This is a genomic window from Pseudomonas corni, from assembly GCF_057128765.1.
Genome location: NZ_JBSKHW010000003.1, coordinates 293,525 through 351,195 on the forward strand (window position 1 = coordinate 293,525; position 57,671 = coordinate 351,195).

General features: G+C 59.0%; 47 protein-coding genes (2 of these 47 running past the window's edge). 25 read left to right on the forward strand and 22 right to left on the reverse strand.

Annotation, left to right across the window (positions count from 1 at the left end):
- A protein-coding gene (gene hmgA, locus ACWKV9_RS08420) for a homogentisate 1,2-dioxygenase (protein ID WP_483835628.1) crosses the window boundary here: on the forward strand, positions 1 to 732 show its 3' portion. It extends 585 nt beyond the left edge of the window; only the last 732 of its 1,317 coding nucleotides appear in the window; the start codon falls outside the window, past its left edge; the stop codon is at positions 730 to 732.
- The gene (gene fahA, locus ACWKV9_RS08425) at positions 729 to 2,027 is read left to right on the forward strand and encodes a fumarylacetoacetase (RefSeq protein ID WP_483835629.1); all 1,299 of its coding nucleotides are present in this window, start codon (positions 729 to 731) and stop codon (positions 2,025 to 2,027) included. Before hmgA ends, fahA begins: the two co-directional genes overlap by 4 nt.
- Before the next feature lie 83 nt (positions 2,028 to 2,110).
- Here fahA and ACWKV9_RS08430 read toward each other — a convergent pair whose 3' ends face one another.
- The 4 genes from ACWKV9_RS08430 to ACWKV9_RS08445 form a co-directional block, all read right to left on the reverse strand.
- Positions 2,111 to 3,580: an N-acyl-D-amino-acid deacylase family protein gene (locus ACWKV9_RS08430; protein WP_483835630.1), complete on the reverse strand. Its 1,470-nt coding sequence runs from the start codon at positions 3,578 to 3,580 to the stop codon at positions 2,111 to 2,113.
- 3 nt (positions 3,581 to 3,583) lie between these two features.
- Positions 3,584 to 4,444 (reverse strand): MurR/RpiR family transcriptional regulator, encoded by an 861-nt coding sequence (locus ACWKV9_RS08435; RefSeq protein ID WP_483835631.1) that lies wholly within the window; start codon positions 4,442 to 4,444, stop codon positions 3,584 to 3,586.
- On the reverse strand, positions 4,445 to 5,794 hold the full coding sequence (locus ACWKV9_RS08440; RefSeq protein WP_483835632.1) for a GntT/GntP/DsdX family permease: 1,350 nt from the start codon (positions 5,792 to 5,794) through the stop codon (positions 4,445 to 4,447).
- Between the two features lie 186 nt (positions 5,795 to 5,980).
- Positions 5,981 to 6,973 (reverse strand): GlxA family transcriptional regulator, encoded by a 993-nt coding sequence (locus tag ACWKV9_RS08445; RefSeq protein ID WP_483835633.1) that lies wholly within the window; start codon positions 6,971 to 6,973, stop codon positions 5,981 to 5,983.
- A 222-nt stretch (positions 6,974 to 7,195) separates the two neighbouring features.
- On the opposite strand from ACWKV9_RS08445, the gene ACWKV9_RS08450 reads away from it, so the two are divergent.
- The gene (locus tag ACWKV9_RS08450) at positions 7,196 to 7,894 is read left to right on the forward strand and encodes a DJ-1/PfpI family protein (RefSeq protein ID WP_483835634.1); all 699 of its coding nucleotides are present in this window, start codon (positions 7,196 to 7,198) and stop codon (positions 7,892 to 7,894) included.
- Between the two features lie 167 nt (positions 7,895 to 8,061).
- On the opposite strand, the gene ACWKV9_RS08455 is transcribed toward ACWKV9_RS08450, so the two are convergent.
- A complete protein-coding gene (locus ACWKV9_RS08455) occupies positions 8,062 to 8,682 on the reverse strand; it encodes a TetR/AcrR family transcriptional regulator (protein WP_483835635.1) in 621 nt (206 codons plus the stop codon).
- A 189-nt stretch (positions 8,683 to 8,871) separates the two neighbouring features.
- Between ACWKV9_RS08455 and ACWKV9_RS08460 the strand changes: the two genes are divergently transcribed.
- Entirely contained in the window at positions 8,872 to 9,984 is a 1,113-nt protein-coding gene (locus ACWKV9_RS08460; protein ID WP_483835636.1) for an MBL fold metallo-hydrolase, read from the forward strand.
- Between the two features lie 17 nt (positions 9,985 to 10,001).
- Here ACWKV9_RS08460 and ACWKV9_RS08465 read toward each other — a convergent pair whose 3' ends face one another.
- The 3 genes from ACWKV9_RS08465 to ACWKV9_RS08475 form a co-directional block, all read right to left on the reverse strand.
- Entirely contained in the window at positions 10,002 to 10,163 is a 162-nt protein-coding gene (locus ACWKV9_RS08465; RefSeq protein ID WP_483835637.1) for a hypothetical protein, read from the reverse strand.
- Positions 10,164 to 10,202: 39 nt separating this feature from the next.
- Positions 10,203 to 11,744, reverse strand: coding sequence for an FAD-dependent oxidoreductase (locus tag ACWKV9_RS08470; RefSeq protein WP_483835638.1), 1,542 nt, complete (start codon positions 11,742 to 11,744; stop codon positions 10,203 to 10,205).
- 188 nt (positions 11,745 to 11,932) lie between these two features.
- A complete protein-coding gene (locus ACWKV9_RS08475; protein ID WP_483835639.1) occupies positions 11,933 to 12,418 on the reverse strand; it encodes a GFA family protein in 486 nt (161 codons plus the stop codon).
- 329 nt (positions 12,419 to 12,747) lie between these two features.
- Between ACWKV9_RS08475 and ACWKV9_RS08480 the strand changes: the two genes are divergently transcribed.
- Positions 12,748 to 13,992, forward strand: a complete 1,245-nt coding sequence (locus tag ACWKV9_RS08480) for a D-mannose isomerase (protein WP_483835640.1) — start codon at positions 12,748 to 12,750, stop codon at positions 13,990 to 13,992.
- A complete protein-coding gene (locus tag ACWKV9_RS08485; protein ID WP_483835641.1) occupies positions 13,989 to 14,609 on the forward strand; it encodes an LbetaH domain-containing protein in 621 nt (206 codons plus the stop codon). The genes ACWKV9_RS08480 and ACWKV9_RS08485 overlap by 4 nt, the downstream gene beginning before the upstream one ends.
- Before the next feature lie 123 nt (positions 14,610 to 14,732).
- Here ACWKV9_RS08485 and ACWKV9_RS08490 read toward each other — a convergent pair whose 3' ends face one another.
- Positions 14,733 to 15,812, reverse strand: coding sequence for an AbrB family transcriptional regulator (locus ACWKV9_RS08490; RefSeq protein WP_483835715.1), 1,080 nt, complete (start codon positions 15,810 to 15,812; stop codon positions 14,733 to 14,735).
- 148 nt (positions 15,813 to 15,960) lie between these two features.
- On the opposite strand from ACWKV9_RS08490, the gene ACWKV9_RS08495 reads away from it, so the two are divergent.
- Together ACWKV9_RS08495 and ACWKV9_RS08500 are read left to right on the forward strand one after the other, a co-directional pair.
- Positions 15,961 to 16,863 (forward strand): LysR substrate-binding domain-containing protein, encoded by a 903-nt coding sequence (locus tag ACWKV9_RS08495; protein ID WP_483835642.1) that lies wholly within the window; start codon positions 15,961 to 15,963, stop codon positions 16,861 to 16,863.
- A 72-nt stretch (positions 16,864 to 16,935) separates the two neighbouring features.
- Complete coding sequence (locus ACWKV9_RS08500) at positions 16,936 to 17,160, forward strand: hypothetical protein (RefSeq protein ID WP_483835643.1); 225 nt, start codon at positions 16,936 to 16,938, stop codon at positions 17,158 to 17,160.
- 129 nt (positions 17,161 to 17,289) lie between these two features.
- Here the strand turns inward: ACWKV9_RS08500 and ACWKV9_RS08505 are convergent, their stop codons facing one another.
- Entirely contained in the window at positions 17,290 to 17,796 is a 507-nt protein-coding gene (locus tag ACWKV9_RS08505) for a nucleoside 2-deoxyribosyltransferase (protein ID WP_483835644.1), read from the reverse strand.
- A 153-nt stretch (positions 17,797 to 17,949) separates the two neighbouring features.
- On the opposite strand from ACWKV9_RS08505, the gene ACWKV9_RS08510 reads away from it, so the two are divergent.
- Positions 17,950 to 19,608: a VRR-NUC domain-containing protein gene (locus ACWKV9_RS08510; RefSeq protein WP_483835645.1), complete on the forward strand. Its 1,659-nt coding sequence runs from the start codon at positions 17,950 to 17,952 to the stop codon at positions 19,606 to 19,608.
- Between the two features lie 675 nt (positions 19,609 to 20,283).
- Here ACWKV9_RS08510 and ACWKV9_RS08515 read toward each other — a convergent pair.
- From ACWKV9_RS08515 to mfd, 3 genes are read right to left on the reverse strand one after another with little or no spacing between them, the layout of a single operon-like run.
- Positions 20,284 to 22,995: a DEAD/DEAH box helicase gene (locus ACWKV9_RS08515; RefSeq protein ID WP_483835646.1), complete on the reverse strand. Its 2,712-nt coding sequence runs from the start codon at positions 22,993 to 22,995 to the stop codon at positions 20,284 to 20,286.
- Positions 22,996 to 23,038: 43 nt separating this feature from the next.
- Complete coding sequence (locus tag ACWKV9_RS08520; protein ID WP_483835647.1) at positions 23,039 to 23,563, reverse strand: CsiV family protein; 525 nt, start codon at positions 23,561 to 23,563, stop codon at positions 23,039 to 23,041.
- A 10-nt stretch (positions 23,564 to 23,573) separates the two neighbouring features.
- Positions 23,574 to 27,026 (reverse strand): transcription-repair coupling factor, encoded by a 3,453-nt coding sequence (gene mfd, locus ACWKV9_RS08525; protein ID WP_483835648.1) that lies wholly within the window; start codon positions 27,024 to 27,026, stop codon positions 23,574 to 23,576.
- Positions 27,027 to 27,208: 182 nt separating this feature from the next.
- Between mfd and ACWKV9_RS08530 the strand changes: the two genes are divergently transcribed.
- A complete protein-coding gene (locus ACWKV9_RS08530) occupies positions 27,209 to 28,672 on the forward strand; it encodes a glyceraldehyde-3-phosphate dehydrogenase (protein ID WP_483835649.1) in 1,464 nt (487 codons plus the stop codon).
- 948 nt (positions 28,673 to 29,620) lie between these two features.
- Here the strand turns inward: ACWKV9_RS08530 and tcuC are convergent.
- Complete coding sequence (gene tcuC, locus ACWKV9_RS08535) at positions 29,621 to 30,913, reverse strand: tricarballylate/proton symporter TcuC (protein WP_483835650.1); 1,293 nt, start codon at positions 30,911 to 30,913, stop codon at positions 29,621 to 29,623.
- A gap of 295 nt (positions 30,914 to 31,208) precedes the next feature.
- On the opposite strand from tcuC, the gene ACWKV9_RS08540 reads away from it, so the two are divergent.
- A complete protein-coding gene (locus ACWKV9_RS08540; RefSeq protein ID WP_483835651.1) occupies positions 31,209 to 35,501 on the forward strand; it encodes a dermonecrotic toxin domain-containing protein in 4,293 nt (1,430 codons plus the stop codon).
- A 65-nt stretch (positions 35,502 to 35,566) separates the two neighbouring features.
- Here ACWKV9_RS08540 and ACWKV9_RS08545 read toward each other — a convergent pair whose 3' ends face one another.
- Positions 35,567 to 36,130, reverse strand: coding sequence for a chalcone isomerase family protein (locus tag ACWKV9_RS08545; RefSeq protein WP_483835652.1), 564 nt, complete (start codon positions 36,128 to 36,130; stop codon positions 35,567 to 35,569).
- 258 nt (positions 36,131 to 36,388) lie between these two features.
- Here ACWKV9_RS08545 and sthA point away from each other — a divergent pair, with 258 nt between their 5' ends.
- Complete coding sequence (gene sthA / locus ACWKV9_RS08550) at positions 36,389 to 37,783, forward strand: Si-specific NAD(P)(+) transhydrogenase (RefSeq protein ID WP_483835653.1); 1,395 nt, start codon at positions 36,389 to 36,391, stop codon at positions 37,781 to 37,783.
- Between the two features lie 42 nt (positions 37,784 to 37,825).
- On the opposite strand, the gene ACWKV9_RS08555 is transcribed toward sthA, so the two are convergent.
- A complete protein-coding gene (locus ACWKV9_RS08555; protein WP_483835654.1) occupies positions 37,826 to 38,548 on the reverse strand; it encodes a glycerophosphodiester phosphodiesterase in 723 nt (240 codons plus the stop codon).
- A 61-nt stretch (positions 38,549 to 38,609) separates the two neighbouring features.
- The gene (locus ACWKV9_RS08560; RefSeq protein WP_483835655.1) at positions 38,610 to 39,197 is read right to left on the reverse strand and encodes a PilZ domain-containing protein; all 588 of its coding nucleotides are present in this window, start codon (positions 39,195 to 39,197) and stop codon (positions 38,610 to 38,612) included.
- A gap of 153 nt (positions 39,198 to 39,350) precedes the next feature.
- Between ACWKV9_RS08560 and ACWKV9_RS08565 the strand changes: the two genes are divergently transcribed.
- The 4 genes from ACWKV9_RS08565 to queF all read left to right on the forward strand — a co-directional run bounded on the left by ACWKV9_RS08565 (position 39,351) and on the right by queF (position 43,620).
- A complete protein-coding gene (locus ACWKV9_RS08565; protein ID WP_483835656.1) occupies positions 39,351 to 40,601 on the forward strand; it encodes a lipoprotein-releasing ABC transporter permease subunit in 1,251 nt (416 codons plus the stop codon).
- 7 nt (positions 40,602 to 40,608) lie between these two features.
- Positions 40,609 to 41,292 (forward strand): lipoprotein-releasing ABC transporter ATP-binding protein LolD, encoded by a 684-nt coding sequence (gene lolD / locus ACWKV9_RS08570; protein ID WP_483835657.1) that lies wholly within the window; start codon positions 40,609 to 40,611, stop codon positions 41,290 to 41,292.
- A 79-nt stretch (positions 41,293 to 41,371) separates the two neighbouring features.
- Positions 41,372 to 42,616, forward strand: coding sequence for a lipoprotein-releasing ABC transporter permease subunit (locus ACWKV9_RS08575; protein WP_483835658.1), 1,245 nt, complete (start codon positions 41,372 to 41,374; stop codon positions 42,614 to 42,616).
- A 173-nt stretch (positions 42,617 to 42,789) separates the two neighbouring features.
- Complete coding sequence (gene queF, locus ACWKV9_RS08580; RefSeq protein ID WP_483835659.1) at positions 42,790 to 43,620, forward strand: NADPH-dependent 7-cyano-7-deazaguanine reductase QueF; 831 nt, start codon at positions 42,790 to 42,792, stop codon at positions 43,618 to 43,620.
- A 115-nt stretch (positions 43,621 to 43,735) separates the two neighbouring features.
- On the opposite strand, the gene ACWKV9_RS08585 is transcribed toward queF, so the two are convergent.
- Both ACWKV9_RS08585 and pcrP read right to left on the reverse strand, forming a co-directional pair.
- A complete protein-coding gene (locus ACWKV9_RS08585) occupies positions 43,736 to 43,999 on the reverse strand; it encodes a DUF4404 family protein (RefSeq protein WP_483835660.1) in 264 nt (87 codons plus the stop codon).
- 115 nt (positions 44,000 to 44,114) lie between these two features.
- Positions 44,115 to 44,762 (reverse strand): HAD superfamily inactivated hydrolase PcrP, encoded by a 648-nt coding sequence (gene pcrP / locus ACWKV9_RS08590; RefSeq protein WP_483835661.1) that lies wholly within the window; start codon positions 44,760 to 44,762, stop codon positions 44,115 to 44,117.
- A gap of 203 nt (positions 44,763 to 44,965) precedes the next feature.
- Between pcrP and ACWKV9_RS08595 the strand changes: the two genes are divergently transcribed.
- Positions 44,966 to 45,667, forward strand: coding sequence for an MlaA family lipoprotein (locus ACWKV9_RS08595; protein ID WP_483835662.1), 702 nt, complete (start codon positions 44,966 to 44,968; stop codon positions 45,665 to 45,667).
- 97 nt (positions 45,668 to 45,764) lie between these two features.
- On the opposite strand, the gene ACWKV9_RS08600 is transcribed toward ACWKV9_RS08595, so the two are convergent.
- Entirely contained in the window at positions 45,765 to 46,064 is a 300-nt protein-coding gene (locus tag ACWKV9_RS08600) for a PilZ domain-containing protein (RefSeq protein WP_483835663.1), read from the reverse strand.
- 268 nt (positions 46,065 to 46,332) lie between these two features.
- On the opposite strand from ACWKV9_RS08600, the gene rssB reads away from it, so the two are divergent.
- Both rssB and rssC read left to right on the forward strand, forming a co-directional pair.
- A complete protein-coding gene (rssB, locus tag ACWKV9_RS08605; protein ID WP_483835664.1) occupies positions 46,333 to 47,514 on the forward strand; it encodes a two-component system response regulator RssB in 1,182 nt (393 codons plus the stop codon).
- Complete coding sequence (rssC, locus tag ACWKV9_RS08610; protein ID WP_483835665.1) at positions 47,514 to 47,996, forward strand: anti-sigma factor antagonist RssC; 483 nt, start codon at positions 47,514 to 47,516, stop codon at positions 47,994 to 47,996. The genes rssB and rssC overlap by 1 nt, the downstream gene beginning before the upstream one ends.
- Positions 47,997 to 48,081: 85 nt before the next feature.
- Here the strand turns inward: rssC and tal are convergent, their stop codons facing one another.
- Positions 48,082 to 49,008, reverse strand: a complete 927-nt coding sequence (tal, locus tag ACWKV9_RS08615; RefSeq protein ID WP_483835666.1) for a transaldolase — start codon at positions 49,006 to 49,008, stop codon at positions 48,082 to 48,084.
- Positions 49,009 to 49,366: 358 nt separating this feature from the next.
- Between tal and dusA the strand changes: the two genes are divergently transcribed.
- Positions 49,367 to 50,377 (forward strand): tRNA dihydrouridine(20/20a) synthase DusA, encoded by a 1,011-nt coding sequence (gene dusA, locus ACWKV9_RS08620; protein ID WP_483835667.1) that lies wholly within the window; start codon positions 49,367 to 49,369, stop codon positions 50,375 to 50,377.
- Between the two features lie 279 nt (positions 50,378 to 50,656).
- Here dusA and ACWKV9_RS08625 read toward each other — a convergent pair whose 3' ends face one another.
- Positions 50,657 to 52,399 carry an OPT family oligopeptide transporter gene (locus ACWKV9_RS08625; RefSeq protein WP_483835668.1) on the reverse strand — a complete coding sequence of 581 codons (1,743 nt, stop codon included), beginning with the start codon at positions 52,397 to 52,399 and terminating at the stop codon, positions 50,657 to 50,659.
- 246 nt (positions 52,400 to 52,645) lie between these two features.
- On the opposite strand from ACWKV9_RS08625, the gene ACWKV9_RS08630 reads away from it, so the two are divergent.
- The 5 genes from ACWKV9_RS08630 to ACWKV9_RS08650 all read left to right on the forward strand — a co-directional run.
- Positions 52,646 to 53,527, forward strand: coding sequence for an amidohydrolase family protein (locus tag ACWKV9_RS08630; RefSeq protein ID WP_483835669.1), 882 nt, complete (start codon positions 52,646 to 52,648; stop codon positions 53,525 to 53,527).
- A complete protein-coding gene (rhaM, locus tag ACWKV9_RS08635; protein ID WP_483835670.1) occupies positions 53,527 to 53,847 on the forward strand; it encodes an L-rhamnose mutarotase in 321 nt (106 codons plus the stop codon). Before ACWKV9_RS08630 ends, rhaM begins: the two co-directional genes overlap by 1 nt.
- Before the next feature lie 59 nt (positions 53,848 to 53,906).
- Entirely contained in the window at positions 53,907 to 54,965 is a 1,059-nt protein-coding gene (gene rhaT / locus ACWKV9_RS08640) for an L-rhamnose/proton symporter RhaT (RefSeq protein ID WP_483835671.1), read from the forward strand.
- Positions 54,966 to 55,005: 40 nt separating this feature from the next.
- Positions 55,006 to 55,776: an L-rhamnose 1-dehydrogenase Lra1 gene (gene lra1 / locus ACWKV9_RS08645; RefSeq protein ID WP_483835672.1), complete on the forward strand. Its 771-nt coding sequence runs from the start codon at positions 55,006 to 55,008 to the stop codon at positions 55,774 to 55,776.
- 376 nt (positions 55,777 to 56,152) lie between these two features.
- On the forward strand, positions 56,153 to 57,671 hold the 5' portion of the coding sequence (locus tag ACWKV9_RS08650) for a TonB-dependent siderophore receptor (RefSeq protein WP_483835673.1). It continues 683 nt past the right edge of the window; the window shows 1,519 of its 2,202 coding nt (coding positions 1-1,519); its start codon is at positions 56,153 to 56,155; the stop codon falls past the right edge of the window.

The window sequence follows — 57,671 nt, forward strand, 5'->3', positions numbered from 1 at the left end:
CGCGGCTACATCTGCGAGAACCACGGCTGTGCCTTGCGACTGCCGGATCTGGGGCCGATTGGCAGCAACGGGCTCGCCAACCCCCGAGACTTTCAGGCGCCCGTCGCACATTTCGAAGACAGCGCGCAGCCAACCGTGCTGGTACAGAAATTCCTGGGTGAACTGTGGGCCACGACCTTGCCCGGCTCACCTTTCGACGTTGTGGCGTGGCATGGCAATAACGTGCCGTACAAATATGATCTGCGCCGTTTCAATACCTTGGGCACGGTCAGTTATGACCATCCTGATCCGTCGATTTTCACTGTATTGACCTCGCCCGGCGCCACCGACGGCCAGGCCAATATCGATTTCGTGATTTTCCCGCCGCGTTGGATGGTGGCCGAAAATACCTTCCGTCCGCCGTGGTTCCATCGCAACCTGATGAACGAATTCATGGGTCTGATCGATGGTGCGTACGACGCCAAGGCCGAGGGCTTCATGCCTGGCGGTGCTTCGTTGCATAACTGCATGAGCGCCCACGGGCCGGACAACGCCACCGCCGAAAAGGCCATGGCCGCAGAGCTGAAACCGCACAAGATCGAGCAGACCATGGCGTTCATGTTCGAGACCGGCAAAGTGCTGCGCCCTAGCCGTCATGCCATCGAATGCCCGCAGTTGCAGAACGACTACGATGGATGCTGGAGCGGCATTGCCAGGACCTTCAAACCTCTGGATTCGGATAGCCAACGATGAACACTTTCACAAATCTGCGCAGTTGGGTGATTTCGGCCAACGATCATCCTGATTTCCCGCTGCAGAACCTGCCCTTCGGCGTCTTCAGTTATGGCAATGCCAGCAAGCGCGGCGGGGTGGCCATCGGCGACAAGGTTTTCGATTTGCAAGTCGCGCTCGACGCCAGCCTGTTCAATGGCGTGGCGCGTTTTGCCGCAGAAGCCGCGAGCCGTGATCAGCTCAATGATTTCTTCGCCCTGGGCGCGTCGGCCCGCCAGGCGTTGCGCGCCGATTTGTTGCACCTGCTGGACGAAAAAAGCCCCCAGCGCGAGCGTTTGCAGATGATGGGCGAAACGCTGCTACGGCCCATGGAAAAGTGCCAAATGCACCTGCCCGCCAAGGTGGGGGACTACACCGATTTTTACGTTGGCATCCATCACGCCACCAACGTCGGCAAGCTGTTCCGGCCAGACAACCCTCTGTTGCCCAACTACAAATATGTGCCGATCGCCTACCACGGTCGCGCTTCGACCTTGTGCGTGTCTGGCACGCTGATCAAACGCCCGAGTGGCCAGACGCTCGCGCCCGGCACCGAAGTGCCGACGTTCGGCGCGAGCAAACGCTTGGATTACGAACTGGAAGTCGGGGTGTGGATCGGGCCGGGTAACGAAGCGGGTGAGCCGATCGCGATTGTTGATGCAGCCCAGCACATTGCCGGTTTCTGTCTGCTCAACGACTGGTCAGCGCGGGACCTTCAAGCCTGGGAATACCAGCCGCTGGGGCCGTTCCTGTCCAAGAGCTTTGCCACCACGCTGTCGCCCTGGGTGGTGACAGCGGAGGCTTTGGCGCCGTTTCGCAACGCGCAACCGCAGCGTCCTCAAGGCGATCCTGCGCCATTGCCGTATCTGTTCGACGCCGATGACCAAAGCACTGGCGCGATGGATATCGAGCTTGAAGTGCTACTCCAGACCGCCCGGATGAAAGCGCTGGGTCTGGCGCCGCATCGGCTGGGCTTGAGCAACACGCTGAACATGTACTGGACGGTGGCGCAGATGGTCACCCACCACAGCGTCAACGGCTGCAAACTGGAAGCGGGGGATGTGTTCGGCACCGGGACGTTGTCCGGGCCCCAGCCTGATCAATTGGGCAGCCTGCTGGAAATGACCCAAGGTGGGAAACAGCCGATTGAATTGCCTGGCGGCGAGACCCGCACGTTTTTGCAGGCCGGCGATGAAGTGATCCTGAAAGCCCGCTGCCACAGGAAAGGGCAGATCAGCATCGGCTTTGGTGAGTGCCGGGGTGTGATCGTCGGTTGATGCGAATCTCTGTAGGAGCGAACTTGTTCGCGAGAAGGTGAGCCAGACAATCTGCGTCGTCTGGCTCGCCAACAAGTTGGCTCCTACAGGGAGCCTTGGCTAAATCCGGCAACCAACGACCCGCTCCTCGGCAAAAACCTGCCTTGGCGCTGACCCTGCGCCTTGCCGTCGGCATAACTCAAATGCCCGTTCACCCACACGCCGTCGATCCCTTCAGCAGCGCGTTCTGGGTCCTTGAAATCTGCCACATCGTGCACGGTCTCTGGATTGAACAGCACCAGATCCGCCCAATATCCTTCGCGAATGAACCCCCGCTCATGCAGGCCGAAACGCTTGGCGGTCAGCCCGGTCATCTTGTGTACGGCGGTGTGCAGTGGGAACAATCCCAGATCACGGCTGAAATGCCCCAGAACCCGAGGAAACGCACCCCACAAGCGCGGATGCGGAAACGGGTCTTCGGGCAAGCCGTCTGAACCGATCATCGACAGCGGATGTTTCAGAATATTCTGTACGTCGTTTTCATCCATGCCGTAGTACACCGCCCCGGCTGGTTGTAGCGTGCGAGCCGCATCGATCAGTGAAACGCCCCAATCGGCGGCAATCTCTTTCAGGTCACGACCTCCTTGATCTGGGTGCGGGGTCGACCAGGTGATGGTGATACGGAACGCATCGGTGACCTGTTTCAAATCCAGCGTCGAGGAACTGGCCGCATACGGGTAGCAGTCACAGCCGACCGGGTGGTCCAGCGCAGCCTTTTCCAGTGACGCCAACAGCTGCGGACTACGGCCCCAATTGCCGGCACCGGCGCATTTCAGATGCGAGATCACTACCGGCGATCGGGCGTGACGGCCAATGGCAAATGCCTCGTCCATTGCGTCCAGCACCGGCTCGAACTCACTGCGCAAATGGGTGGTGTAAACAGCGCCGAACGCGGTCAACTCTTCGGCCAATTGCTTGACCTCTTCGGTGTCTGCCGAGAACGCCGAAGCGTAGGCAAGCCCTGTCGATAAACCCAGCGCGCCAGACTCAAGGCTGTCTCGCAACTGCTCACGCATGGCCGCAATTTCGTCGGGTTTTGCAGTGCGAAACAGGTCATCCAGATGATTGCTGCGCAGGGCGGTGTGGCCGATCAACGCGGCGACATTGACGGCGGGGCGCGCGTTATCGATGGCGGCTGCGTAATCGCTGAAACGGGGATAGGAAAACGCTTTGGCCGGGCCAAGCAGATTCATCGGGTCTGGCGGCTCGCCCTTTAGTGTCACCGGCGAAGCGCTGATACCACAGTTGCCGACGATCACCGTGGTCACGCCTTGGGTGATCTTGGGCAGCATCTGTGGTTTTCGGATCACCACCGTGTCGTCGTGGGTGTGCACGTCGATAAAACCCGGAGCCAAAACCCGTCCCGCCGCGTTGATTTCCTCGGCCGCGGACACGCCTTCCAGGCTGCCGATGCGCTGAATGCGCCCGTCACGGATCGCCACATCCGCGCGAAAGGCCGGGGTGTCGCTGCCATCGATCACTTGGGCGTCACGAATGATCAGGTCATAAAGCATGATTCAGTCTCCGAGCGGCAGGCCGTCTTCGCCGCCGCGATAGTCATCGAGCGCCAATTTGATCCGCCGCAGACGCTCCTGATTTTCTTCAGGGGCCTTGAGCGCCAGTTCCGTGGCGAGCACATCGATGGTCAGCAGCATGCCGTAGCGCGCGGCCGTGGGTTTGTAGATGAAATTGGTTTCTGCGATCTGCAGCGGCAGCACCACCTCGGCCAATCGGGCGAGAGGGGATTTGGGCAGCGTGATCGCGAGAATCCTGGCGCCGTAACTGCGCGCCAGCTTGATAGCGTCGAGCAGTTCCGGCGTCCGCCCGGTGAGTGAGCACGCGATGATCGTCTGCTCAGGCCCGAGGGTGGCTGAAATCAGGCGCATCATCACCGGATCGCGGCTCGCGGCAATGGGATAGCCGAGGCGCACCAGGCGGGTTTGCAGTTCTTCGCTGCACAGGCTGGAGCAGCCGCCCATGCCGAAAGCGTGGATCATCTTCGCTTGGGTCAGCAGGGACACGGCCTCGGCGAAGCGGGATTCGTCGAACCCGGCCAAGTGCTGGCGCAGGGTCGCTTCGATGTCCCCGACGATCTGGGTAAAGAACGCTGATTGCTCCGGCGCCTGTTCCGGCTTGAGGAAGCGACTGCCGACACCACTGGCCTGGGCCAGTTGCAGGCGCAGGTCACGAAGGTCACGGCAGCCGATGCTGCGGGCAAAACGTGACAGGGTCGCGCTGCTGACTTTCGCCCGCGTGGCCAGATCATCGAGGCTGGCGCTGGCGGCGAACGCCGTGTCGCTGAGGATCAGTTTGGCGATGCGTCCTTCGCCGGCGCTGAACGATTCCTGACGCGCGCGGATCTGGTAAAGAATGTCCAATCAGAGCACCTGCGCCAAGCCGAGGGTCAGTGCGAACGCGATGATCGAAATCAGCGTTTCCAGCACTGTCCAGGTCTTCAAGGTCTGCGCCACGGTCATGTTGAAGTACTCCTTGATCAGCCAGAAACCGCCATCGTTAACGTGGGAAAAGATCACTGAACCCGCGCCCGTCGCCAGCACCAACAGCTCTGGGTGCGGATAGCCCAGGCCCAGCGCGACCGGTGCAACGATACCGGATGAAGTGGTCATCGCCACGGTAGCGGAACCGGTGGCAACCCGCATCAGCGCCGCGAACAGCCAGCCCATCAATAGCGGCGACAGATGAAAATCCTGGGCCAGACCCACGATTTCATTGGTGACACCGCTGTCCACCAGAATCTTGTTCAAACCGCCGCCTGCGCCCACCAGTAAGGTGATGCTGGCGGTGGGGGCCAGGCATTCATTGGTGAATTTCAGAATCGAATCGCGGTTGAAACCCTGAGCAATGCCCAGCGTCCAGAAGCTGAGCAGCGTCGCCAGCAGCAGGGCGATTACCGAGTTGCCGATGAACAGCAGGAAGCTGTTGAACACGCTGCCCGGCGTGCTGATCAGATTGGCCCAGCCGCCCAGCAACATCAAAACCACAGGCAGCAAAATGGTGGTCATGGTCAGGGCGAAGCTCGGCAGTTTCGCCCGGGGTTCGCGGTCGAGAAATTGCTTGGCCAGCGGGTTGTCGTCAGCCAGTTGAATGCGCGGGACGATGAATTTAGCGTAAAGCGGGCCTGCGATGATCGCAGTCGGGATACCAACGAGGATGGCGTAAAACAGCGTTTGCCCCACCGAAGCGCCGTAGGCCTGGACCGCGAGCATGGCGGCGGGGTGCGGCGGCACCAGAGCGTGGACCACGGAAAGCCCAGCGACCATCGGCAGGCCGACCATCAGGATGGACACCCCGACCCGGCGCGCCACCGTGAAGGCAATCGGCACCAGCAGCACGAAGCCGACTTCGAAAAACAGTGGCAGGCCCACCAGAAATGCGATGCAGACCATGGCCCAATGCGCGTTGCGTTCGCCGAAGCGATCGATCAGCGTGCGCGCCACCTGCTCGGCACCACCCGATTCAGCCATCATTTTGCCGAGCATCGTACCGAGAGCCACCACTAGCGCAATGTGCCCCAGGGTTTTGCCGACACCTGCTTCGTAGGACGCAACCACTCCAGTGGCAGGCATGCCTGCGACCAAGGCCAGACCAACAGAAATCAGGGTGATGACGACAAACGGATTGAGGCGATAGCGGGCGATCAAAACGATCAAAGCGATGATCGCAACAGCGGCGTAGACCAGGAGTGACAGACCAGAGGAGGGCGGCATTGTTGTTATCCCTTTTTCGTGATGAAAGTAACTTACACGAATAAGGATAAAATCTACAAATAATGAAATATATTTGCGCCTGAGGTTTCGACGAACCGTAGGAGCTGACGAGCAGCGCGAGGCTGCGATGCAATTTGCCTGACACACCGCAATCGCAGCCTCGCGTTGCTCGTCAGCTCCTACTGGTTACGCGCCAGCCGATCCAGCACTAAACCTCTCCCGATACGCCTGCGGAGTCACCGATACGGTGCGCATAAAGCTGCGGCGCAAGGTTTCTTCGGTGCCAAAGCCGCAACGATCGGCGATGCGTTTGATGGGCAGGGCGCTGTCACCGAGCAAGCGGCGCGCGGCTTCAACTCTTAACTGTTCGATGGCGCGCGCCGGGGTATTGCCGGTGTGGGCGCGGTAATGGCGTACGAAACTGCGCTCGCTCATGCTCACTTGCGCGGCAAGGGTGGCGACTGATAATTCGCTGGCAAGATTGTCGAGAATCCAGGCATGCAGATCCGCGAAACGGCTGTCGTTGTTGCGCGTGGCCTGCTGCATCGACAGCGCCGTACTGAATTGCGACTGACCCCCGGGCCGTTTAAGAAACACCACCAGATCCTGCGCCACGGCCAGCGCGATGTTTCGGCCCAGATCGGCTTCCACCAGCGCCAGCGCCAGATCGATGCCAGCCGTCACGCCTGCCGATGTCCAGAGTGCGCCCTCGTTGATGAAGATCGGTTCGGGATCGACTTGCACCCTGGAATAGCGCTGGGCCAGCGTGTCGCAGCTGTCCCAGTGCGTGACCACGCGATGGCCATCTAGCAAACCGGCCTGCGCCAGCATGAATGCCCCGGTACAGACCGACGCCACGCGCCGGGCCGAGCCTGCCTGTTCGCGCACCCACTGCACCAGTTGTTCATCCTGCAGCGCGGTGTGAACGCCCCAACCGCCGGCGATGATCAACGTGTCTGAAGGTTGGGGTGGCAGAGCGAATGTTTGCAGCCCCAGCCCGGCCGACGACATCACGCTGCCGGACTGGCTGGCAATCACGCTCGGTAAGTAAGCGGCAGGCTGACCCAGGCGGAGCGCCTGCACATTGGCCGAGGCGAATACCTGCAGGGGCCCGGCGACATCGAGCAACTGCACATTGGGAAACGCAAGGATATGGACCGTTTTGGGCGTGTGCGGCATGGGCAGACCTGCGTTCGGCAATTGGCGTGATTTGTGGGCCTTATGGCGTATCCGCCAGAGCGTATCTGGATAGAGTGGGTTCGTCCATTTGAACACTTGACCTGTAGGAGCGCGCTTGCCCCCGAAAACGTTCTGTCAGTCATCACGTATTGATCTGACACACCGTTATCGCGAGCAAGCGCGCTCCTACAATCCACATCTGATCTACGCGGAGTAACCCCCATGACCCTGCACATCGGCATCCTGCTATTCCCCAAAGTTCAGCAACTGGACCTCACCGGCCCTTACGACGTTTTTGCCACCATGCCAGGCGTCACGGTGCACCTGCTGTGGAAAGAATTGGCTCCTGTGATTTCCAGCACAGGGTTGCTGTTGATGCCTACCCGCACGTTCGCTGGCTGTCCGCCACTTGACGTGATCTGCGTGCCCGGCGGCGTGGGTGTCGATGCGCTGATGGAAGATGCTGAAACGCTGGAGTTCATCAAGCAGCAGGCGGCGACCGCCCAATACGTCACCTCGGTTTGCACCGGTGCGCTGGTGCTTGGCGCGGCGGGGCTGTTGACCGGGCGCCGCGCCACCACCCATTGGGCATCACACGATTTGCTGGAAAGCTTCGGCGCAATTGCGGTCAAAGAGCGCGTGGTGCGTGACGGCAATCTGATGACCGGTGGCGGCGTAACCGCAGGCATCGACTTTGCGCTGACGTTGGTGAGTGAGCTGTTCGATCCGGAAAAAGCCCAGCTCATCCAGTTGCAGCTGGAATACGCGCCGGCGCCGCCTTTCGATTCAGGTCGTCCGGATAGTGCATCGGCTAGCGTGTTGGCCACCGCGACTGAGCGCGCAACACCTGGATTGAACGCGCGTCGGGCGATTGTCGAGCGGTTGGTAGCTGGCAAGCTTGCTCACAGCGCTGCTAATTAACACCGCGGACCTGTCCGCGAATGCGGTAGTTCTGACGACGAAGATGCGGCGGACATGACGGACTCTTCGCGGACAGGTCCGCTCCCACGGGTTATGCGTTTTGTCACGCGCCCCGGTTGCTGTGGGCGCGAGCAAGCTCCCTCCCACAAAAGTCTGTTTGGAGTTGATTAAGAGGTCGTCGAAATCTCATACCAGCACAAAAACATATCCAGCGCCGATTCCACCACTGACGTCTGCTTCTCGGGCGTCAGCAGCGGCTCGTTCAGCGTGACCTGGGGCCAGAAGGCGAAGGCCTTGAGCAGGGCGTGGATCTGATAAGCGGCAAAACCCGGCTCCACTTCTTTTAAACGGCCGTCCTGCTGGGCGGCGCGAATCCACACGGTGAACGATTCTTCACGCTGATTGAGCCGATTGACCCATGTCTGCGCGCGATCCGGCGAGTGGATAGTTGCACCGATCGCTACGCGGGCCAGATCAATGAAGTTGCTGTCGCTGAGGGTTTTCATCTTCGATTTCAGCATTTCCCGCAACTGGTCGCGCAACGCGACATCGCTGCGATAGGACGCATCCGGTTGACCGCTGGCATTGGCCCACAGGCGATGCAGAATTTCCGAAAACAGCTCTTCCTTGCTGGGGAAGTGGTTGTACACCGTGCGCTTGGAGACTTCGGCGCGGGCGGCGATGCGGTCCATGCTGGTGATCTCGAAACCGTTGTCACGAAACTCGGCAATCGCCGCGAGGACGATGGATTCACGTTTTCGGTCGGTCAGGCGCAAGGGGGCTGTCATCAGGATCGCTTCTAAAAAATTTACACTCGGCAGTGTACTTGTGATTGCGTTTGATGCAAGCTTGAAACTACACTGTGTAGTGTAAAATCCTGTTACATCTTCTTGCTTACGTCTTCCCGGCATATCCAACATCCTGCAAAGCGTTCGCCCCTTGCACAATCTCCAACCGTTCCACTGGAGTCAGCACCCATGGCCTTGACCGAAAATCGAAATGACGTCACCTCGTTGCCTGTCCTGTCCCGGCATGAGGGGCGCTACAGCAATCACAAATCCATGAACCGCCTGGGCTTCTTCAAAACCCTGCGCATTTTCTGGAATTCGGTGGTCAACAAGCCGCGCCATACCCGGCCTGCGGGAGAGATCCCGGTTCTACCGCTGTCGCGCCAGCAACTGCTCGCAGCACCGAACAACACGGTTTATCGCCTCGGCCATTCCACCGTCTTGTTGAAGCTGCGCAATCAGTATTTCCTCACCGACCCAGTGTTCGCCGAGCGCGCATCGCCGGTGCAATGGGCCGGGCCGCAGCGTTTCCACCAGCCGCCGATCAGTCTGGAAGACCTGCCGCCGCTCAAGGCGGTGATTCTCTCGCACAACCACTACGACCATCTGGACCACATGACCATTCAGGTGCTCAAAGACAAGACCGAGCACTTCATCACCCCGATCGGCGTGGGCGATACGTTGATCGAGTGGGGCGTGCCGGCAGAGAAGGTCCAGCAGCTCAACTGGTGGCAATCCACCGAGATCCATGGGATTCGCTTCGTCGCGACACCGGCGCAGCACTTCTCGGGCCGCACGCTGCGTGATGGCAATCAAACCCTGTGGGCGTCGTGGGTGATCATTAATGATCAGCAGCGGATCTTTTTCAGTGGCGACACCGGCTATCACAGCGGCTTCAAACTGATCGGCGAGCAATACGGACCGTTTGATCTGACGCTGATGGAGACGGGCGCTTACAACGTCGATTGGCCGGACGTGCACATGCAGCCCGAAGAGACGCTGCAGGCGCACCTGGACCTGCGCGGCAAATGGTTGTTGCCGATTCACAACGGAACGTTCGATCTGGCGATGCATGCCTGGCACGAACCGTTCGACAGGATTCTGGCCTTGGCCTGGGAGCGCAGCGTGACTATTACCACGCCGCAGATGGGTCAGCCGTTTTACGTCGACTACCCCAACCGTGGTGAAGCGTGGTGGACGCAGGTGGATAGCGTGACCGAAGAAACCCCTCGGGCGAGCGCGCCCGTCAAAAAAAGCCCCTGTGTTGGCCGATGTGCGACCCGTCAGGCTCAAAGCCGATAATTGGCTAGACCACCCCGTTATTCGTGATTCCCAGGGTTGTCTTCATCATCCGGGTCCTTGGGTGAACGCGTTCTTGGGTGTTCGCCCTGTTCGTTCAACTGCTTGTGTTTTTCGCCCACATTGCCGGCGTTTTCCGGCTTGTGGTTGAGGTCTTCGCGGTCGGATTCTTGTTCGCTCATGTGCGTGTCCTCGATTTCAAATGAATGGTTGTTCGCAGCTCAGTTCTTTATCGCTTCAATCAGCATCAATGCTTCATCCCGGAACAGCGGCTGTTTCATGCGCTCAGTGAGCATGGCCATTTCCCGTTCCCGCTCGCAGGCCACCACAGCAGCGACAACGCCCTGTTTGCACAGCAGGGCGAGGAAGTCGAACGTCTCGGGCTCGCCCAGATAAATGATTTCGTCCCAGTCCGGGGCGTGCCCCAGATAATCCAGCCGTTTGCCGAAGTGAAACGTCCAGAAGTAAGGCACATCCAGATAACGCTCATCGCCACCCAGCATATTGCTGGCGGCGATGCGCGCCTGCTGCTGCGCCAGGCGCCAGTGCTCGATGCGCAGCGGTTCTCCGTTTAGCGCAAACGTGGCTATGTCCCCGGCGGCCCATAAATCCCGGGTGACACACATGCCGCCGTCGACCTTCAGCGATCCGTCCTTCTCTAACGCAACGCCGTCGATAAACTGGGTCGCTGGATCGACGCCAATGCCAACCAGCGCCACGTCCACGGCAAGCTTTTCACCGTTACTCAGCACGGCACATTCAAGTGCGCTGCCCGAGGGGTCACTTTCAAAATGACTGACCTCGACATGGGTGCGAAACAGCACCCCGTTTGCCTCGTGAAGCGTCCTGATCGCACGACCGATGCGCTCGCCGAATTGGGCGACAAAAGGCTTTTCATGGCGAGCAAGCACGGTGACCGATACGTTGTTCCTGCGCAGGGCTGAAGCGGCTTCGAGGCCGATGAAACTGTCACCGACGATCAATGCATGAGCGCCCGGCGTCGCTGTTTCAAGAATCTGCCGGGCATCATCCCGTTGGCGAAGCGTCAGTACCTGCGGGAGTTCGGCGCCGATCAGTGGCAGGGTGCGGGGCTCGCCACCGGTAGTCACCAGCGCTGCGTCGTAATCGAACCGCCGACCGTCGGCAATGATCACTCGCTTGTTCACTACGTCCAGCTTCATCACCTCGCCCCACACACGCTCGATGTTGTTTTGGGCGTAGAAAGCTTCCTCACGCATGGCGGGGATTTCTTCTGGCTTCATGTCGGCGGCCAACACAAATTTGCTCAGGGCCGTGCGGTCATAACCCGGCTCTTGCTCGCGGTCGATCAGCAGCAAGCGGCCGTTGAAGCCTTTTTCCCGTAACGCGCTGGCAGCCGCTGTACCCGCAGCACCGGCGCCAATGATGACGAAACAGCGATCGTCTTTTTCCAGAACAGGCGTTGGCCGCACTAGGGCTTGATCGTCGACGTGAACCTGGCCGTCAATCAGTTGCGTGGCGTAGCGGGTGAGGGAATCGAGGGCGGGAGGTTCGCACAGGCTGCCGTCGTTAACGGCAAACTCGGCCTTGTGCCAGGGGCAGATCAAATGACCGTTGCACACTGCGCCATCGGCCAATGGCGCGCCTGCGTGTGGGCACTCGGCCTGGTAGGCAAACACTTCATCACCCGCTCTCAAAAGCAGGATCTTGGTATCGCCAATTTCAACCTGAACGCCACGATCTTCACGAAGATCAGCCAGCTCAGCGACTCGGTGCAGAGGCATATAAGTGTCCTTATTGGCTTTCTGTTGTGAGTCGGGGGGCGATGCGGAGGTTCAGTGAGATTGATGATCGATACCGATTCACGGGATTTGAACGGCGCTTCTGCCCGGAGGGCGTAGGAGCCTGGCTTGCCGGCGATCGGGCGCGAAGCGGTCGTGTTCTATTCAAACGCCCGACGCCAAAGATGGCATCAGCGCACCAAGCCCAGCCGCTCATGCCAGTCAGCAATCGATTCCTCAGGAAAATGCTCGAATTGCTTATCGTCCGGCCCCGCTTGAACCTCGACCCACGACGCCTTGGAGTCCAGCAACAAATGCGTGTGTTCCGGTGGCGTTGGCAGTGGGGTATCGATGGCCGAGGCGAAAGGGTGGATCAGTTCCGGCCATTCCGGGCTGAACAGCCACAACGCACTGCCGCAGTGCTTGCAGAAATGCCGCTCGGCGCTGCTGATATGTACCGGCTGATCGCCATCGCGCATTTTCGCGTGATAGATGGAGATGCTCGCTTTGCCCTTAACTTTCAGGCTCTTGGCATCGCCGCCCAGATTGATGGTGTAACCGCCCCCGCCCTGGGTCTTGCGACAGATCGAGCAGTAGCAGCGTTGATAGGGATAGGGGTGGGCGCTGTTGAGGCTGAACTCTACTTCGCCGCAATGGCATGAACCTTCCAGATGCATGGCGTTATCTCCTGTGTGATCGCATAAATCGTCTTCCACTGGTTCTAGACCACGAATTGCCCACACAAGTCCTCCCATGCGGATTTGGCTGGATTTCAAACCCGGTGCATACACATTGTAGGAGCGCGCTTGCCCGCGATAAGGCTCGTAGATTCAATACATTTCCGGCTGAAATCCTGAACTCGCGGGCAAGCGCGCTCCTACAGTTCGCTGCATGGCCGGGCAGCCTTGAAGCCTTCACTTGCCTGCACCGGTCCCCGGCTTGCATGATTCGCCACGACTAATAATGCCGGGCGAGCTGAACTCGCCGAACAGACAGGTGGACGCAAATGGATTATGTGAATCGCGGTTTCAGCAGTTGGCTAGGCGCTCCGGGCCACAAGGCCTGGCTGGCGCAGGAAGGCGAACGGCTGCTGGCATTCGCCAAGGCTGCTCAATTGCCTCAGGGCTTCGGTAACCTGGACGATCGCGGGCGACTCCCTGCCGACGCCATCGCCGAAACCATGAATACCGCCCGCATGACCCACAGTTTTGCCATGGCTCACATCAATGGTCTGCCTGGATTCGCCGCGTTGGTCGATCATGGGGTGGCCGCCTTGGCCGGGCCGCTGCGCGATGCAGAACACGGCGGCTGGTTCGCCAAGCCGCTTGAACACAGCAGCGACACGCGCAAGGCAGCCTATCTGCACGCGTTCGTCGCGCTCGCCGCCAGCTCTGCCGTCGTCGCCAGACGCCCCGGCGCCCAGGCGCTACTGGAACAAGCCATCCAGGTCATCACCCAACACTTCTGGAGCGAAGAAGAAGGGACCATGCGCGAATCCTTCGCCCGCGACTGGAGCGACGAAGAAGCTTATCGCGGCGCCAACAGCAACATGCACAGCACCGAAGCGTTTCTCGCGCTTGCCGATGTGACCGGCAACGCCCAGTGGCTGGACCGCGCGCTGGGCATCGTCGAACGTGTGATTCATCAGCATGCCGCAAGCAACAATCATCAAGTGATTGAGCATTTCAGCGCGCAGTGGCAACCCGAGCTGGAATACAACCACGACAAACCCGATGACGCCTTCCGCCCTTACGGCACCACGCCGGGGCACGCGTTCGAGTGGGCCCGGCTAGTGCTGCATCTGGAAGCCGCCCGACAGAAAGCCCAATTGCCCACCCCGTCATGGTTGCTTGAGGACGCGCGCGGTTTGTTCGAAAACGCCTGCCGCTTTGGTTGGGACGTCGATGGCGCTCCCGGCATCGTTTACACCCTGGATTGGGAAAACCGCCCGGTGGTGCGTCATCGGCTGCACTGGACCCACGCCGAAGCGGCGGCCGCCTCAGCTGCCCTGTTGCAGCGCACCGGGGAGGAACAGTACGAAACCTGGTATCGGGTGTTCTGGGAGTTCAACGAAGACCTGTTCATCGACCGCGAGCATGGCAGCTGGCGCCATGAGCTGAACCCGCAAAACCAGCCAAGCGCTGACATCTGGCCTGGCAAACCCGATCTGTACCACGCCTACCAGGCGACCCTGCTGCCGATGCTGCCATTGGCGCAAAGTCTGGCCACGGCGCTGGCGAGGTTGGCATGATCAAACTCGCTGAGTTCATCACCGGATTTGAAACGTCGCCGTTGTCACCATGGGCCGCGCTGGCTCCTTGGGAGCTGGTGACGCAGGCGCCCGAGATTGTCGCCGAGCTGCTGAAGGGGTTGCCTGAAGATGATTTCGAGATTCGCGGCGACATTGCCATTCACAAGTCAGCGACAGTGGAGGCGGGCGCTGTGCTCAAGGGGCCGCTGATCCTCGGCGCCCGCTGCTTTGTTGCATCGGGAGCCTACCTGCGCGGCGGTTGCTGGGTGGGCGAGGGCTGTACGTTCGGGCCTGGCGCTGAGTTGAAGACGTCTTTTGTCTTTCCGGGCACCAAGCTTGCGCATTTCAACTTCGTCGGCGATTCGGTGCTGGGTGCGGGCGTTAACCTGGAAGCAGGCAGCATTGTCTGCAACTACCGAAACGAACGCGACGACAAGCAAGTGCAGGTGCGTATCGACGGCAAGCTGGTGGCAACAGGCTGCGACAAGTTCGGCGCGTTGATTGGTGATCAATCGCGGATTGGCGCCAATGCGGTGTTGGCGCCGGGGGCTGTGCTTGAGCCTGGGGCAATCGTTCGCCGAGCGGCACTGTTCGACGCTGAAGATCAGTCAGATTGACTCAATCCTGTAGAGCTGCCGAGCAGAGAGAAGCCGCGATGCGGTGCTTCAGCCAGATTGGATCGCAGCCTGGCTCCGCTCGGCAGGTCCTACACAAACGGTGTTATTTGCGCTTAACGGCTGTCAGGCCATCCGCTCTGTGACGCGGATGACCTGTTTGGCGATGAAAGCCCCGGTCACGATCACGCCGAACAAGCGCAGCGTTTGCATCGCCAGCACAAACCCGACGTCCGAGTGTGTGTCGATGGCAATGATTGCCATCGCGTCGAGGCCGCCAGGGCTGGTGGCCAGGTAAACGGAGAGGAAGTCCTTGCCCATCATGTCGGCAATTACCCAGGCCGACAGCGCACAAAGCAGGATCAGCAGCAATGAGCCGAAGATCATCGCTGGCAGACGTCGCCAGACATAACGAATGGTGACGCGATCAAAACGCAGGCCGATGTAACCGCCGATCGCTCCGTAGGCCACGGCCAGCAGCCAGGACGGCATGGTGATTTGCAGCCATCCGCTCAATTGCAACGCCCCGCCCAGTACCAGCGGCACCAGCAGGGCCCCGGCAGGTATCTTCGATCCCAGTGTGACGCCGACGACAATCACCAACAGCGTCAGGCCCAGGCTCAGCAGGTCGAGCCCTTGAACCGCGACAACGCTGCTGTGAGCATCAGTGCCGCCGCCATCGACCCCCAACACGCGACTGACCAGCGCGCCGATCATCACCACGCACACCACGCGCACGTACTGCATGGTCGCAACCACCCGCGAATCGGCGCCGTAATCCTCGGACATCGAGACCATCGCCGACGCCGCGCCCGGCGATGTGCCCCAGGCAGCGGTGCTGCCCTGAATCCCGCCCCAGCGTGCAAGCCCGATTCCAACCAATGCGCTCAATGCGACGGTCAATACCGTGGCAAAAATCATCACGTGCCAGGATTGCAGCGCCGTCAGCAGCACTGCCATGGTCATCGAATGTGCCACCAGCACGCCAACGGCGCCTTGTCCGAGACGAAACGCATGCTTGTTCATGCGGATCGATGCGCCACTGACGCCAAATCCGATCGCCACCAGCATCGGCCCGAGAAACAGGGCAGCAGGAACGTTGAAATGTTTGAAGAGTTGCCCGGCAGCGCCAGCAAGAAGAATGAGCAAAGACCACTGTAGAAGGGGGTGCAAGCTTTCGAGTGAAAACGAGGAGGGCTGCGACAACGAGGATCTCCAGAGCATGGGCTGTTTCCCTTGTGGGCTATTCCCGATAGAAGGGCCATTCACGGCGTCTTCAGCGAGACAAGTATCGACAGTCGAATCGATCAAGTCTATTTTCTAATAGTCATCAATTGATAACTTTGGTTGATATATGGATCTGCGCGATCTCACCTATTTCGAAACCATCGCAGAACTGGGCCACCTCGGCCGTGCTGCCGAAAAGCTCAATCGCAGTCAGCCTGCATTGACCAAGAGCATTCAGCGGTTGGAGGAATCGTTCGGAACCAAGCTGTTTCAACGTGACGGCCGCCGAATCAAGCTGACTCCAGTAGGCGAGTTGCTTCAGGCGCGCGGTAAGGTGCTGCAGCAAAGCATTGCTCAGACCCAACGCGAGGTCCGCGACTTTGCCAGCGGCGCAGTGGGCAATATTCGCCTGGGATGCGCCGCAACCATGGCCGAATATCTGCTGCCCGAACTGACCAACGCCATGCTCAAACGAGCGCCCGAGCTGACGCTGAAACTGGCGATCGGTCAGGACGACATGTTGCGTGAGCAACTGCGGTCCGGGCAGTTGGACATGATCATCTGTCCGCAGCTTCTGGACGAGGTCGAATTCGTCGGCTATCCGATCCTGACCGATGAAGCGGTGGTGATCGCCAGCCGCGATCACCCTATCTTCAAGACGCCGTTTCAAATGAGCGACCTGTGCCAATACCGCTGGGTACTTCCGCCGGTTAGCGTGTCATCGCGCAAGTGGGTCGACGAAGCGTTTGCCGCCAACGATTTGCCGCTGCCGGTGGTGCAGATTGAAGCTAATTCCATCTCCCTGTTGCCGCGTTTGATTGCACAGACCCGTTTGTTGAGCTTCATCGCTCGGGAAACTCTCGAGTACGGTAAGAACATGCAGCACCTGCGGGAGGTGCAGCTAACGCAAACCACCATGAGCCGAACCATTTGTGTGAGCGTGCGGCGCGAGGGTTATCTGTCGCCCGCCGCCCACGCCATGGTGCAAATGCTGCGCGACAGCAGCGGGGAGTTTTTCCGCTGGACCTGAGCCGGGGCTTTTTCTTCTGGCGCCCGGTGCGTTAGCCTGCAGATACATCCTCAAGAGTTGGAGCACACGTCAATGCAACTACAGCAAACCCTGCCGTCTGATCTGAGCCTAATGCCTCTGCTCGCCAACGGCGAAACGGAAGATGACCAACACTTCGGCGGTGATCAGTCGCCGCTCAACGATGCCGACGCAGATGAAGACAGCGATCCGGAAGGCGAACTGGACTTGAGTGACCTGCGCCTCGACGAATTCGGCGATGCCGACAAACTGGATATCGGCTCTGCGTCGTTGGGTTAATGCTCGATCTGCTATGTGCATTCTGTAGGAGCGAATTTATTCGCGAACCGACACTTGCGGCGCCCGTAACATCAACCCAACCGCCGCCTCGCGAATAAATTCGCTCCTGCAGAGGATCATTGCGCCCACTTAACGCCCCAACAAATACCCTGCCAAAGCTTCAACCCCCACCTCGACGCTGTGACTGGTGCCTGTCCAGGTACAGGCCAACATCAGATTGCGCGGCAGGAAGAAATCTTCCACTTCGAAGCCCCATTCATCCTGGCCCTGCGCGTTATGGGGGATGACCTCTCGCAACGTGGCGTTCGACTCGAAATATGCCCACACCGGTTTGCCCAGCGCAACAGCCATGCCGACTTCAAACGCGGTGCCTGAATCAGGTTCGTACCCGCGGAAAAGATTGAGATTGGCGAGCACTGCATCGCAGTGCCGGATCATGGCGATATTGGCGTCGCAGATAAGCTTCGCGGTCAACTGCGGGGTGGCGGCAGGTGGTACGTCGTTATCAAAGGGGTAAAGCCCCTGCAGCCCGTGGGCCTCACATAGCGATTTCAAATAGCGGCCATGCTCAACCGCATCAGTACGAAACACGTCAAAGCCGGCCAGATAAATGCGCGGGGATATGGGCTGTGTCATGGTGATTCCTTGGGCGGGTGCATGGCGGTAATTCTAGCGCTGGAGTGAGGCGCCGTTGATCGGTCGATACGACAGGAAGCGTAGGAAGGGGCTGGAATCTGTACGGATAAACAGTATCCTGACGCCTTCCTACGCCGGTATGTGACATTTCCCGTGAGCAGTTCGCCCCTCGACAATCCTTTCTATTATCTGGAGAACTTTCGCCAGGTGCTGAACTGGATTACCCAGCGTTATGCCGACCTGCTGAATGATGAAGAGCGCGCGTTCGTGGCCGACTTCGCTTTGTTGCCGCAGTCAGCCCAGGCGCTGCTGGTGCGAATGGTCATGCGCAAGGGCACCTTGTTCCGCGCCAGCAAGCTGAATTACCCGGAAATCGGCGATGTCCGACTCGCTGTGTTGCCGTTGCTGGCACGCGGTTGGGTCGATTCCCGGCCGCCGCTCGACCTCAATGAACTGTTTCACCTGCTGCGCAAGGCTGAGTTGAGCCATTGCTTTAAGACTCACGCCATCAAAAGCTCCGAAAAAAAGGCCGACCTGCTAGAGCGTCTGCTGCCGCATTACCCCCACTCGCAAGCGTTAGAACACTGGTTCACAGAGTTCGACGAAGTTGTTTTCGCCCTCACCGTGATGCCGATCTGCGACCGGTTGCGCCTGCTGTATTTTGGCAATCTCTACCAGGAGTGGTCCGAGTTCGTGCTCGCCGACCTTGGTATTTATCGCTATGAAAAGGTTGAGTTCAGCGCTGAATCTCGGGCGATCGGCGAGCGCGCCGATATTGACGTTTGCATCGAGTTGCACGCGTGCCGTCAGGCGCTGGATGGGGGGCTGGACCTTGAAGGTCTGGCGCAAAGGGCTCTTTGGGTCGCCACGCACAATCCGTGGCTGTCGATGCGGCGGGCCAAGTTGCTTTTTCAGATCGGCCAGCAAGCAGAGCGTGAGCAGGATTGGCCGATGGCGTTGAGCGTCTACGCGCAGTCCAATTACCCCGGCGCCCGGGTACGTCGGATTCGTGTCCTGGAACGCAGTGAAGCCTATATCGAGGCAATAGCGCTGGCGGAGCAGGCGCGATCAGCCCCGGAAAACGATGCGGAAACCCAGCATTTACTCCGGATTACGCCGCGTTTGTTGCGCAAGCTCGGTGGCCCCGTGACACGGCGGCAGGCTGCGCGAGTGGTTGAGCGGCTTGATCTGAGCGTCACGCCGCTGCCGGATTTCAGTGTTGAGCGCCTGATTCAGCAGTACTTGATGGAGGAGGGCGGCGAGGTGCATTACGTCGAGAATGCACTGATCAATTCGCTGTTCGGCCTGCTGTGCTGGCGGGCGATTTTTGCGCCGTTGCCGGGGGCGTTTTTTCATCCGTTTCACAGTGCTCCCAGCGATCTCTACAGCCCTGATTTTTATGAGCGCCGGGCGGTGTTGTTTGATGAGTGTCTGGCGCTGCTGGAGGATGACCGTTACAAACAGGTGATCGGCGAGCATTACGTCAGCAAGTTCGGCCTGCAGTCACCCTTCGTGTTTTGGGCTGCGCTGAAGCCTGAGTTGTTGGAGCAAGCGCTGCATTGTTTGCCAGCGGCGCACCTCAAGCTGTGGTTTGGGCGGTTGTTGCAGGACATCAAAGCCAACCGTACCGGGATGCCGGACTTGATCCAGTTTTTCCCCGAACAACAGCGTTACCGGATGATCGAGGTCAAAGGACCGGGTGATCGCCTGCAGGACAACCAACTGCGCTGGCTGGATTTCTGCGCCGAACACGGGATGCCCGTGGTGGTGTGTTATGTGCAGTGGGCCGAAGATGAGGCGTTGGCAGGCTGAGCAGTTTGCCAGCGGATACACCACCAACTCACTATTATCGGTGGATACACTGTCAACCCACGTTGCAGGAGCCCGCTCGCCTGCGGAATCCCTCCATACCTGTTGGAGCGAGGCTTGCCCGCGAAGCTGGCGCCACGGAAATACTGGACACACCGCGCATTGGATTTCGCGAGCAAGCGCGCTCCTACTACGACGGCGTTGATTCCGCTCTTGATTCTGCCCGGAGGGCGTTCCTACAGGGGGACGGCGTCAATTTCGCTCTCGATTCTGCCCGAAGGGCGTAGGAGTCCGGCTTGCCGACGATTGGCCGCAAAGCGGTCATGAAGCCTGCCTGCAGAGATCGTCTCATTCACCGCGCGCTCAAGATTTGCTGCCGCTTCGCGCCAGATCGCCTGCAAGCAAGGCTCCTACGCCTTCGGCAGAAGCGGTGATGCGGCGCTGCGCATTCGGCAGAAGCGGTGATGCGGCGCTGCGCATTCGGCAGGAGCGGTGATGCAACAAAAACGCCCCGCCTCAGTTCGGGGCGTTTTTATATGTGGAGAGCCACTCCTTGTAGGAGCGCGCTTGCCCGCGAAAGCGTTTTCGCTCGCTATGGATGTTGATCAGACACACCGCAATCGCGGGCAAGCGCGCTCCTACAGGATCAGGCATGCGCGCAATCGGCTTATCACGCTCTCAACTCTTGGCTTTTACCGGCACCGACGGCACCGACGGCAACGGCGCGAACAGCGCTTCGATGTCTTCATCCTTGAGCTTCCAGTCGCCGGCCGTTCTGCCATCGAGCACCCCCGCAGCCAACGCAGACTTGTCCTGCTGCAAACGCTGAATCTTTTCTTCCACCGTGCCTTTGGCAATCATCTTGTAGACGAAGACGGGCTTTTCCTGACCAATGCGATGGGCGCGATCGGTGGCCTGATTTTCGGCCGCAGGGTTCCACCACGGGTCGTAGTGAATCACTGTGTCGGCTGCGGTCAGGTTCAAACCGGTGCCTCCGGCTTTCAGGCTGATGAGGAAAATAGAGTGCTTGCCACTCTGGAAATCCTGCACCGGCGTGCGCCGATCCTTGGTGGCACCGGTCAGCAGCGCGTAATCGATTTCCCGTTGCTCAAGTTCTTCCTGAATCAGGCTCAACATCGAGGTGAACTGCGAAAACAGCAGAATCTTTCTGCCTTCGGCGAGCAGTTCTCCCACCATCTCCATCAAGCTTTGCAGCTTGGCGGAACTGCCGTAGCGGCCGGTGGTGGGCGGGCTGTTGACCAGGCGCAGATCGCAACACACCTGACGCAGCTTGAGCAGCGCTTCCAGAATAATGATCTGGCTGCGCGCCACGCCTTTGCGAGTGATCTCTTCGCGCACCTTCTTGTCCATGGCCAGGCGCATGGTTTCGTAGACGTCGCGTTGTGCGTCATTGAGTTCGACCCAATGCACGATCTCGGTCTTGGGCGGCAACTCGGTGGCGACTTGTTCTTTGGTGCGCCGCAGCAGGAACGGCTTGATGCGCGCATTCAAATGCTGGAGCCGCTCATCGTTGCCAAGTTTCTCAATGGGGTTACGGTAATTGCTGTTGAACTGTTTGCTGTCGCCCAGCCAGCCGGGCATCAGGAAATGGAACAGCGACCACAACTCACCCAGATGATTTTCCAGCGGCGTACCACTCAGGCACAGCCGCTGTCGCGCGTTCAAGGAGCGCGCCGCCTGGGCCGCCTTGCTGGTTGGGTTTTTGATGTACTGCGCTTCATCGAGCACCAGCACATGCAGCAGTTGTTTCTTGAGCAGTTCCACATCGCGCGGCAGTAGCGCGTACGTGGTCAGAATCAGGTCGTAATCCTGCAGGCTTTCGTACTCTTGATGACGATTGGCGCCATACAGTGCCAGCACCTTGAGCTGCGGCGTGAAGTGCCTGGCCTCATCGAGCCAGTTCGGGATCAGGCTGGTAGGCATCACAGCCAGTGCCGGACGGTCAAGACGACCGGCCTGTTTTTCCACCAGCAAGTGCGTCAAGGTCTGTAGGGTTTTGCCCAGGCCCATGTCGTCCGCCAGCACGCCGCCCACTTCCAGTTCGCGCAGGGCCTGCATCCAGTTCAGGCCTTCGACCTGATACGGTCGCAGCGTGGCATTGAGGCCGGTGGGGAGTATGACCTTTGTGTTCTTGATGTTGGTCAGGCGCTCGGAGAACTGGCGCAGCCGATCACCGCCCTGCCACACCAGCGGCATGTCATCCAGGTGCTGGAGCCGTGTGGCGTCAGCGGTGTTCAGGCGAATGGCGTCGTTTCCATCCTCGCGCCAGTAAAAATCGCCTAGGGTAGCCAGCACGGTTTTCAGGCGACCGTAGGGCAGGGCGACGTGAATCGGTACGCCGCCGCGCTGGGTGAAGTGATTAAGTTGCACCAGTAGCTGTTCGTCGTCACGTCGCTTGGCGATGCCACTGGCAGTCATCAGCTCAGGATGGGTGCGCAGCAGATTGATCAGGATCGGCAGCAGGCTGAGACGCTCGCCGTTGACGATGATTCCCAGTTCCAGGTCGAACCAGTTGCGTTCGGGGTCGTCATCGACCACGGCGTACCAGTCGTCCACCGGCGTCACGTCGAAGCCGAAATCCTCGGCCATCTCGACTTTCCACTGCAGATCACGCAACACCGGCAGTTCGTTGAGCATAAAGTGCAGCCAGGCTTTGTCATTCGCCAGCTCGAACATCTCGCCGGCGCTATCTGGCAACGCTTTGCTCTGGCGTGTGGCAATGCGAAAACCAAGGTCCAGCAGTTGCTTGCGAAACAGGCTTTCCAGGTCGATGTCACGGCGGATGCGCAGGGTTTCGTTGCTCAGCTGTCGCACGATGTCGCCCGAGCGACCCGGCGGCACTGGCCCAGAGGCGTAGAACTCGCCGTAGCCGAATGCCAGCGCTGCGCGGTGTTGAATGTGCCGTTGCATCTTGCCGTTGCGCGGCTCATAGGCGCTGAACTCGAAGCTGGCCAGAGTCAATCGTGGCATGGGCTCGGCGTCGATTATCAGACGCTCCGGCAGGGATGGCTTGTCTTCTGTCTTGGCGGCGGGCGCTGACTGTTTATCGACAGCGGCGAGAATGGCCGGAAGTTCATGGGGGTCCTGCAAGAAAAACAACGCTGCCGCACAGTGCTTGCAGTTGTTTCTGACAGGGCAGGTGCACTTGGCAACGACAAAGTTACGCGTGCGCTCGGGGTCTTTGAATTGCAGGGTCTGGGTGTAGATTTCCAGGCTTGAGCCGCGGCACACAGTTCGAACGAGGTCCGCACTCAGGTGTTGCAGCATGATGCGTTTTTGTTGGGCGTATTTGAGCCCACGCTCGACACTCTGCGCCTTGAACAGCGGCTCCCATGGCGTAGCCAGGGCTTTTTCTAAAATGGAAGACACAGTTCAGAACAACCCCACGCAACGCGATATTTGTGACGGTAGTTTAAAGAGAAGACACCTTGATCAACATGGCCAGACTTCCGTTATCCATGTAGGTAAGTTCGCCATTTTTTACCCGAGTCGACTGGCGCATGCGTTCGCTGGTGATCAATACGCCGTGAGCGTCGAGCTGATTGACCCAGAAGTTTGCGTCGATGTCGGTAAAGCGCGCCAGTGCCAGGCTGACGGTGCCCTCAATGGGAAAATGACCAAATTGCTCCTGTCCGGCGCTCAGTGCAACTTTGCTCGGCGCTGCGCTCAGATCCTGCTGCCATGCCGTGTGCAGCATGACCTTGTAGCGGTCGCTGGCATCGAGCTTGTTGGCCAGATCATCCAGCGTCGTCGAGCGCTGGTCCTCAGCGACCAGCTTGCGCGCGCCGTCAGCCCAGTCTTCTGGAGAAGGCTGGTTGGTGGCAGCGGGCTGGTCGATCTGTCGGAACAGAATCACCTCTACCTGATACGTGCCATCGGCAAATGCTGCCGGGGCGAACAGCACCAGCAGCAGGGTCAGCGAGCGGAACAAGCGCATGGTGCTTCCTTCAAGCGGATTTCGGGGTCAGGCGCTCGAACAGCGCTTCCAGAATATTGAAGCGCTCGTCCGGGCGCTCCATGGGTACCGAGAACTTGAACATCGTCGCGCCCTCGAACTTGTAACGGTTGGGCTGCCCCTGAATCAGCTTGATCAGGGCCAACGGGTCCACCGGAGTGTCTGCCGTGAATTCAATGCGGCCACCTTGAGGCCCCCCGTCGACCTTCTTGATCCCCAGTTGCTCGGCCTTGAGCTTGAGCGAGGTCAGGCGCACCAGGTTTTTGGTCGGCTCAGGCAGCAACCCGAAGCGGTCGATCATTTCCACCTGCAAGTCTTTCAGGCCATCCTCGTCGGCGGCATTGGCGATGCGCTTGTAAAGGATCAGACGGGTGTGTACGTCCGGGAGGTAGGCCTCGGGAATCAACGCCGGCAAGCGCAGGTTGATTTCCGGGCCGCCGCCCAACGGCTGATCGAGGTTCGGTTGCTCGCCCTTGCGAATTGCTTTCACGGCGCGTTCGAGCATTTCCATATAAAGAGTGAAACCCACGGCCTGAATCTGTCCGCTCTGCCCGTCGCCCAGCAGCTCGCCCGCGCCCCGGATTTCCAGGTCGTTGGTGGCCAGCACAAAACCTGCGCCCAGGTCCTGGGTGTTGGCGATGGCCTCCAGACGCTTCTCCGCATCGGGCGTGATCTGTTTGCGCGGTGGCGTCAGCAAGTAGGCATAGGCCTGGTGGTGGCTGCGACCGACCCGGCCGCGCAATTGATGCAGTTGCGCCAGGCCGAATTTGTCGGCGCGCTCGATGATGATGGTGTTGGCGCTCGGCACGTCAATGCCGGTTTCGATGATGGTCGAGGCGATCAGCACATTAAAACGTTTGTGGTAAAAGTCGCTCATCACTTGTTCGAGATCGCGTTCGTGCATCTGGCCGTGACCGATGCCGATACGCGCTTCGGGCACCAGTTCTGCCAGGTCGGCGGCGCATTTCTCGATGGTCTTGACGTCGTTGTGCAGGTAATACACTTGCCCACCACGCAGCAATTCACGCAGCAGTGCTTCTTTGACCGTGGGCTTGTTCTGCTCCATGACAAAAGTGCGTACCGACAGGCGTCTGGCCGGCGGCGTGGCGATGATCGACAAGTCGCGCATCCCGGCCACGGCCATGTTCAGCGTGCGCGGGATCGGCGTGGCCGTCAGGGTCAGGATGTCGACTTCACTGCGCAGGGCCTTGAGCTGTTCTTTCTGGCGAACGCCGAAACGGTGCTCTTCGTCGATGATCACCAAGCCGAGGTTCTTGATCTTTACGTCGTCCTGCAACAGCTTGTGGGTGCCGATGACAATGTCGATCTTGCCCTCGGCCAGATCAGCCACTGCGGCGTTGATTTCCTTGGCTGACTTGAAGCGGCTCATCACTTCGACGGTCACCGGCCAATCGGCAAAGCGGTCGCGGAAGCTGTTGTAGTGCTGCTGGGCGAGCAGGGTGGTCGGCACCAGAATCGCGACCTGCCGCCCGCCGTGCACGGCAATGAACGCCGCGCGCATGGCCACTTCCGTCTTGCCAAAGCCCACGTCCCCACAGACCAGACGGTCCATCGGCTTGGGGGCGAGCATGTCGGCGCGCACGGCTTCGATGGTGGTTTGCTGGTCGGGGGTTTCTTCGAAAGGGAATCCGGCGCTGAAGGTGTCGTAATCAAGTTTCGGATCGGCGAACGCGTAGCCTTCCCGCGCGGCACGACGGGCATAGATGTCGAGCAGTTCGGCGGCGACGTCCCGCACCTGTTCGGCGGCCTTGCGCTTGGCTTTCTGCCAGGTTTCCGAGCCCAGCCGGTGCAGCGGCGCAAGGGCGTCATCGCTGCCGGTGTAGCGCGCAATCAAATGCAGGTTGGCGACCGGGACGTACAGCTTGGCTTCCTCGGCGTACATCAGCATCAGGAATTCAGCGGCCTGGTTATCGACTTCCAGCGTGGCCAGACCAAGGTATCGGCCGACGCCATGATCGATGTGGACCACCGGCGCGCCTTCACGCAATTCGGTCAGGTTTTTGATGACCGCATCGGCGCTATGGCCTTCGGCGCGCTTTTCACGACGCCGACGCTGCATCACCCGTTGACCGAACAGCGGGCTTTCGGCAATCAGTGCCAAGGCAGGGTCTTCCAGCACCAAGCCTTCGTCCAGCGGCGCGATGGTGATGGTCAGGCGTTCTTTGCTGTCGACGAAATCCTGCCAACTGTCGACGGTTTTCGGTCGCAGCTTCAGGCGTTCGAGCAATTCGAGCAGCACTTCGCGGCGCCCGGCGGACTCGGCGGTAAACAGCACGCGTCCGGGGAACTGATCCAGGAAGTCTGACAGCGCGCCCAGCGGCTGGGCAGCTTTGGCTTCGATCGCCAGATTGGGCAGCGCTTGTGCCGGGAAACGATCGCGGCCGACGCCAGTGTCGATATCGTCCTGGCTGACCACCACGCGGGGCCAGGTTTTCAGGCGCGCGAAGCAGTCTTCCACTGGCAGGAAGAGCTCGGCTGGTGGCAGCAGTGGACGTTCAGGGTCGTAACGGCGCTCTTCATAGCGGTTGCGCACGTCGTTCCAGAAAGTGTCGGCGGCGTGCTCGATTCCCGGCATCGAGAACACCTGGGTGTCCTGAGGAAGGTAGTCGAACAGGGTCGAGGTTTCGTCGAAGAACAGCGGCAAGTAGTACTCGATGCCGGCGGGGGTGATGCCGCTGCTCAAGTCCTGAAAGATGGTGTTGCGGCGGAAGTCGACATCGAACCGCTCGCGAAAACGCGCCTTGAAACCGGTGACGGCTTCTTTTTGCAGCGGGAATTCCTTGGCTGGCAGCAGACGGATGCTGTCGACCTTGTCGATGGAACGCTGGGTCTCCGGCTCGAAGGTGCGCAGGGTTTCGATTTCGTCGTCGAACAGGTCAATCCGGTACGGCAGTTTGCTGCCCATCGGGAACAGGTCGATCAACGCGCCGCGAACCGTGAACTCGCCGTGTTCGTACACCGTATCGACATAGCGGTAGCCGGTGGCTTCGAGACGGCTGCGCATCTGCTCCAGGTCAAGCTTCTGGCCCACGTCCAGCACCAGGCTGCTACCGAGCAGAAATTGCGTCGGCGCCAGGCGATGTAGGGCGGTGGTGATCGGCACTACCAGAACGCCGTGAGCCAGTTCCGGCAGCCGGTACAGGCTGGCAATACGCTGGGAGATGATGTCCTGATGCGGGGAGAACAGATCGTAGGGCAGAGTTTCCCAGTCGGGGAAATGCAGTACCGGCAGCGTAGGCGCGAAAAACTTCAGTTCCTGCTCGAGTCGCTCGGCACTCTGGCTGTCGGCGGTCAAAAGCAGGGTGAAGCGTTTCGCCGCACTGGCGGCCTCGGCAATCGCCAGGCTCTGGGCGGCACCGGGCAGATTGCCCCAATGGGTTTTGCCTGCAGCAGCAGGAAGTTTCGGTAGGCGCAGAACGGGCACGGAAGATAAAGCTCCAGGCGTTGCGGCAGGGGCGGGGATTGTAACTAAAGAAGGAATCCGCTGTCAGTTTTACGACCGCGCGACTATATGCCGCATTTATGTAGTGCCGTGCAACCTGATAACCGCGCATTGCTCATAAACAAAGGCGCGGTCATAATGTAGCCCCTTTTTTCAGCCCCTACATGTGGAAGGTTCCCGTGACTCAGAAGCCCGACCAGTGTCTTGGTGAATGGATCGATCGTGAGGCTCTCGCCGAGGCGATGATTCCTCTTATCGGCCAGCTCTACCGCAATAACAATGTGGTGAGTTCGATCTATGGCCGCAGCCTGATCAACCGTTCAGTCATCGCCATTCTCAAAGCTCACCGCTTTGCGCGCCACCGCCAATCCGATGCCAGCGAACTGTCTGTACATGAGACTTTCCCGCTGATCAAAGCGATGAGCGACCTCAAACTGGGCGCTGCCTCGGTGGACCTGGGCAAGCTGGCGGTCAAATACAAAGCCGAAAGCAATGGCCGCACCGCTGAGCAGTTCGTACGCGAAGAAATGGCGGATGTGGTCGGCAAACAAGGCACTGGTCCACGCAAAGGCACTGATGTTGTGCTTTACGGTTTCGGCCGTATCGGTCGTCTGCTGGCGCGCATCCTGATCGAAAAAACCGGTGGCGGCGACGGCTTGCGTCTGCGGGCCATCGTGGTGCGCAAAGGCGCCGAGAACGATCTGGTCAAGCGTGCCAGCCTGTTGCGTCGTGACTCGGTACACGGTCCGTTCGACGGCACCATTACCATCGACGAAGCCAATAACACCATCAGCGCCAACGGCAACCTGATTCAGGTGATCTACGCCAAGAACCCGACCGAAGTCGATTACACCCAGTACGGCATCAAAGACGCACTGCTGGTGGACAACACCGGTGTGTGGCGTGACGCCGAGGGTCTGGGCCAGCACTTGCAGTGTCCAGGCATCGACCGGGTGGTCCTGACTGCACCGGGCAAGGGCAAGCTGAAGAACATCGTTCACGGTATCAACCACCAGCAGATCACCGATGACGACAAGATCGTTTCGGCGGCGTCCTGCACCACCAACGCCATCGTGCCGGTGCTCAAGGCCATCAACGACAAGTTCGGCATCGTCAATGGTCACGTCGAAACAGTTCACTCGTACACCAACGACCAGAACCTGATCGACAACTTCCACAAGGGCGATCGCCGTGGCCGTAGCGCCGCGCTGAACATGGTCATCACCGAAACAGGTGCTGCCACTGCCGCTGCCAAGGCCTTGCCTGAACTGGCCGGCAAGCTGACCGGTAACGCGATTCGCGTACCGACGCCGAACGTGTCGATGGCCATTCTCAACCTGAACCTTGAGAACGCCACCACCCGTGAAGAAGTCAACGAGTACCTGCGCTACATGGCGCTGCACTCGGACCTGCACAAGCAGATCGACTTCGTTAACTCCCAGGAAGTGGTATCCACTGACTTCGTCGGCTCGCGTCACGCCGGTGTAGTCGATGCCGAAGCCACCATCGTCAACGACAACCGCGTTGTGCTGTACGTCTGGTACGACAACGAATTCGGCTATAGCTGCCAGGTTGTCCGCGTGATGGAAGACATGGCCGGGGTCAACCCGCCAGCGTTTCCGGCCTGAAGCCAGCCTTAAGCGGTAAGCTTCAAGCTGCAAGCTGAAGCCGATTAAAAAACGCCCCGACACAGTTCGGGGCGTTTTTGGTTTCGTCGTACTACATTTCCGCTTCTGCCGAATGCGCGTCTTCGCATTGACGCATCACCGCTTCTGTCGAAGGCGCATCTGCGCATTGACGCACACCGCTTCTGCCGAATGCGCATCTCCGCATTTACGCATCACCGCTTCTGCCGAAGGTGTAGGAGCCTTGCTTGCAGGCGATCTGGCGCGAAGCGGCAGCAAGTCTCGAAGGCTCGGTGAATCAGACGATTTCTGCAGGCAGGCTTCATGACCGCGTCGCGGCCAATCGTCGGCAAGCCGGACTCCTACGCCCTCCGGGCAGAATCAACAGCGGGAGCAACGCCGTCCTGTAGGAGCGCGCTTGCCCGCGAAGTCCAAAACGCGGTGTGTCAGGCATTTCCGTGGCGCCAGCTTCGCGGGCAAGCCTCGCTCCAACAGGTACGGAGGGATTTCGCGGGCAAGCGCGCTCCTACAATGAGTGGTTCTCCCCATTTTGTTATTGCGTCACCGCATCACCGCATCACCGCTTCTGCCGAAGGCGTAGGAGCCTTGCTTGCAGGCGATCTGGCGCGAAGCGGCAGCAGATATTGAGCGCGCGATAAATCTGAAGATCTCTGCAGGCAAGCTTCATGACCGCTTCGCGGCCAATCGTCGGCAAGCCGGACTCCTACGCCCTCCGGGCAGAATCAACAGCGGGAGCAACGCCAACCTTGTAGGAGCGCGCTTGCCCGCGATTGCGGTGTGTCTGATCAGCATCCATAGCGAGCGAGAATGCTTTCGCGGGCAAGCGCGCTCCTACAAGGAGTCTTCACATATAAAAACGCCCCGAACTCAGTCGGGGCGTTTTTGATTTAGCTTGCAGCTTGCAGCTTGCAGCTTGACGCTTTTAGCCCATCACTGCACCGCCGCAGCCCCATGTACATGGCTCTGGCCCTTGCGGAACAGCACCAGCGTGGCGATCAGGCCCAGTACCGCTGCGCCGCTCAGCCAGATGCCAGGGGCCGCTTTGTTGTCCAGGACATGGATCAGGTAAGTACAGGCCGCAGGCGTAAAACCGCCGAAAGTCGCGGTCGCCAGGCTGTAGGCCAGCGAGAAGCCTGTGGTCCGTACTTCCACCGGCATGATTTCGGTCAGAGCTACCACCATGGCGCCGTTGTACGAGCCGTACAGGAACGACAGCCACAGTTCGACCATCAACAGGTTGGCGAAACTTGGGTTGGAGGTCAGCCATGACAGGGCAGGGTAAGCCGTGATGATTGCCAGAATCGTCGCGCCCAATAGCAGGGGCTTACGACCGATCTTGTCGGAAACCGCACCCATGACCGGCAGCCAGATGAAGTTCGAAATGCCAACGCATACCGTCACCAGCAACGCATCCAGATCGGAAAGATGCAGCTCGTTCTTGCCGAAGGTCGGGGTGTAGGCGGTGATCAAGTAGAAAGAGACAGTGGTCATGACCACGAGCGCCATGCCCGCGATCACCAGGCCGAAGTTCTGGCCGATGGATTTCACGACTTCGCCCAGAGTAGGGCGGTGATGTTTTGCACGAGCTTCGAACTCAGGAGTTTCTTCCATCGAGCGACGAATGACGAAGATCACCGGCACGATCAGGCAGCCGATCAGAAACGGCACGCGCCAACCCCATTGCCCCATTTCTTCAGGGCTCAACCAGTGATTTAGCCCAACCCCCAGCAGACCTGCGAACACCACGGCCGCCTGTTGACTTGCCGACTGCCAGCTGACGAAGAAGCCTTTGCGGCCCGGCGTCGAAATTTCTGCCAGGTAGACCGACACACCGCCCAGTTCCACACCGGCGGAAAACCCTTGCAGCAAGCGTCCGACCAGTACCAGCAGGGGGGCCGCAACGCCCAGCGTTGCATAACCCGGCACGCACGCAATCAAAATCGTGCCCATGGCCATCATCGCGAGTGTGATGACCAGGCCTTTCTTACGCCCGTGACGGTCGATGTAAGCGCCGAGGAAGATAGCGCCCAGCGGACGCATCAAAAAGCCAGCGCCGAAGGTTGCCAGCGAAAGCATCAGGGAAGCGAATTCGCTGTCCGCGGGGAAGAAGGTTTTGGCAATGGCTGTGGCGTAAAAGCCATAGACCATGAAATCGAACATTTCAAGGAAGTTACCGCTGACAACGCGAAATATCGCCTTGCCTTTGCCTGTGGTCGAGGCCATTTGGAATTACTCACTTAGGCTGTCTAGCTGGGGGGATCCGTTGTATTTATGCGTCCTCTCTGGCTAAACCGAGCTTGGACTTGGCTTGCGCAGATTTGTAACGATATGTGTAAACATGCCGGATGGCAATCAGAACACGGACAGCGGGTATGCCCTGTCGCGCCGAGCCTAACTGCCGCGACAATATCTATTTATGTCATCGCTCGAATGAATCCCCCCTTAACTCGCCTGAAAGTTCCGGTCCGACAGCCCTTGTCAGGCCGGGTGCCACATCTCAGTGCGAGTTAAAACCAAAATGAACATCAAATTCGACGTAGTCGATACGTTTTCCCAACGTCCTACCTTGGCGCCGCTGGCGTTGAACACCCTGCACGCGGCGCTAAAGGCGCAGTTTCCAGATATTGAAATCGATCCACAGGTTGCGGTCATTACTCGTACCTCGGACGCGGGCAAGCCCAAGTCGGAAACGCTAATGGAGTATCTGCGCCACAGCTTTTCGAGCGGCAAGACCATGCGCCTGGAAGCCGATAAAAATACCCTGATCACGGACCCTGCCGCTTCCTTGCCTGTCGCCGTGGACATCGACGTTGCGCAACTGGCGATTGTGGTCGACAGCGTATCTCTGGGGCTTGTCGGACAATTCATGCAGTCTCTTGTCAGGTTTTGGGACACCCCTGCCGGAAATGGCATCACCCCGTGGAAATGCCTCGCCGAGGCGCTGGCGCAGCAAAGCGCAGAAGCAGTTGGCGCTGCGCAAATAGGCGCCGCAACGGCGACCGGCGATATTGCCGAGCCCAGTGCTGCGAATTTTGAACAGCAAGCGCTGGACGTGCTGGAGGCGCAGCTGTCCGAAATCCAGGACGTACTGGCGGTGGGGCTTGGTGAATTCGACGAGATTGAGCGCTATCTGGCCAAAGTCACGGATGTCGCTGGGCTGCTGGACGATACGTCGTCAGCGAAGGTTGCGCCCCGGCTGTCTCGCCCTGATCAGCTTCCTGACTGGTTGTGCAATGCAAACGCCGAGGACCGTCTGGATTACAGCCGCACCCTCGCGGCGCTGGCAGTAGTGGGTGCCCGAGCGGAGGGAAAATCTTGGGACGACGATCTTCCGCCGATCCTTGAGTACGCCAACAAGGTGCTTCAGGACAGTCTGCGCGAAGATCATCCAGAAGCCACAGCGCTGACGTTGAGTGACGTCACTGTTCACATCGCGAAAGTCACCGCCGCCGCGGTGCCTTCCGGCGGTCAGGTTGTCGCCGTGGGCAGTGTGGAAAATATCAGGCTGAGTGTTGCCGCCTTCGCCCTGGACAATCTGTCGAGCCTGCCAAATGGCACCCTGACATTGTCCCTGCGCGATGGCGGCCCGCTACCCATTTGGCTGACTGCGGATTATTTGAAACAACTGGTGAGTCGTGTGGACATCGGCCGCACCTATCCTGCCTTGGTCAGGCGATACTTGATTACCGACTCCGCCCAGGCCACGCGCCGTCTGGCGCTGTTTACCGATCAATTGCGTGTGCAACTGCCGCTCAAGGCGCTGGAGCAAAAGATCCGCGGTGAAGGGGGGTTGACGCAGGCCGGTTATCGTCGCGTACGTGCGCTGTTGCAATCAACGACCGAGACGGCCACTGCCACCGCCGTCCTGCGTCCTCTTGCGTTTATAGCTGAGCCTGGCGCTCCTGCGGATCCGGTGAGCAATATGTTCGTCATCGGTGGCGCCGACCCGGGGATCGGGCCGTTTGTGCTGTATCGCCCTTTCGACAAAGTGCCGCTCACCGAATTCGCCAATGGGCTCGCGCTGTGTGACGCCATTGCTCAGGCTGGTGAGTTGCAGGATCAGGTGCTGGCGTGGATGAGCGAACATTCGGCGCTACGCTATGCCAGCGGCGGCTTCGACCAGCCGCATCTCGTACGATTCGGTCAGGGGTCGGATTTCGCTCCTCTGCAAGTTCCTGCACCGGCGCAGCTGGACGAGACGACAATACAGGGCGATGTCTTTTCTGTTCTGTTCAACGCCAATGCCTGTGCACTGGCCGACCTGGCTGACCTGGAATCGGTGTCCAACGCTGAAAGCCGCTGGGCGTTGATCAAGCGTGGCGGCTGGTTGGCGCTAGATGCGGTGATGCCGTTTCTTTCCGGCTCGGTGGGTTCTGCGCTGTGGCTGGTGCAGGTTATGGTCAGCGTGGATCAGGTGCTGGCGGCCGAGCATCGCAAGGCCAAGCGCGAGGGAGTTGAGGCGTGGAACACATTGCTGCTGACGATCTCGATGATTCTGCTGCATCACGGTTTTAGCGCTCGGGTGGAACTGTCCCGGCGTCCACCGTCGCTGAGAAGTACCGTGGGCACACCAGACAGTCAGGCAGATTTGCCGCTGGCAGAACGGATAGACCCGCCGCACGGCGCGCCTTCGCTGCTGGATTTTTCCTGGTCCAGCGTCACCCATAAACCGACCAAGGCACAGAGCGAGTCTATTGAGCGCCTGAAAGTGTCGCCTGAGCCCATGCTGGGAGCGCCGTCCGCAGAACTGGCAACAGAAGGGCTTTATCACCAAAGCCCACAGTGGTTTGTGCGCCTGGACAGTGGGGTTTACGAAGTGCGCCTGGGCGAAGACGGGCCCTCTATTATCGACGCGGGCAACCCGTTATCCGAGGGGCCCCGGCTGCGTCGGGTCAATCAGGCATGGACGCTGGACTTGTCGCTGCGCCTGCGTGGCGGTGCTCCCAAACGCAGTGTTCGGCAACTTGCCCTGGAAAACGCGGCCACGCTCAAGCGCGTGACCGAGGCGAAAGTGCAACTGGATCAGCGCAGAAACGAGCTGTACCAGCGGTTTTTTGACTGGGACGTGGCGTTTCGCGCGTCGCCTGAGCAGTTGCCGTCTGACATCGTCGCTCGTGTTGAAACGGATTTGAAGGAGGTCTGCGCCCTTATTGAGCAGAAGAAACAGCTGGATCTGGCGTTGCGCCCGGCGGACCGCACCGCCGATAAGACTGTTGGCAAGGACTTGCAGGGCGTGTGTCGGCGTATTGCCTTCTTTGAAGGCTTGCTGCTGCAGACCGTGCTGAAACAAGCGCGTACTCAGATGATTCAACTGCAAACCGTCTCCGATGTCAGCGTCACCCAAGGCAACGTCAACGTCTACTTGAAGCTGTTTGAGGACTTGTTGGTCCTGCAAAGCCGGGGCGTGGAATGGTCCGGGGTCAGAGAGGGACTATGGCGCGAGCTGCGCGCAGTACCGAAGGTCGGCGAAGGCTTCTGGCGGGATGACGTTCTGGAGCTGCATCAAAACAGTCTTTTCACCCATATGGACTGGCGGATCAACCGGTTGTGGTCACTTTTGGAACTCACCTTCAGCGAAAAAGAGATCCTTTCGGGACTGGACACCAAGGAGCTGAAGGATCTACGTGTCGATGAAAGTCTGCACGCTGCGTTCAGTTCTCAGGCTGAACTGGAAAAGCCCAACGACTACACCCTCGCCGAACAGATCGGCGTGCTGGAAAGTTCGCTGCGCGAATATCATCGAGCTTCGCTGATTGCGACCTGCGCCCTCGAAAGCGCGCCACAGGCTATGGATCTGCCGCACTTCAACCGTTTTGTCGAAGATTTGTCGTGGATTTCAGATCGGGCCGAGGAGCGCCTCTCGGCTCTGATCCGCGAAAGTGCGGAGCCACCGGCGCAACCGTCCGAATATGCGCCCAAATTTAAGCAGCCTCGCCAGCGGGTGTTCAAAACCCGCGCCCAACGCACGCTCATCGGGCGCTTGCGCGAAGGTGAGTCGGATTTGCCGGGCGCGGTGGTCGATGTGACGCAGTCCATGGGCGACACCGTCATCGGCACCTACCATTTGCACGAGAACGGCGATTGGGTCGAAGTGGAAGTCGTGCCTGCGGCCAAGCCGGCACACGACGAGAGTGCGGTGGCGCTGGTGGAGCTTGCGCGTCAGGCCACGGCCGCGCTAGCGCGGGTCGAACCGGATATCAGCACGGTCCATCGTCAGTCCGCGCGCACCAGCGAGCCGGAAGACATGCAGGACATACTTGTGCAAAAAGCCGACAAACTCAGTGCATTGGCTGACAAGCTGGAGCCGCATCTGGCTGATCCTCCCCAAAACGATGGCCCTGCCAGCAACCTGCAATCGCTGGTCGATGAGCTGCGAACTGCAGCAGCGCGCCTGATTGAAGAAGGACGCACTGTGCGGGTGTCGATGATCAAGAAGCAGCCGCCGACGGCCGCGCGGCTCAATTACCTGGCGCGTGAGCGAGAGGTCAACATCGCCCGTTACGATGGGCGAAAGAATATGTCGGGCGCCAGGCGCGATGACTTTCTTCAGGAATACGTCATCCGCGACAAAGACCAGCGGGTGCTGTGGTGGGCGCATTTCCATTACGCCAGCGAAACGGCGGCGGCTGACGCCTTCACAGCGGCGCACTTGAAAATGCCTGAGCAGCGCTTCATCGGGTACAAGGCGTTGGTTAACGCTGCCAAGGACAACCGCGCTGTGGTGAGCGTCTACAGAAGCGTCATAGGTAAAGACGTTGCCCAACGGTTGTTTATTGGTTTAGCGCCGCAAGGGGGACAGGCCCGCGACTGAGACCGCGGGCCGGGCTGAGGAATTATCACTGAACCGCAAGCAGGAACGGGGTTCAGCCAGCCCGCTTATTTAAGCAGCGACTCCCGCAGTTTGTCCGACAAGCCATCGGGCGCCAGCCAGATCGACAGATACACTTTCGCCAGCTCGGGGTCAGGACTGGCGAAGATGACTTTTTGGTTGCGCGTCAGGGTCAGCCCGTCGGCGTGGTCCCAGCTCAAGTCATAACGGTCGCCCTTGCTGATGTTTTGAAAACTGTTGTGCAGCCGTTCAATCTCGGGTCTAAGGCGGTTAAGGGTTTCCTTGGTTTGCTGGCGCTTCAGCGCTGTATTGGCAGCCTTGATCACGTCTTCACGATCAATGTCACGAAAGTAAAACAGCTCCAGGCGCTGCGGGGTCTGGGTGAGGACCGCCTCTTTGGCGCTGATCGCAGGCTCTGCATAAAACGCAGCGGCATACACATCGGCCCACATGTAAGTCAGAATCGTCTGGTTCTTGCGCTCCAGAACCGGCGACTGGCCTTGCAGCTGCGCCGGAAAATCCGCCTGTTTCAATAGATCAGCCTCAGAGGCCATGACCGGTGAGCACGCCAGTACGCCCAGTAACACCATGCATCCCATCAACTGTCGCATCTCGTACGCCTTTTCAAGAATCTGCTGGCAAGGTTAAGCCACTTTTGCTGCCAATGGGGCAGACCTGAACGGATCAGTTGTGCAAAACGGGGTGTAGCGCCGACAATATTCGCCTACGACGCGACCAAGGGTTAATGTTCGCGGCGGCGCTGGACGTATAGACTGCGCCGCGAGTTTGAATTCTTCCCGCCGCTGGCTGCGGCGTGAGTCAGCCAGAGACGCCAGAGTGGCGCTCTCGGCCCGATCTAAGGAGTACGCATGGCTGTCTACAACTACGACGTGGTGGTACTGGGTTCCGGCCCCGCTGGAGAGGGGGCGGCAATGAATGCCGCCAAGGCTGGACGCAAAGTCGCCATGGTCGATAGCCGTCGCCAGGTCGGCGGCAACTGCACCCACTTGGGCACGATCCCGTCCAAGGCGCTGCGTCACTCGGTCAAACAGATCATCCAGTTCAACACCAATCCGATGTTCCGGGCCATTGGTGAACCGCGCTGGTTCTCTTTTCCGGACGTATTGAAAAACGCTGAAATCGTCATCAGCAAGCAGGTCGCTTCACGCACCGGCTACTACGCGCGCAATCGGGTTGATGTGTTTTTCGGGACCGGCAGCTTTGCCGATGAACGTACCATTGATGTGGTATGTCCGACCGGCATCGTAGAAAAACTCGTCGCCAACCAGATCATTATCGCCACCGGATCACGGCCTTATCGCCCAGCCGATATCGACTTTTCCCACAAGCGTATCTACGACAGCGACACCATCCTCAGCATCAACCACACCCCGCGCAAACTGATCATTTACGGTGCAGGCGTGATCGGTTGCGAATACGCGTCGATCTTTAGCGGCCTGGGCGTGATGGTGGAACTGGTCGATAACCGCGATCAATTGCTGAGCTTCCTGGATTCGGAAATTTCCCAGGCGCTGAGTTATCACTTCAGCAACAACAACGTCATGGTTCGCCATAACGAAGAATACGAGCGCGTCGAAGGCTTGGACAACGGCGTGATCCTGCACCTCAAATCGGGCAAGAAGATCAAGGCCGATGCCTTGCTGTGGTGTAACGGCCGTACCGGTAACACCGACAAGCTGGGGCTGGAAAACGTTGGCATCAAGGCCAATGGTCGCGGCCAGATCGACGTGGATGAATCCTACCGCACCGCCGTCCCGACCATTTATGGCGCCGGCGACGTTATCGGTTGGCCAAGTCTGGCCAGTGCTGCCTACGACCAGGGTCGTTCGGCGGCAGGCAGTGTGGTCGACAACGGCAGCTGGCGTTTCGTCAACGACGTGCCGACCGGCATTTACACCATCCCGGAAATCAGCTCGATCGGTCAGAACGAACACGAACTGACTCAGGCTAAAGTGCCGTACGAAGTGGGCAAGGCGTTTTTCAAGGGCATGGCCCGGGCGCAAATTTCCGGCGAGCGCGTGGGGATGCTGAAAATCCTGTTTCACCGCGAGACGCTGCAAGTGCTGGGTGTGCATTGCTTCGGTGACCAGGCCTCAGAGATCGTCCACATCGGGCAGGCAATCATGAATCAGCCGGGCGAGGCGAATACCCTGAAGTACTTCGTCAACACCACTTTCAACTACCCGACCATGGCCGAAGCCTATCGGGTAGCCGCCTATGACGGCCTGAACCGGCTTTTTTAAGCGACTCCGGCCGGTGGCCTGAGCCGGCCGGGGAGACCGATTTCAGTGATTCCCGAGCGTGGCGCTGGCCAAACCGGGAAAGTCTGTAATCAGGCTGTCAACGCCGAAATCAGCGAGCCTGCGCATCAGTGCAGGCTCGTTGACGGTCCAGACCGACACGTGCAGCCCTTGGCTCTGAGCTTTTTTCAGGCGCTCGGGGGTGCACAGCGTCCAGTTCAGCGCCAGAATCTCACAGCCATAACCCTGCGCGACCTTCAGCGGGTCGAGCCAGGCGTATTCGGCCACCAATCCCCGAGCAATGTCAGGTGTCAGCTCCAGCCCTGCGCGCAACACTTCCCGTGAGCTGGAGGTGATGGTGATCTTGTCCAGCAGACCGTGACGCTGAGCCAGTTCGCGAATCGCCAGTACGGTGGTCGCGGCGCGGGTGCGTGAAGCGCTTTTGACTTCGAGCTGCCAGTGTTCGAAGGCGCACTTTTCGAACAGCTCTTCCAGACGCGGGATCGGACAAGGATTGACCCAGCCAGGGCCGCCTTTACGTGCGTCGTAGGTCACCAGATCGCTCGCGTCGTGTTCAACGACCTTGCCCCGTCGATCGGTGGTGCGTTTGAGGGTGGGGTCGTGGATCACCATCAGTTCGCCGTCGCGAGACAAGTGCAGGTCCAGTTCGCAACGCTTTACCCCATGTTTCAAGCACTCCTGAAAACTGCTCAGGGTATTTTCCGGTGCTTCGCCTTTAGCGCCGCGGTGGCCATAGATCAGGGTCACATTTACTCCTTGGGGACGTCGGGCGCCTTGTAGAACGGTCAGTTGAATGCCGTGCAGAACATTAGTCGGTGGACGGGTCGTTTTGTTCGCGGGCCAGCCGCCGCTGTTGAGCTTGTCGTTGCAGGATGTGTCTGGCGAGCAGTTGGCGCTGGGCGTCAGGCAGGTCGATGAACTCGGTGCCGACCTCGAAATCGCCGATGGTCAGCGCCTGGCAAGACGTCACTCGCGCGCGAAGCATCATCCCCGACGCCTGCGGCATCAGGACCATTTTGATCGAAAGCAGGTCGCCTGCATGGAAGGGTTGCGGCGTCTCGAATTGCAGTCCGCCTTCGGACATGATCACCTTTTGCGGCTTGCCGAGCTTGCCCAGCACGGTTTGCGCTACCACTTGGCCGAGCAGATCGATGCGCTTGCTGAGGGCTTTGAGAAAGCTGTTCAGCGTGCGGTCGCGCTCGTCCAGCTGACGCAGTAAATGCTGGGACTCGAACTCGCTGACGTGCAGTTCGCTCAGCAGATCAAACAGTGCCGAGGTACCTCGGTGAGCGTGTTCGTCGACCGCGCCTGGCCCTGACAGCAGGTTAATTTCCAGTGCGACGCTGTCCTCGATACGGTAGTATTCGCGGCGTTCTTCTTCATCTAATGTCGACATGGCGAACCCATGGTAGCGGCGGTTGTCAGAAAGATCGCCCAACGCGATCCGTCAGTTGGCTCAGTGTGTTTTGAGTGTAAAGCTGCTCGCTGAGGCCCGCCACAAGGACGTTCCCCATTCCTGCGAACATGCCCCTAAATGTCAAGCGCCTAAATGTTCAGACCTCTCTTTGTTTTCATCGGCACGCGTTATACCCGTGCAAAACGCCGTAATCATTTTGTCTCCTTCATATCCCTGACGTCGATGATCGGCCTCGCCCTTGGCGTGGTTGTGATGATAGTCGTGTTATCGGTCATGAACGGCTTCGATCATGAAATGCGCACCCGCGTGCTGGGCATGGTGCCCCACGCCACCATCGAGTCCGGCGAGCCGATCAGCGATTGGCAAAGCCTGGCGGCCAAGGTCAAGCAGAACCCGCAGGTGGAGGCAGTCGCGCCGTTCACCCAAATGCAGGGTTTGCTGACCAACAACGGCAACGTGCAGAAAATCCTGCTCAATGCCATCGACCCGGCTCAGGAACGTAAAGTGTCGATCATCGACCAGTTCATGAAGCAGGGCAGGCTCGACGACCTGGTTGCCGGCGGCTTTGGCGTAGTGATCGGCGACAAGGCCGCCACCAAGCTTGGCGTGGGCATCGGTGACAAGGTGACGTTCGTCGCCCCGGAAGTCACCGTAACGCCGGCCGGCATGTTTCCGCGCATGAAGCGCTTCACCGTGGTCGGCATTTTTCACGTCGGCGCGGGCGAGCTGGACGGATATCTAGGCGTCACCAATCTCCAGGATCTGGCGCGTCTGCATCGCTGGAAGCCCGATCAGGTGCAGGGGTTGCGGCTGAAGTTCACCGACCTGTTCAAGGCGCCGCGTACCGCTTATGAAATCGCGCAAAATCTCGGCGAGCATGAGTACTACTCCCGCGACTGGACCCGCACCCATGGCAACCTGTATCAGGCAATCGGCATGGAGAAATCCATCATCGGCCTGCTGTTGCTGCTGATCGTTGCAGTGGCAGCGTTCAACATCATTTCTACCCTGGTGATGGTGGTGAACGACAAGCGCGGCGACATCGCCATCTTGCGCACGCTGGGGGCGACGCCGGGTCAGATCATGGCAATCTTCATGGTTCAGGGCACGGTCATTGGTGTGGTCGGCACCGCCATTGGTGCGGCAGTCGGTATCCTGGCCGCCCTCAATGTCAGCGCTGCCATTTCGGCGCTGGAAGGCCTGATCGGTCACAAGTTTCTCAACGCAGATGTCTATTTCATCGATTATCTGCCGTCGCAATTGATGGCCGAAGACGTGTTCCTCGTCTGCGGCGCAGCGTTGATCCTGAGTTTCCTCGCCACCTTGTATCCAGCCTGGCGTGCCGCGCGCACCCAGCCGGCGGAGGCGTTACGTTATGAGTGAGTCGGGCATGAGTGATAAAGCAGTATTGAGTTGCCGCAACTTGGGCAAATCCTACGAGGAAGGTCCGGAGTCGGTGACGGTGTTGTCTGGACTGCAGCTGGAATTGCACGCCGGTGAGCGCGTGGCGATCGTTGGCAGTTCAGGCTCGGGCAAAAGTACCTTGCTCAACCTGCTCGGCGGCCTCGATACGCCGTCCGAAGGCAGTGTCTGGCTGGCCGGCGAAGAGTTGTCGGCGCTGAATGAAAAAGCTCGCGGCCTGCTGCGTAACCGGGCACTGGGTTTCGTGTATCAGTTCCACCATTTGTTGCCCGAGTTCACTGCGCTGGAAAACGTGTGCATGCCGCTGTTGATCGGCAAGACCGCGATTCCCGAGGCTCGTCAGCGTGCCACGGCGCTGCTGGAGCGAGTAGGGCTGGGCCATCGGCTGGCGCATAAGCCGTCTGAATTGTCCGGTGGTGAGCGTCAGCGTGTTGCCATCGCCCGTGCGCTGGTCAATCAGCCGGGGCTGGTGATGCTCGACGAACCGACCGGCAACCTCGACCATCACACTGCCCAGGGCATTCAGGACTTGATGCTCGAGCTGAGCACATCGTCGCGCACGGCGTTTCTGGTGGTGACGCACGACTTGGCCCTTGCCAGGCAGATGGACCGCGTGCTGAGCCTGCAAGACGGGCGACTGATGTCGATCTGATGGATTCAACCCGGCGCCGCTCATACCGGTGTTAGGTGTTTTTTATTTTTTAGCTGCTTTTAGCTTCGGTGCTCCACGAATGTTCAGACCGTTATCGATCTTTATCGGCGCGCGCTACACCCGGGCCAAGCGCCGGAACCATTTCATCTCGTTCATTTCCATGACCTCGATGATTGGCCTGGCGCTCGGCGTCCTGGCGATGATTGTGGTGCTGTCCGTGATGAACGGTTTTCAGAAGGAAATGAGTGGGCGCATCCTCGGCATGGTCCCCCATGCAGTGATCTCCGGGGTGACGCCGCTCGACGACTGGAAGCCCGCTGCCGAAGCGGCCCTGAAGAATCCGGAAGTCACCGCTGCGGTGCCCTTTACTGAAATGGACGGCATGCTGTCCTACAAAGGCGCCATGCAGCCGATCCAGATCAGCGGTGTCGATCCAGCCCTTGAATCGCAAGTCTCGATCGTTACTCAGCATATCGTTCAGGGCCGGATGCAGGACCTCAAGCCCGGCGATTTCGGCGTAGTGATCGGTGAGATCACTGCACGGCGTTTTCGCTTGAATGTCGGTGACAAGCTGACGTTGATCGTTCCGGAAGTCAGCACGGCTCCGGGTGGGATCACCCCACGTTTACAGCGTTTGACCGTGGTGGGCGTGTTCAAGGTCGGGGCTGAGCTTGACGGCTCAATGGCACTGATCAACGTAGCCGATGCCGCAACTATTCAGCGCTGGCAGCCGGATCAGGTGCAGGGCGTGCGGCTGGCGGTGAAAGACTTGTACGCAGCGCCGCAAGTATCCACAGCGATCGTTGCGGGGCTCGGTAATGGCTACAAGGCGGACGACTGGACGCACACCCAGGGCAGCCTTTTCAGCGCGATGAAAATGGAAAAAACCATGATTGGCCTGTTGCTGCTGATGATCGTCGCGGTGGCGGCTTTCAACATCATCGCGACCCTGATCATGGTGGTGAACGACAAGGGCGCGGACATCGCGATCCTGCGCACCCTTGGCGCCACGCCGGGGCAGATCATGGCGATTTTTGTGGTTCAGGGTACTGTGATCGGCGTCGTCGGAACGGTGATCGGCGGGGTGCTCGGCGTCATTGCTGCGATCAACGTCAGTGCGCTGGTGGGCTGGATCGAGCGCATCACCGGGCAGCATATCTTCACTTCCGATGTGTACTTCATCAGCAACCTGCCGTCCGATCTGCAAGGTGGCGATGTGGCGCTGATTTGCGCAGCCGGGTTCATCCTGAGCTTCCTCGCGACGATCTACCCGGCCTGGCGCGCCGCACAGATTCAACCGGCCCATGCGCTGCGGTACGAGTGATGTACTGAAGACACACGTTCTGCAGGAACCAACTTGTTGGCGATAGGGCTTTTGCGGCGAATCAGATATGCCGTCTCGCGAACAAGTTCGCTCCTACAGGTTTGCACGGGGTTTAAAAGCTTTAAACTTCCACACATGGGTTTTCATTTTCGTTTTCATATTCAGGTCCCGCCATGCATCCCGCAGCCGAACACTCGCCGCTGGGCAAATCCAGTGAATACATCGCCACCTACACGCCATCGCTGCTGTTTCCGATTCCGCGCGCCGCCAAATGGGCCGAGTTGGGGCTGACTGCCGAGACGTTGCCCTATAAGGGCGTTGATTTCTGGAATTGCTACGAGTTGTCGTGGCTGTTGCCGTCGGGCAAACCGGTGGTGGCCATCGGTGAGTTTGCAATTCCGGCGGACTCGCCCAACATCATCGAATCCAAATCCTTCAAGCTGTACCTGAACTCGCTGAACCAGACGCCTTTCGCGTCTCAAAGCGAGCTGGTGGCGACGCTTGAGAAGGATTTGTCTGCCGCAGCCGGCAAGCCGGTCGGCGTGCGCATTCGCAGCCTGAAAGACATCGAAGGCGAGGGCATTGTCGCAGTACCAGGCGAATGTATTGATGATCTGGATATCAGCATCAGTAGCTACGATCGCCCGCAGCCGGAATTGCTGCGCTGTGATGAATCTCGCTTCGTTGAAGAGTCGCTGCACAGCCACCTGCTCAAATCCAACTGCCCGGTGACCAGTCAGCCGGACTGGGGCAGCGTGGCGGTGCAATACCGAGGCGCAGCGTTGGACCATGCAAGTTTTCTGGCTTACATCGTCAGCTTTCGCCAGCATTCGGATTTTCACGAGCAGTGCGTAGAGCGGATATTCATGGACCTTCAGCGCTTGCTCAAGCCTGAGCAACTCACCGTGTCGGCGCGCTATGTGCGGCGTGGCGGGCTGGACATCAACCCTTACCGCAGTACCGAAACGCTGACCCTTGAAAATGGACGTCTGGCCCGGCAGTGATATGCAGGCCTATGCAGGAGCGAACCTGTTCGCGAAGGGCGGTAGATCCCACGCATCTACTGCGACTGAAACACCGTCTCGCGAATGAATTCGCCCCTACAGAAGGGATGGGTCTTCAGATACCGATATTACCCAGCGTCTGAACGATATTGCGCAACGTACCAGCGATGCCAGGGTGCTCCAGCTCGAAGCGCTCCACTGCCAGGTTGACGCCATCTGCCAGGCTGGTGTCCTGGGTCTGGGTTTCGAGTTCGATCTGCGACTGAATCTGCGCCATCAGCTGGTGCAGGTTATCGCGCTCCGCTTCAGTCAGCGGCGGGTTTTGATCCAGTTGCTCGCGCAAGGTATTGAGTTGCTCTTGCAGTTCGCGGGCGGGCATAGGGTGCTCCCTTTATTGATAGTCTCAGCATGGACCTCCGTATCCTGCCAAAGGTCCTCATAGCCGTAAGACTAATCCAGTCCGCCACAACCTGCATGATGTCGATCAATCCGCGTCATGGTTTCTCCGCTTTCAACCGACGTAATGCGATGTCGGCCAGACACGATTGCAGTTCGCCAAGATGATCGATGACCGAATGGGCGCCGATTTCGTAGAGCTTCAGCGTCGCCCGGGTGCGCAACTGTTCCCGGTCGGCATCACTCAACAGAACCCACTGCGCAGGCGAGATACCGCAAAGCGGCCCGCAGGACGCCAGACCGATGGTCCATAATCCGGCGTTGAGTCCTGACTTGATCAGGCGCGGATCGCCGCTGACCAGCACGCATCCGTCCAGCTGACTGACATTGAGGCTCATCAACGCCTGCCAGCAGGCGTCTGGGGCAGGCCAGGGATTAGCAGGCGCAGGGGCTGCTGCGATCCAACGGCCCAATGGTTTGGCGAGCGCTTGGGCGATGGAGATGGGGAACTCTTCAATCCAGGCGCAGGGTACGCCTTGCTGCCGCAGGGATTTCAAGGCAGTAACTGCACCAGTCGTGGTGATTGCATAGTCAGAAGCTTGAGCGGCCAACTGAGCTGACACGATTTGTTGCGATTCTTTTGTTCCGAGCGCTCCTGCTTGCGCGCCGAAGTCGACGAGGCAGCCACTCAGACCAAACAGCACAGCGGTGAAAGAGGGTTCGGAAACGACGACAGGAGCGAGCATGGATGTCCCTCTGAAATAGAGGTGAAACTAAGGGATTCAGGTGACAGTCCGATGACGGCGCAATGACAGCGCTCGGCTATATTCAAGTTGTAAGGAAATCCTTCAGCGTTGAGCGACGTAAATCTGCGCAGAAGGCTTTATACTCGCGACCTTGTTTTGGGGGCGTAGCGCCCGCTTCATAACTTTGACCAGGAGTGTCAGCTATGCCCGTGAACGGTGCAGGCTTGTTTGATCGTCTCGCTAAGCTTTGTTTTTGTGCCGGTATTGCACTGGCTCCGATGGCTGCGCAAGCGGCTGAGGAAGATCCATGGGAGGGCGTCAACCGCGCCATCTTCCGCTTCAACGATACCCTTGACACATACGCGCTGAAGCCTATTGCACAGGGTTATGAGTTCATCACGCCGCAATTCCTGGAAGACGGCATTCATAACATGTTCAAGAACGTCGGCGACGTGACCAACCTCGCCAACGATGTGTTGCAGGCCAAACCCGCTGCAGCCGGTGTCGACACTGCACGTCTGATTTTCAACACCACCTTCGGTCTCGCTGGCTTCTTCGACGTAGGCACCAAGATGGGCCTGCAACGCAATGACGAAGACTTTGGTCAGACACTCGGCTACTGGGGTGTAGGCAGTGGCCCGTTCGTGATGTTGCCATTCTTCGGTCCTAGCACCGTGCGTGATGCCGTCGCCAAGTATCCGGACACCTATACCGCCCCGTATCGCTACATTGACGACGTGCCGGTCCGCAACTCGCTGCTTGGTCTGAACATCGTCGATACCCGGGCCAGCCTGCTGTCCGCCGAGAAGCTCATCAATGGCGACAAGTACATCTTCATTCGCAACGCTTTCCTGCAGAACCGTGAGTTCAAAGTGAAAGACGGCAAGGTTGTGGACGATTTCTGATTTGTCCGCGACGCCGTAAAACGAAAAAGGCGACTCAGTGAGTCGCCTTTTTTACGTCGGTAATTTGTCGAAACTGTGAACTCGCTCTGTATTCGACTCAGTTCATCTTCAGAATAGTAAGCCCCAGTTTCTGTCCACCTTCTTCCATGTCGGCCAGCCAGACCACCTCGGTATCGGCCTCCAGTCCCTTCAGTGCAGCATGTTCTGAATCGATACGGACGCTGATCCTGTCACCTACTTGAAACGAGCGTGGCGCTTCTATCTGCATGCCGGAGCTAGATAAATCGACACACACGGCAGGGATGATCTGGCCCGCGTAGAGCAGACTGATGTCAGCATCGACTCGCATGCGGATGTAGTCGCGTTTCTCGGCGTAGTCGCGATCGTTCTGGCCCATGGCTCATCCTTCGTTTTCGTTGCTGAATTATCAGTTCTTATAACTCCCGGCGATTTGCGGTGTAAAGACGCAAACCGACCGCTGGAGCGCGCTTGAAACGCCCGGCGGATGGGAGTACCGTCTGCGCCTTGAAGGGCACCTCTGAAAATGCACCGCGCGGGATCATAAGTCCGGGCGCGATTAGCCAGAGAGGCTAGAAGCGAATCCAGTACGCGTTCAAATATCCTTTGACCGCCTACGCCAACCTAATCTGGCGCCGTTTGCCCACATGCAAAAAACCAGTGCCACGTTGCTGATAATCGATGACGACGAAGTAGTGCGCGCAAGTCTTGCGGCCTATTTGGAAGACAGTGGGTTCAGCGTCCTGCAGGCCAGTAACGGCCAGCAGGGTCTACAGATATTCGAGCAAAAAACGCCTGATCTGGTGATCTGCGACTTGCGCATGCCTCAAGTGGGCGGCCTTGAGCTGATTCGTCAGGTGACCAGTCTCGCCCCCGAAACCCCTGTAATAGTGGTGTCCGGCGCTGGCGTGATGAGCGACGCGGTCGAAGCATTGCGTCTTGGTGCGGCTGATTATCTGATCAAACCGCTGGAAGACCTCGCCGTTCTGGAACATTCGGTGCGCCGGGCTCTGGATCGGGCGCACCTGCTTCAGGAAAACAAGTTGTATCGCCAGAAGCTGGAAACGGCGAATCGCGAGCTTGAAGCCAGCCTTCACTTGCTTCAGGAAGATCAGGATGCCGGCCGCCAGGTTCAGATGAACATGCTGCCGACCAATCCGTGGGCCATCGACGATTTCGAGTTTGAACACGAAATCATTCCGTCGCTTTACCTGTCCGGAGATTTCGTCGATTACTTTCGTGTCGACGAGCGCCGCGTAGCCTTTTACCTGGCTGACGTCTCAGGTCACGGCGCATCATCAGCATTCATTACCGTGCTGTTGAAGTTCATGACGACCCGCTTGTTGTTCGAATCCAAACGCGGCGGTACGTTGCCCGAGTTCAAGCCGTCTGAAGTCCTTGGCCATATCAATCGTGGTTTGATCAGCTGCAAGCTGGGCAAGCACGTGACGATGGTGGGCGGGGTGATTGATGAAGACACAGGGCAACTGACCTACAGCGTCGGCGGTCATCTGCCGTTGCCGGTACTGTATACGCCTGAGGGCGCGCGTTACCTGGATGGCCGTGGTTTGCCAGTCGGACTGTTCAACGAAGCGACCTATACGGACCATGTGCTGGATTTACCGGCGTCCTTTAGTCTAACGTTGCTCTCTGATGGCATTCTGGACCTTTTGCCAGGTGATACACTCAAAGAGAAAGAGGCCGCGCTACCTGAATTGGTGATGGCGGCGGGTGGCAGCCTGGATGGCTTACGCCGCAAGTTTGGATTGGCCACACTCGGGGAGATGCCGGATGATATCGCCTTGTTAGTGTTGAGCAGGAACCTTTAATGAGTACCGGTAGAATCCAGTTTGCCGAGCAAAATGGCACGTTCGTCCTGAAATTCGTGGGTGAAGTGCGGTTGACGCTTTGTTCGGCCTTGGATACGACGATTGAGCGGATCTTCACCGCGTTGAATTTCTCGACGGTAGTGATCGATCTGACCGAAACCCGCAGCATCGACAGCACCACGCTTGGTTTACTGGCGAAGCTGTCTATTCTGTCGCGTCAAAAAGTAGGGCTGTTGCCCACCGTGGTGACTACCCACGAAGACATCACGCGTCTTTTGCAGTCCATGGGCTTTGATCAGGTGTTCAACATCGTCGATCGCCCAATCCCGCGCCCTGAATGCCTGACTGACTTGCCGTCGCAGGACCAGTGCGAGGAAGTGGTGAAAGCCAAGGTGCTGGAAGCGCACAAGATCCTCATGGGCTTGAACGACTCCAACCGCGAGGCGTTTCACGATCTGGTCAACGCCCTCGAGCGCCAGTGATCTGAATCATTCGCCGCGATAATTCGCAGGCATAGAGAAGGGCGGCATCCGCGAGGATGCCGCCCTTTTTGTCCTGTATCGAACGTTACTTCTTGGCCGACAGCAGCGCTTCCAGTTTTTCCTGATCGCGGGCGAACTGGCGAATGCCTTCGGCCAGTTTTTCGGTCGCCATCGCGTCTTCGTTGGAGGCCCAGCGGAACTGGCTTTCATTCAGCGTCTGACGCGGCTCGCCGCCTGTACCAGGTGCCAGTTTGCGCTCCAGTACGCCGTTGTCTTCGGACAGCTTCTGCAACAAGTCCGGGCTGATAGTCAGGCGATCGCAGCCGGCCAGTTCTTCGATCTGGCTCAAGTTACGGAAGCTTGCGCCCATGACCACGGTTTTGTAGTCATTGGCTTTGTAGTAGTTGTAGATGCGGCTGACAGATTTGACGCCCGGGTCTTCTGCGCCGACGTATTCTTTGCCTTCGGCCTTTTTGTACCAGTCGTAGATACGCCCTACGAATGGCGAAATCAGGAACACGCCAGCGTCAGCACAGGCTTGGGCCTGGGCGAAGGAGAACAGCAAGGTCAGGTTGCACTGGATGCCTTTCTTTTCCAGTACTTCGGCGGCTTTGATGCCTTCCCAAGTGGAGGCGAGCTTGATCAGAATGCGGTCGCGGCCGATGCCGAACTCTTCATACAGACCTACGATGCGTTCTGCGCGAGCGATACAGGCGGCAGTGTCGAAGGAGATGCGCGCGTCAACTTCAGTGGATACGCGGCCTGGGACTACTTTGAGGATCTCTCGGCCGATGGCGACGGCGAAACGGTCGCTTGCCAGATCTATATCACCCTTGCTGCCGCTGAACGCTTCTTTCAGGCGATCGGCGTTGCTGTCGTTTGAACCTGCTTTCAACAGCAGAGAAGGGTTGGTCGTTGCATCGACCGGCTTGAGTTTTTCGATGGCGGCGAAGTCACCGGTGTCGGCAACGACGGTGGTGATTTTTTTGAGTTGTTCCAGCTTGGAAGTCATGAGCGTGCTCTGTCCTGTGGGTTTGATGACATTACCCGAGCGCCGCCGGGCACTCAAGGGCGTAAACCATAACGGGCGCAGGTGATTTCAACGCTTTTATTTGCGCAAACGTAGAGTCTGCGCGCTGGCGATGAACTCAGCGGGACCAGGCTTTTTACCTGAACGTCCCGACCGGCCGTTTTCGATCATTGAGGAGGCGGATACTCGATCCAGACTGGGTTTGAGCATAGTCGGCGCTGCTTGTTCCCGGTCGTTGATATTATGCGGCTCGACGGCAGGTGCGGCATCCTTGAAGGCCAAGTGTTGCGCTTGCTGATAAACTGCGCGTCCGTCACGCCAGACCCGCACGATTGCCGATATGTTGCCATTGACTGCCTCACCTGCTCCCCTCAAATCCGCTGAACTGTCCCGTCGTTTTTCTGTTGCGCCGATGATGGACTGGACCGATCGCCATTGCCGGTACTTCCTGCGACTGCTGTCCAAAAACGCATTGCTCTACACCGAAATGGTCACCACCGGTGCGTTGCTGCACGGCGACAGCGAGCGTTTCCTGCGGCACGACGACACGGAGCATCCACTGGCGCTTCAATTGGGTGGCAGCACTGCGGCGGATTTGGCTGCGTGCGCGAAGATGGCCGAAGCGGCGGGGTATGACGAGGTCAACCTTAACGTCGGCTGTCCTAGCGACAGAGTGCAGAACAACTTGATCGGCGCCGTGTTGATGGGCCACCCGAAGTTGGTGGCCGATTGCGTCAAGGCCATGCGCGATGCGGTATCGATCCCGGTGACGGTCAAGCACCGGATTGGCATCAATGGTCGCGACAGTTATGCAGAGCTCTGTGATTTCGTCGGCACCGTGCGCGATGCCGGCTGTACCAGCTTCACCGTCCATGCACGGATCGCCATTCTCGAAGGTCTGTCGCCCAAGGAAAACCGCGATATCCCACCGTTGCGCTATGACGTTGCCGCGCAACTCGTTCAGGATTTTCCGGACCTTGAGTTCATCCTCAACGGGGGTATCAAAACCCTGGATCAATGCCGCGACCATCTGGATACCTTCCACGGCGTGATGCTCGGCCGTGAGGCTTATCACAACCCCTACCTGCTGGCAGAAGTCGACCGCGAACTGTTCGGCAGCACTGCGCCCGTGATCACACGCTCTGAGGTCCTGGCGGCCATGCGCCCCTACATCGCCGCTCACCTGAGTGATGGCGGTTCAATGCACCACATCACGCGTCATGTATTGGGATTGGGGACAGGTTTCCCCGGCGCCCGCAAGTTCCGGCAATTGCTGTCCGTGGACATTCATAAAACCAGTGATCCGCTGGGGCTGCTGGATCAGGCCGGGATGTTGCTGGAAGGACGCTGAGCACGAGCGTTACGATTTGAAATCCTAGCCAACACCAAACAATGCCACGGTAAAAGAAACGATCAGCAAAAACAGGATGGTCATGTTGACTGACATGGGAGCTAAGTCCTTGAAAAATCGATGGCGCTATCATCCCTGTCTCGCAATCCGAAAAGAACGGCGAAGTTCGCTATGTTCAATATTGATCGAATTGATAGTTGGCAAGCGGCTGATGCTGGAAGCCTTGAGTCACAACGATGTCATCGACTCAAGGCGCTGATGTTCAGAGCCATCCGCTCACTAAAGATTCCCAGTCATTGCCCAAAACGATGCGCCTACTCCGGTAATACTTTCGCCGGCGATCAAACCGGCTGCAGCGGTGATCGCAAAATGCTCGGTGACGTGCGGCCAGCGTTGACTCACCAGCCAGGTCAGCACCGCGCCCAAGGCCATCATCAGCGAAGTGGATGCCGGTAGGACGAAAGCCAGGCCAAGGGCCGCTGAACTGGGTAGGAAACGCGAAAGACGATTGGGCAGCAGACTGTCCATCGCGCCCAGAAGCAGCCCAGCCACGGCCCCGAGAAAGATTCCCCAGCGCACGCTCGGCGACAACGAATCGAGCCCATACATCAGCGTTTGCGCCACGGCTTTCCAGGTCGCGACGGCAGGTGCCGGCCATTCTTCGGTGAGCAGCATGCCTTGTGGGTCAGGAATCAGCGCCATGTACACCAGCACGCCAACGATGCTGCCGATAAATATCCCGACGCACTGCGCGATCACCTGCTTTTTCGGCGTCGCGCCGATCGCCATACCGACCTTGAAGTCATTCATCAGATCGGTGCTCTGACCCGCCGCGCCACCTGCTGTGTTGGCACTCATGAGATTGATCGCGACTTGCCCCGGCGCGACGAGGCCAAAGCTGAGCTGCGATAACTTGCCGATGGCGCCAATCGGAGCGATACCTGTAGCACCGACCACTCGCGCCGCTACTACGGCAAGACAGATCGCCAGCGGGATCGACAGCAACGCCATCCAGACGCTGATATCAAACAAGACAGCTTGCAGGCAAACCACCAACGCGATCGACAGCGCAAATCCTGTGGCCGGACCCGCAGAGGGCCTGCGCCAGGTGAAAGCTTTTCTGTCGGTGGTCTGTCGGCGTGATTTGACGATCTGGATGGCCAGCGACACAAGCGTGGAGCTGACCATCAGGCTCACTCCCGGCCACAGCAGCCACTCGACCAGCTTGGCAAATTGCGGCCCGGAGCTGCCCGCTGGCACTACGATCAGCCCTTGCGCCAGCAGCCAGGGTGCCAGCCCGCCCCAGGCCAGTAATGCCCCCAGCAACAGGCTCAATCCCACGCGAATGCCGATGATGCCGCCGAACCCGACCAGTAGCAGCGACGGGTCAGCGGTAAATGTCAGACGTTCCAGTTGCGCGTTCGGCGCCCAGCGCGGGATGGCCCAGAGAAAGGTGTCGATCCATTTCACGCCCGCTGACAGCAGTGCGGCAGAGAACAGTACCTTGATCCGCGCGGCAGCTTCATGGCCGTGGTGATAAATGTGCTGCAGCGTTTCGAGGGTCGCCATGCCTTCGGGAAACTTCAGCGCCTTGTCATTGAGCAGGGCAGGGCGCAGATACCAGGCGATCCAGATGCCGAGAAAGCTCACCGAAAACACCCAGGCCATCATCGGAATCGGGTCCAGTTGCTGGCCGGTCAATAAGGTGTAAGCCGGGATTGGCGCCACCAGCCCGCCGGAAATGATCGACGCCGCCGCCGAGGCGACCGTCTGATTGATATTGCTCTCGTGCAGGGTCCATGGCGGTTGCTTCTTAAACCGTCTGACAAAGCTCTGCCACACGCCGAAGCCCACCAGCAGCGCGATGATCGACATGTTGAACGACCAACCGATCTTCAACCCGGCGTAGACATTCGACGGCGTCAGTACGATGCCCAGCAGTACCCCGGTGACCACCGCACGCACACTCAACTCGCGCTCGACCGGGGTGATGACTGAAGTGCAAGGGGCAATAAGATTCATGGACGATCCTGTGAATCCGGGCAGGGGATGTCTGATGCGGGCGCTGATATCGAGGCCGAACCCACCGCCACGGCCTTCATAAGTGAGGGCGTCTCGGTCAGAAGGTTCAGCTTCAGGACGTTTCGGTTGGCATATCGCCGATAGCCTTAAGGTATCGCTATTAACCAAAAATCGATTAGTCACGTATCGATGTCACGCCCTACAGTCGGCCTCAATAAGAACAAGCGTTATCAGTTGGAATTGAGAATGACTGCTCCCGTCCTGTACAGCGGCCCGATCATCGATGGCCATATTCACCTTTTCGACGCGGCTCGGCCTGAGGGGGTTCCTTGGCCAGAAGTCGGTCATGTCCTGCATGGCACCTCGTTGCCTGCTCAATATCGGCAAGTTGCAACGGCTCATCACATCGTGGGCGCAATTGTTGTGGAAGCCAGTCCCTGGCGTTCCGATAATCAGTGGCTGTTGGAGACCATACGCAGCGCACCTGGCATGCTGGGTTTCGTCGGCAATCTTTCGCCGTTGCACGCTAATTTCAACCAAGACTTCGAGGCGCTCGAAGGCGAGCCGCTGTTTCTCGGACTGCGTTACGGCAACCTTTGGGATCGGGACTTGCTCGGTGACCAGACGCGTCCCGCTTTTATCGACGGCATGCGGCGCCTGGTTGGATCGGGGCGCAGCCTGGACAGCGCCAACCCTGATCCACGATTGATCAAGGGATTGCTACGACTGAGCGACCGGCTGCCTGACCTGCGCATCATTGTTGATCATCTCCCCAGTGCCACGGTCACCGCCGATCAACTGCCGGACTTTCAGCGCGACGTGCTCGCGCTGGCCGAGAACCCCAATGTGTTCGCCAAGCTGGCAGAAATCCCTCAGATGAATGCGGGGATGGTGATCAACGATCCTGCCTACTACCGGGATCGACTGGCGTATCTCTGGGAGGCTTTCGGCGAAGACAGGTGTTTCTTCGGCAGTGACTGGCCCAACAGCAACACCGTCGCCGATTTTGATACGACCCTCGGGCTGGTCAAAACCTGCCTCGCGGAAAAGCCCCGGTCGGTCCAGGAAAAGTTCTTTCTGCACAACGTAGCGAACGCCTATGGGTTGCCCGAGCGGGGAGCATGCTGATGCCAATGCGCGCATTCCGTATGAATCTCAACCCTGGTCAGGCCGATGAATACCGCCGCCGACACGACGAAATATGGCCGGAACTGGTGCAGGCGTTGCGCGACGCGGGCATCACCGATTACCGGATTTTTCTCGATCCGCAATCGCTTGCGCTGTTTGCCGTGATGACCCACGAAGACGATCACACGCTCGATCAACTTCCGCGTTTGCCGGTGATGCAGCGATGGTGGCAGCACATGCAGTCAATCATGCCGAGCCATCCGGATGCGTCGCCCATTAGCGTCGATCTGCAGCCGGTGTTCAGCCTGAATCCCGAATGAAGCACGCCTCTTTCATTCAGGCGAAAACCTAATCCATAAAAACAAAAAGGACGTGAACCGTGGAAATCATTCTGCTCGGTGTGCTGTTGCATTTCATTGGAGGTGCAGCGTCTGGCAGCTTTTATATTCCTTACAAAAAGGTCCACGGCTGGGCCTGGGAAAGTTACTGGATCATGGGCGGCCTGGCGTCCTGGCTAATCGTGCCGTTGATTGCCGCGCAACTGACGGTGCCCGGTTATGTGAGCATCCTGCGTCAGGCTGACAGCGCAACATTGTTCTGGACCTACCTGTTTGGCGTCTTGTGGGGCGTCGGCGGGCTGACGTTCGGCCTGACCATGCGCTATCTCGGGTTGTCGCTGGGCATGTCGCTGGTGATGGGACTGACCTCGGCTTTGGGCGCCTTGATGCCCGCGCTGTACCGCGATCTGTTCACTGACGCCACGGCTGGAACACTGACCGAAATGGTCGCCAGTGTCAGCGGCAACTGGGTGTTGTGGGGCGTGGCAGTATCGATGATCGGCATTGCGTTGTGTGGCCGCGCGGGGATGCTCAAGGAGCGCGACGTGTCGCAGGAAACCAAATTCGCCAGCGTCAGTGAGTTCTCCTTGAGCAAAGGCGCGCTGGTGGCGGTGATTTCCGGGGTACTCAGCGCTTGTTTCAGTTACGGGATTGCGGCGGGTCGTCCCTTGGCCGAAGCCGCCGTGCAACATGGCGCTAACAGCCTGTTCCAGAACAACGTGACCTTCATGGTGATCATGTGGGGCGGGCTCACCACCAACGCAATCTGGTGCCTGTGGCTCAACCGCCGCAATCGCACGTTCGGCGATTACACCAATCCCCAGACCCCGCTGCTGCGCAATTACCTGTTGGTGGCGAGCGCCGGGACGTTATGGTTTCTGCAGTTCTTCTTTTACGGCATGGGCGAAAGCCGCCTGCAGAACGACGCCAGTTCGTGGGTGCTGCACATGTCTTTCATCATCGTCGTTTCCAACTGTTGGGGTCTGTATTTCCGCGAATGGCAGGGCACGACGGCTTCCAACAAGGGCGTGCTGGTGATGGGGATCGCGGTGATTCTGGGCTCCATCGGCATGGTCGGCTACGGCAACTATCTGGGCTGACAGCAGCCCGACATCACTCGATATCCAGCAGGAGGTTCTTATGTTACTGGCAGGCAAAACCGTGATTATTACCGGCGCGTCTCGGGGCATCGGCAGGGCGGCGGCGAAGGAATGCGCGCGACAAGGCGCCAGCGTAGTGATCGGCCACAGCGGTAGCGAGCAGGGGTTGATTGCCGCGCGCAGCCTGATCGACGAGATCAGCGCGTTTGGCGGGCGGGCCGTTGAGGTAGGCAGCGACGCCGAAGATCCGGACACCGGCGACAGGCTGGTCAAGGGCGCGGTAGATGCGTTCGGCAGCGTCGATGTGTTCGTCAATAATGCCGGGATCTGCCCGTTTCACTCGTTCCTCGACATGCCGCGCGAGGTCTATCTGAAGACCATCAACACCAATCTCAACGGCGCGTATTTCGCTGTTCAGGCAGCGGCGAACCAGATGAAGAATCAAGGCAATGGCGGGGCGATCATTGCGGTCAGTTCCATCAGTGCCTTGGTCGGCGGCGCCATGCAAACCCACTACACGCCCACCAAGGCAGGCCTGCATTCGCTGATGCAATCGTGCGCCATCGCGCTGGGCCCATACGGTATTCGCTGCAACTCGGTACTGCCCGGCACCATCGCTACTGATATCAATAAGGACGACCTGGCAGACGAAGAGAAGCTGGCGTACATGACCTCACGCACACCTCTTGGACGTCTTGGGCAGCCAGAAGATGTAGCGGGGCCGATCGTGTTTCTGGCGTCCGACATGGCGCGCTATGTCACGGGGGCGTCGTTGTTGGTCGACGGCGGGTTGTTCGTGAATTTGCAGTAGCGGCAACCGCCCTTTTTAACGCGCTGCATGGACTGGCGGAACATCATCAGGGTCATGTTCAGTCCTTGCAGCGCGGTTTCTCTCCTTCAGGCGATCGGTCCTTAAACTGGATTTATTCCCTTTCTCTCACGGCCAAACAGTGCCGTCCTCCAGACCGTTCAGGTCGCCGAAATTTTCCTCTCTAACGCTCCCAGCGTGACAGCCAGCCTGGCACGGGCTGAAAGCCCTGAGTGCAGACAGAAAACACACTCGGGGCACCCCCTCTAATCGCAATGGTAATAGGAATTGTTCTCTGTTACATTTTCTCGCTTTTTGAAATATATCGGTACAAAAGGGGCTGGGGCCCGCAGCAACTTCAAGGGAGAGGGGAAGGAAGATGGCTCGTAATAAGAAGATGGATGTAAAGGTAAAAACCTTGGCGTTGCTGGTCGCCGCTGTGAGCTGGCATGGCATGGCCGCTGCCGAGGACGCGCCAGCCAAGCCCGCTACGAAAGGCGAGGCGTTGCAGTTGCAGAACTCGGTCATTACCGGAGAAGCGCCGGAAGGCGAACAGACCCTCGGTTATCAGGTACAGAACAGCACCGCTGGCACCAAGACCAGCACGCCTCTGTCCGAGACCCCGCGCTCTGTCTCCGTCGTGACACGTCAGCGCATCCAGGATCAGGGTTCGCAGACCCTGACCGATATCCTCGGTTACGTCCCCGGCATCTTCGCGCCACCTTTCGCGGTCGGTGATGGCCTGGCCGGCGACCTGTTTTCCATCCGTGGCTACAACGCCACCGACTACGGATACGGTCTGCTCAAGGACGGCTTGCGTCTACAAGGCAACCGTTACGACACAACCACTGAGCCCTACGGACTGGAGCGCACTGAAGTTTTCCGTGGCCCGAGCTCGATTCTCTATGGCGAAAACGCGCCGGGCGGCCTGGTCAATCTGGTCAGCAAAAAGCCGACCGAAACGGCCCAGGGTGAAGCCAAATTCAGCTACGGCAGCAACAACCGCCGCCAGCTCGGGCTCGATGTGTCCGGCCCGCTGACCGACGACAACCGCATCCTCGGGCGCGTGGTGATGCTGGGCCGCAATGCCGATACGCAGGTGGACTCGGTGCCGGATGATCGTCTCTATATTGCGCCGTCCATGACGTTCAATTTCGACGAAGACACCGCGCTGACCCTGCTGTCGAGCTACCAGCGCGACCGCACCAAACTGCTGCTCGGCTATCCGGCGGCGGGGACGCTGCTCAACAACGTCAATGGCAAGATCGGTAAGGATCAGTTCAACGGCAACCCGAGCTGGGACGACTTCGAGCGTGAAGCCTGGACGCTGGGTTACGAGTTCAGCCATCAGATCAACGACATCTGGCAGTTCCGTCAGAACTCGCGCTACATGGAGTCGCGTGTGAACCGCCATGAAACCTGGCCGAATAACCTGAATCAGGCCGGCTTCGGCAGCACGTTGAGCAGCAGCGCTTACGACCGCGACAACAAGTCAGTCACTTATTCGGTGGACAACCAGTTCGAAGGTCACTTCACCTCGGGTGCGCTGGAAAATACCGTGTTGCTGGGTGCCAGCTACGACCGCACCTCGTTCAATCAGGACTGGAACGCTGGCTTGGGCGGCACCTACAACGTGTTCAATCCGGTGTTCTCGCCGGTGCAACCGACCACGCCGTTGTACGTTCAGAACTCCCAGCTCGATCAGCACATGTACGGTGCCTACGGCCAACTGCAAAGCAAATACGACAACTGGATTTTCCTGTTGGGTGGGCGTCAGGACTGGGTGCAAAGCGAATACCGCAACCGCGCCCGAGGCACGACGGCGGCCACCGATCTGGACGGCTGGGATCATCGTTTCAGCTGGCAGACGGGTTTGATGTACCAGTTCGAAAACGGCA

Bases quoted from the DNA above. Each gene is read 5' to 3' on its own strand.
- ACWKV9_RS08475 (WP_483835639.1), bottom strand. From the start codon at position 12,418: ATGCATCTGGAAGGTTCATGCCATTGCGGCGAAGTAGAGTTCAGCCTC.
- tal (WP_483835666.1), bottom strand. From the start codon at position 49,008: ATGACTTCCAAGCTGGAACAACTCAAAAAAATCACCACCGTCGTTGCC.
- rssC (WP_483835665.1), top strand. From the start codon at position 47,514: ATGAGTACCGGTAGAATCCAGTTTGCCGAGCAAAATGGCACGTTCGTC.
- lolD (WP_483835657.1), top strand. From the start codon at position 40,609: ATGAGTGATAAAGCAGTATTGAGTTGCCGCAACTTGGGCAAATCCTAC.
- rssB (WP_483835664.1), top strand. From the start codon at position 46,333: ATGCAAAAAACCAGTGCCACGTTGCTGATAATCGATGACGACGAAGTA.
- ACWKV9_RS08585 (WP_483835660.1), bottom strand. From the start codon at position 43,999: ATGCCCGCCCGCGAACTGCAAGAGCAACTCAATACCTTGCGCGAGCAA.
- ACWKV9_RS08565 (WP_483835656.1), top strand. From the start codon at position 39,351: ATGTTCAGACCTCTCTTTGTTTTCATCGGCACGCGTTATACCCGTGCA.
- ACWKV9_RS08500 (WP_483835643.1), top strand. From the start codon at position 16,936: ATGCAACTACAGCAAACCCTGCCGTCTGATCTGAGCCTAATGCCTCTG.
- ACWKV9_RS08560 (WP_483835655.1), bottom strand. From the start codon at position 39,197: ATGTCGACATTAGATGAAGAAGAACGCCGCGAATACTACCGTATCGAG.
- ACWKV9_RS08440 (WP_483835632.1), bottom strand. From the start codon at position 5,794: ATGCCGCCCTCCTCTGGTCTGTCACTCCTGGTCTACGCCGCTGTTGCG.
- ACWKV9_RS08630 (WP_483835669.1), top strand. From the start codon at position 52,646: ATGACTGCTCCCGTCCTGTACAGCGGCCCGATCATCGATGGCCATATT.
- lra1 (WP_483835672.1), top strand. From the start codon at position 55,006: ATGTTACTGGCAGGCAAAACCGTGATTATTACCGGCGCGTCTCGGGGC.
- ACWKV9_RS08485 (WP_483835641.1), top strand. From the start codon at position 13,989: ATGATCAAACTCGCTGAGTTCATCACCGGATTTGAAACGTCGCCGTTG.
- ACWKV9_RS08450 (WP_483835634.1), top strand. From the start codon at position 7,196: ATGACCCTGCACATCGGCATCCTGCTATTCCCCAAAGTTCAGCAACTG.
- ACWKV9_RS08520 (WP_483835647.1), bottom strand. From the start codon at position 23,563: ATGCGCTTGTTCCGCTCGCTGACCCTGCTGCTGGTGCTGTTCGCCCCG.
- rhaM (WP_483835670.1), top strand. From the start codon at position 53,527: ATGCCAATGCGCGCATTCCGTATGAATCTCAACCCTGGTCAGGCCGAT.
- ACWKV9_RS08595 (WP_483835662.1), top strand. From the start codon at position 44,966: ATGCCCGTGAACGGTGCAGGCTTGTTTGATCGTCTCGCTAAGCTTTGT.
- ACWKV9_RS08465 (WP_483835637.1), bottom strand. From the start codon at position 10,163: ATGAGCGAACAAGAATCCGACCGCGAAGACCTCAACCACAAGCCGGAA.
- ACWKV9_RS08540 (WP_483835651.1), top strand. From the start codon at position 31,209: ATGAACATCAAATTCGACGTAGTCGATACGTTTTCCCAACGTCCTACC.
- dusA (WP_483835667.1), top strand. From the start codon at position 49,367: ATGTTGCCATTGACTGCCTCACCTGCTCCCCTCAAATCCGCTGAACTG.
- sthA (WP_483835653.1), top strand. From the start codon at position 36,389: ATGGCTGTCTACAACTACGACGTGGTGGTACTGGGTTCCGGCCCCGCT.
- tcuC (WP_483835650.1), bottom strand. From the start codon at position 30,913: ATGGCCTCGACCACAGGCAAAGGCAAGGCGATATTTCGCGTTGTCAGC.
- ACWKV9_RS08470 (WP_483835638.1), bottom strand. From the start codon at position 11,744: ATGCCTCTGCACCGAGTCGCTGAGCTGGCTGATCTTCGTGAAGATCGT.
- queF (WP_483835659.1), top strand. From the start codon at position 42,790: ATGCATCCCGCAGCCGAACACTCGCCGCTGGGCAAATCCAGTGAATAC.
- ACWKV9_RS08430 (WP_483835630.1), bottom strand. From the start codon at position 3,580: ATGCTTTATGACCTGATCATTCGTGACGCCCAAGTGATCGATGGCAGC.
- ACWKV9_RS08480 (WP_483835640.1), top strand. From the start codon at position 12,748: ATGGATTATGTGAATCGCGGTTTCAGCAGTTGGCTAGGCGCTCCGGGC.
- fahA (WP_483835629.1), top strand. From the start codon at position 729: ATGAACACTTTCACAAATCTGCGCAGTTGGGTGATTTCGGCCAACGAT.
- ACWKV9_RS08545 (WP_483835652.1), bottom strand. From the start codon at position 36,130: ATGCGACAGTTGATGGGATGCATGGTGTTACTGGGCGTACTGGCGTGC.
- ACWKV9_RS08505 (WP_483835644.1), bottom strand. From the start codon at position 17,796: ATGACACAGCCCATATCCCCGCGCATTTATCTGGCCGGCTTTGACGTG.
- ACWKV9_RS08530 (WP_483835649.1), top strand. From the start codon at position 27,209: ATGTGGAAGGTTCCCGTGACTCAGAAGCCCGACCAGTGTCTTGGTGAA.
- ACWKV9_RS08625 (WP_483835668.1), bottom strand. From the start codon at position 52,399: ATGAATCTTATTGCCCCTTGCACTTCAGTCATCACCCCGGTCGAGCGC.
- ACWKV9_RS08455 (WP_483835635.1), bottom strand. From the start codon at position 8,682: ATGACAGCCCCCTTGCGCCTGACCGACCGAAAACGTGAATCCATCGTC.
- ACWKV9_RS08445 (WP_483835633.1), bottom strand. From the start codon at position 6,973: ATGCCGCACACGCCCAAAACGGTCCATATCCTTGCGTTTCCCAATGTG.
- ACWKV9_RS08575 (WP_483835658.1), top strand. From the start codon at position 41,372: ATGTTCAGACCGTTATCGATCTTTATCGGCGCGCGCTACACCCGGGCC.
- ACWKV9_RS08460 (WP_483835636.1), top strand. From the start codon at position 8,872: ATGGCCTTGACCGAAAATCGAAATGACGTCACCTCGTTGCCTGTCCTG.
- pcrP (WP_483835661.1), bottom strand. From the start codon at position 44,762: ATGCTCGCTCCTGTCGTCGTTTCCGAACCCTCTTTCACCGCTGTGCTG.
- ACWKV9_RS08495 (WP_483835642.1), top strand. From the start codon at position 15,961: ATGGATCTGCGCGATCTCACCTATTTCGAAACCATCGCAGAACTGGGC.
- ACWKV9_RS08600 (WP_483835663.1), bottom strand. From the start codon at position 46,064: ATGGGCCAGAACGATCGCGACTACGCCGAGAAACGCGACTACATCCGC.